Source organism: Streptomyces sp. NPDC017520 (assembly GCF_044329855.1).
Taxonomy (GTDB): domain Bacteria; phylum Actinomycetota; class Actinomycetes; order Streptomycetales; family Streptomycetaceae; genus Streptomyces.
In genome coordinates, this window is sequence record NZ_JBIRKB010000002.1 from 226,069 (window position 1) to 281,789 (window position 55,721).

The window sequence follows — 55,721 nt, forward strand, 5'->3', positions numbered from 1 at the left end:
AGCTCGCGGGTGGGGACGAGGACCATGGCGAGCGGGGCGCGCGGCTCGCTGCGGCGTCCGGCGGTGCGGGCCAGCAGCGCCAGGCCGAAGGCGAGCGTCTTGCCGGAGCCGGTGCGCCCGCGGCCGAGGATGTCACGGCCGGCCAGCGAGTTCGGCAGGGTCGCGCCCTGGATCGGGAACGGCTCGGTGACGCCCTGCGCGGCGAGGGTCTTCAGCAGCCCGGCGGGCATGTCCAGGTCGGCGAAGGCGTCGACGGCGGCCAGCGCGGGGGTCACGGTCTCCGGCAGGGCGAACTCGCCCTGCGGCGGGGTGGCGCGGCGGCGGGCCGGGGGCTTGGAGCCGCCCTGGACCTTGGAGCGGGGTGCGCCGCCCCGGCCGTTCGCGGGAGCCTGGGTGCCGTGGGTTCCGGCGCCCTGGCCGCGGCCTCGGCCACGGGCCGGTCGCGAGCGGGGGGTGCGGTCCTGGCGTTCGGAGCTGGTCATACGGAATTGCCCTCCTGGGGGATTCCTGGGCAACTGCCGAATGGGTTTACTGCGATGTGCCGGCCCGACCGTCCGGGTGCGCCCCCAGGATGTGCGCACAGAACGGGTTTGTTGCGACGGGTTGTCGCTCGGACAGCACAAACCGGGGCCCGCACCTTCACGGTGCGGGCCCCGGTCAGCGAGGTACGCGTCCGGCAATTAGGCCGGGACGATGTTCTCCGCCTGCGGGCCCTTCTGGCCCTGCGTGACGTCGAAGGAGACCTTCTGGCCCTCCTGGAGCTCACGGAAGCCCGAGGTGGCGATGTTGGAGTAGTGGGCGAAGACGTCGGCGCCGCCGCCGTCCTGCTCGATGAAGCCGAAGCCCTTTTCCGAGTTGAACCACTTCACGGTTCCAGTAGCCATGTCATTCTCCTAAAAGAGGTGCAGTGCCGAGAACCCGCACTTTACGGATTCCAAGTCGCCGCATTGAGCCCCACCCGGAGAAGCCGGAAAACAATAAAGCGCCTGAGGAAGCATTCCCGTCAGGCGCACATAAAGTTCATGGGTACCAAAACTGCAACGGGAAACACCCTAGCACGTCCTCTCCTCCGGCGGTGGATCTTGCCGCACCACCGGAGGGAACACTTGGCTGACCAGAGGGTGTACGGGCGGGGTCCGCCGGGGGCACGGGCGGGCCCGGGGCCGGGCTCTCAGAGCCGCTCGACGATGGTGACGTTGGCCTGTCCGCCGCCTTCGCACATCGTCTGGAGCCCGTAGCGGCCGCCGGTGCGTTCCAGTTCGTGCAGGAGGGTCGTCATCAGCCGGGCCCCGGTCGCGCCGAGCGGGTGGCCCAGCGCGATGGCTCCGCCGTTGACGTTGACCCGCTCGGGGTCGGCACCGGTCTCTTTCAGCCAGGCGAGGACGACCGGGGCGAAGGCTTCGTTGATCTCGACGAGGTCGATGGCGTCGAGGGTGAGGCCGGTCTTCTTCAGGGCGTGCGCGGTGGCCGGGATCGGGGCCGAGAGCATCCGGATCGGGTCCTCGCCCCGTACGGCCAGGTGGTGGACCCGGGCACGCGGGGTGAGCCCGTGTTCGGCGACGGCCCGCTCCGAGGCGATGAGCAGGGCGGCGGCCCCGTCGGAGACCTGGGAGGAGCAGGCCGCGGTGATGGTGCCGCCCTCCACGACAGGTCGCAGACCGGCCATTTTTTCCAGGGTGGTGTCGCGGCGCGGCCCCTCGTCCGTGGTGATGTCCCCGTACGCGACGGTCTCGCGGGCGAAGCGGCCCTCGTCGATGGCGCGGAGTGCCCGGTGGTGGGAGGTGAGGGCGAACTCCTCCATGTCCCGGCGGCTGATGTCCCACTTCTCGGCGATCAGCTGGGCGCCGTGGAACTGGTTGACGGGGGCGTCGCCGTAGCGGGCGCGCCAGCCCTCGCTGCCGGCGTACGGGCCCTGGGTGAGACCGAGGGGTTCGGCGGCCTGCCGGGAGGCGAAGGCGATGGGGATCTGGGTCATGTTCTGGGTGCCGCCCGCGACGACGAGGTCCTGGGTGCCGGAGAGGACGCCCTGGGCCGCGAAGTGGAGGGCCTGCTGGGAGGAGCCGCACTGCCGGTCGATGGTGACGCCGGGGACCTCCTCGGGGAGTCCGGCGGCGAGCCATGACGTACGGGCGATGTCGCCGGCCTGCGGCCCGACGGTGTCGAGGCAGCCGAAGACAACGTCCTCGACGGCCGCCGGGTCGACTCCGGAGCGGGCGATCAGCTCCTTCAGCACGTGCGCGCCGAGGTCGGCGGGGTGGACGGCCCCGAGGCCGCCCTTGCGCCGCCCGACGGGGGTGCGTACCGCTTCGACGATGTAGGCCTCGGCCATGGCTGCTGCTCCTCGGTGCGCTCGGGGTGGACCGGTACCGGCTACCGGGTGCCGGTTACGTACGCAGGGCGATTCCGTCGAGCACCATCGAGAGGTACTGACGGGCGATCTCCTCGGGGCTGTGGTGTCCGCCGGGCCGGTACCAGGAGGCCGCGACCCAGACGGTGTCGCGGACGAAGCGGTAGGTGAGGCGGATGTCGAGGTCGTCGCGGAAGGCGCCTTCGGCGACGCCGCGTTCCAGGGTGCCGAGCCAGGCCTTCTCGAACTTCGTCTGTGATTCGACGAGGTAGGCGAAGCGCGGCTGGGTGGCGAGGTGCTTGGACTCCTTCTGGTAGATCGCGACGGCGGGGCGGTGCCGGTCGATCTCCCGGAAGGACTCGGTGACCAGGGCCTCGATGGTCTCGCGGGGGCCGAGGCCGGCCTCCAGGACCGTGTCGTAGCCCCGCCAGAGCTCGTCGAGGAAGGTGGAGAGGATCTCGTCGATCATCGATTCCTTGGAATCGAAGTGGTAGTAGAGGCTGCCCGCGAGCATCCCGGCCTCGTCCGCGATCCGGCGGACGGTGGTGGCGTTGTATCCCTGGGCGGCGAAGACCTCGGCGGCGGTGGCGAGCAGTTCACGGCGTCGCTCCGGCGTGGGGGTCACCTGGGGCTTCTTCTTGGTAGGCACCCGGCCATTGTCCGCCCGGGGTCGGTGTGTTCGCGCATGTGCTCACGCATGCTGGCTGCTGACGGGGACGACCTCGCCGGTCATGTACGAGGAGTAGCCGCTGGCGAGGAAGACGATCACGTTGGCGACCTCCCAGGGTTCGGCGTACCGGCCGAAGGCCTCCTTCCCGGTGAGTTCGGCGAGGAGTTCGGCGGAGGTGACCTTGGCCAGGTGGGGGTGCATGGCGAGGCTGGGGGCGACGGCGTTGACGCGTACGCCGTAGTCGGCGGCCTCGGCGGCGGCGCAGCGGGTGAGGGCCATGACGCCGGCCTTGGCGGCGGCGTAGTGGGCCTGGCCGCGCTGGGCGCGCCAGCCGACGACGGAGGCGTTGTTGACGAGGACTCCGCCGGTTCCGGCGGCCTTGAGGGAGCGCAGGGCGGCGCGGGTGCAGCGGAAGGTGCCGTTCAGGGTGACGTCGAGGATGCGCGTCCACTGGTCGTCGGTCATCTCGGTGAGTTCGGCGGTGCCGCCGAGGCCCGCGTTGTTGACGACGATGTCGAGGCCGCCGTGGGCGCGTTCGGCGTGGGCGAAGAGGGCCCCGACCTGGTCCTCGTCGGTGACGTCGCAGGTCAGGTGGGTGACGCGGTCGGTGCCGAACTCGTCGGCGAGGGCGCGGGCGCTCTCCTTCAGCCGGCGGGCGTGGGCGTCGCCGATCACGACGCGGGCGCCCTCCTCCAGGAAGCGACGGGCGGTCGCGCCGCCGATCCCGGCTCCGGCGGCGGCGGTGACGACGGCGGTGCGGCCGGCCAGCAGTCCGTGTCCCGGCAGGTACGGCGGTGTGCCCATGGCCCGGTCCCCCGGCTTCTCGACGGTCTGTGGGCCGTACGTTAACCTACCAAACACTTGTTAGGGAACACTCTCGGCGACGGCTATGGCGACGGCTACGGTGCCGACCGGACGGAAGGTGGGTGCTTCATGGATCTGGCGCAGACGGCACGGACAGCAGCCCTGCGGGCCGAGGCCCGGGCCTGGCTCCGGGACCGCGTACCGGCCCGGCCGCTGCCCTCCCTGGAGACCGAGGAGGGGTTCGCCGCGCACCGGGAGTGGGAGGCGCTGCTGGGGACCGGCCGGTGGTCGGCGGTCTCCTGGCCGGAGGAGTACGGGGGCCGGGGCGCGGATCTCTTCGGCTGGCTGGCGTTCGAGGAGGAGTACTGGGCGGCGGGTGCACCGGGCCGGGTCTCGCAGAACGGGATCAGTCTCCTCGCCCCGACCCTCCTCGCCCACGGCACGGCCGAGCAGCGGGCCCGCGTGCTGCCCACCATGGCGAGCGGCGAGGTCATCTGGGCGCAGGCCTGGTCGGAGCCGGAGGCCGGGTCGGACCTGGCGGCGCTGCGGTCGCGGGCGGTGCGCACGGACGGCGGCTGGCTGTTGTCGGGGCAGAAGACCTGGTCCTCGCGGGCGGCGTTCGCGGACCGGGCCTTCGGTATCTTCCGCACCGACCCCGGGGCTTCGAAGCCGCATCAGGGGCTGACGTATCTGATGTTCGGGCTGTCGGAGCCGGGGGTCACCGTGCGTCCCATCGGGCGGCTGGACGGCAAGCCCGCGTTCGCCGAGATCTTCCTCGACGAGGTCTTCGTACCGGACGCGGACGTCATCGGGGAGCCGGGGCGGGGCTGGCGCATCGCCATGTCGGCCACCGGCGACGAGCGCGGCCTCACCCTCCGCTCCCCCGGCCGGTTCCTGGCCGCCGCCGACCGGCTCAAGGACCTCTGGCGGGAGGCGGGCGACCCGGCGGACACGGCGCTGCGCGACCGGGTGGCGGACGCGGTGATCGGGGCACGGGCGTATCAGCTGTTCACCGCCGCCTCCGCGGCCCGGTTCGCGGCGGGGGCCTCGCTGGGGCCCGAGTCCAGCCTGAACAAGGTGTTCTGGTCGACGTACGACATCGCGCTGCACGAGACGGCGCTCGATCTGCTGGGCCCGGACGCGGAGCTCGCGGACACGGCGTGGGCACAGGGGTACGTCTTCGCGCTCGCGGGCCCCGTCTACGCCGGGACCAACGAGATCCAGCGGGACATCATCGCCGAGCGGCTGCTCGGCCTGCCGAAGGGACGGCGCTGATGCGTTTCCTCCTCGACGACGAGCAGCGGGAGTTCGCCCGGTCGCTGGACGCGATGCTGACGGCGGCCGGCACCCCGTCGGTCCTGCGGGCGTGGGCCGCCGGGGACCACGCGCCGGGGCGGGCCCTGTGGGGGCGGCTCGCGGACGCGGGGGTGTTCGCGCTCGCGGTGCCGGAGGCGTACGGGGGTCTCGGGCCGCTCCCCGTGGAGACGGCCGTCGCCTGCGTCGAGCTGGGGCGGCACGCGGTGCCCGGACCGGTGGCGGAGACCCTGGCGGCCGGGGTGCTGCTGGGGGGAGCCGGCGGGCCGGCGGCCGAGGAGTGGCTTCCCCGGATCGCCTCCGGGGCCGTTGTCTCGCTGCGGCTGGCGGGGCACGGGCCGTACGCCCTGGACGCGGACGCGGCGGACGCGGTGTTCACGGTGGACGGCGACGAACTGCGGCTCGCGCCGGGGCCCGGGGAGCCGTCGGCGTCGGCGGATCCGGCGCGGCGGCTGTTCCGGCCGGAGGCGGGCGGCGCGGTGGCGGCGGCCGGTCCCGGGGTGCGCGAGGCGGCGCGGGCGGCGGGCGACTGGGCCTCCTTCGCTACGGCGGCCCTGGCGCTGGGCTGCGGGGAGGAGCTGCTGCGGGCGACCGTGGCGTACGTGAAGCAGCGCACCCAGTTCGGGGTGCCCGTCGGGTCGTTCCAGGCGGTCAAGCACCGCCTCGCGGACACCCTGCTCGGCCTGGAGTTCGCGCGCCCGCTGCTGTACGGGGCGGCGGTGGAGCTGGCAGGCGGATCGGCCGGGGCGGGGGCGGCGGTCGCGGCGGCGAAGGCGGCGGCGGGCGAGGCGGGGTACGCGGCGGCCCGCACCGCGCTCCAGTCGCACGGCGCGGTCGGCTACACCGAGGAGCTGGACCTCGCCTGGTGGCTGCGCCGGGCCCGGCCGCTGCGGGACGCCTGGGGGACGCCGTCCGCCTGCCGGGCCCGGGTGCTGGCGGGCTGAGGGCCGGGCGTGCGCCGCTCCCGGCCCGTACCGCCGCCCCGGTTCAGGACACGTCGGTCGGCGGGGTGTCGTCGCCGGTACGGCGCACGGTGCGCAGCGGCCGCCCGGGACGCCAGGACCGGATGACCAGCGCCTCGCCGTCGAGCCCGATGCGGACCACCTCGGTCAGCTCCGCCCGGAAGAGGTGGAAGGGCTCCGGCGGGGTCGCCTCCTCGATGAAGCGGGCGATCGTCCGCGGGTCGGTGACCTCCACGGCCCGGCCGCTGACGCGGACGTCCCCGTCGTTCAGCTCGGCGTCGGGCCCGGGGTTGGCCTGGAGCGCGAAGCGCGGATCGCGCCGCAGGTCCAGGGCCTTGCGGGAGTTCGGCATCATGCCGAGCAGCAGCTCACCGAAGCGGAAGTCGGCCTCCAGGCCGGTGACCCGGGGAGAGCCGTCCTTCCGCAGGGTGGCCAGGACGTGGTGCTTGTAGAGCCGGAAGCGGCGCCGCACGGTGTCGGCGAACTCGGGTTCGGCGGCGGCGAAGCCGTCCCAGGAGACAGGCGCGTGCGAGGGGGATGAAGAGGTGGTGGATGCCATGGGTGCCATGGAACACCGGATACCCGACATCTCCTGTCGGTGTTTGGGCGCGACAGGCGGACGAATTCCGGCGAGCCGAACGTCTGCACCGCTTCACCGCCCTCACCGCCCCGCCGCCTCACCGCCTCACCGCCTCAGGCGTGGTTCTCCGGAGCCGGCCGGGTGAGCCTCAGCATGACCTCGTCGTACTCCTCGTCGACGCGGCGGCTCTCCTCCACGAAGCCCATCCGGGCGTAGAAGCTCCGGGCCCCCGTGTTCTTCTCGTACACCTCCAGGGTCAACGCGCCGTGCAGCGCCGCCGCGTGTTCGACCAGACGTCGGCCCACCCCGGTGCCCTGTGCCTCCGGAGCCACGAAGAGGCCGCCGATCTCGGTGTCCAGGAGGCCCAGGAGAGCCACGACACGGCCGTCCGTCTCGGCGACCCAGTTCTCGGCGTGGACGAGATAGATCTCGCGCATCTTGCGGGCGCGCTCGCCCTCGCCCTCGCCGGGGATGAAGGGATGGGCCAGGACGCCGGCCCGGGACCAGACGTCCACCGCCGCGTTCTCGTCAGCGGCGGCGTAGCGACGGATCACGGTGCGTTCGGGTGCGATTTCGGGCATGCGCGCGACCGTATCGCGAGGCGAGAAGACCGGCAGCCGAGTTTCCCCGCCGCCGGGCACCGGCCACCGGGCAGTGCTCGCCGGGCACCGTTCCCCGGCCCCCTGTCGGTCAGGCGTCCGAGAAGGTGATCAGCACCGCCTGGCCCATCGTCCGCAGGACCCCGGGCGACGCCCCGGCCGCCAGCACCGCGTCATAGCGGTCCAGCCGGACGCCCCCGCCCTCCAGCTCCGCGCCGTCGTCGAGGGAGACGGCCAGCACCGCGCCGTCCTCGGGTGGCAGCAGGCGGACCGTGCCGCAGACGACGGCGGTCTCCGCCCGCGTGCGGGCCCTGCGGTACATGACGTTGAGATTGACGACGGGGCCGCCCAGCAGGAAGCCATCGGTGGGCAGGTCGCCGGGGAAGCCGTGCGGCCACAGCGGCTCGTCGACGATGTGGTGCTCGCCGCCGACGACGAGGTCCATGCCCGCGCCCTCGACCACGGTCAGCACGCGCTCCACGCCCGGGAAGGCGGAGAACGGCCCGTCGGCGGTGACGTCCGCCAGGCTCACCCGCCAGTCGAAGGCGTCCGTCCCGGCGCCCTCGGGGCCGGTGGCGATCTCGCGGACGGTCCCGCCGCCGTTCCTCCACGGGGAGGGCGTACGGTCGGCGGCGCGCAGGATCCGTACCGTCATCGGACGATCCCCCGCTCCCGGGCGGCGGCCAGCCAGAGCGGGAACTCGGCGACGATCCGGTCGTACAGCTCGGAGTCCGGGACCTTCCGGGGGTCCTCGCCGGCGTGGAAGTACCCGGCGTTGTCGACGGCCCGCTTCGCGGGGACGGCCAGCTCGTCGAGCTTGCGGAGGAAGTCGAACTGGCTGCTGCGGGTGTTGCCGAAACCGACGAACTGCCAGAACAGGGGCAGCTTCGCGGCCTTGCAGAGATAGCGCTCGGCGGCGAGCTTGTTGATCGGCCCGCCGTCCGTCTGGAAGACGACCAGGGCGGGCTCGGTGGAGCCGCTGTCGAGGTAGTGGTCGATGACCGCGTCCATCGCCAGGTGGTAGCTGGTCTTCCCCATGTGCCCGAGGCCCGACCGGATCTCGTCGATCCGGCCGCGGTGGTTGTCGAGGGCGATGTCGGTGACCGCGTCGACGTCGGTGGAGAAGAAGACGACGGGCACCGTGCCGTCGTCGTCGAGGTTGGCCGACAGGCCCAGCACCCGGTCGGCCAGCGCCTGGACGCTGCCGTCGTTGTAGTACGGCTTCATCGAGCCGGAGTGGTCCAGGACGAGGTAGACGGCCGCTCGGTGACCTTCCAGTCCGTGCTTCTCCAGTGAGATCCCGGCGCTCGTGTAGTGGCCGACCAGGGCCGGAGCCGTCTCCCGCACCTTGGTGAGGCTGATGGCCGGGCCAGCGCCCACGGCCGTGTTCGCACCCTGCATGACGGCCCCCGTTCTGTGCTCCGCGGACCTTGAGCGTAGGCCACCGCCGGGCCCCGGGCACATGGCCCACCGCACCGGTTCGCTATCTTGATCGCCGCCGCCCCCACCGGCCCCGTTGCAGACCCCCAGTGAAGGAGCCGGCCATGGAGGCCGCCGCCACCGCGTGTTACCGCCATCCGTCCTACGAGACGTATGTCCGCTGCACCCGTTGCGACCGCTACATCTGCCCGGACTGCATGCGGGAGGCCGCTGTCGGTCACCACTGCGTGGAGTGCGTGAAGGAGGGACAGCGCTCGGTGCGCCAGGCCCGTACGGTCTTCGGCGGTGCGGTGTCCCGGGCGACGGCGCCGATCGTGACGTACGTCCTGATGGCGCTCAACGTCCTGGTCTACATCGGCGAGGTGGTCAGGCCGGAGATCGTGGACCGGTTCGCGGTGCTCGGGGCGGCGCTCACGGGGCCGGACGGCGAACAGTACTACTACCGGGGTGACACGTACGCCGGGTACGAGCTGACGGGCATCGCGGACGGGGAGTGGTACCGGCTGGTGACCGGGGCCTTCCTGCACCTTCCGCCGGACGCCTCGTTCGGGGTGATGCACCTGGTGTTCAACATGTTCGCGCTGTGGAACATCGGGCGGGCGGTGGAGGGCCAGCTCGGGCGGGCCCGCTATCTGGCGCTGTATCTGCTGTCGGCGGTGGGCGGTTCGGTCCTGGTGTACCTGCTGGCCCCGGACACCTCGACGGTCGGCGCCTCCGGCGCGGTCTTCGGGCTGGCCGCCGCGTACTGGGTCATCCACCGGCGGCTCGGCCGTGACATGGCGGCCGTCAACCGTTTCATGGCCGGATTCCTGCTCTGGATGCTGATCTCGGCCGCGTTCACGTCGTGGCAGGGGCACCTGGGCGGGCTGCTGACCGGGGCGCTGGTGACGTACGGGCTCGCCTTCGCACCGGCGAAGCTCCGGGTGTGGCCGGTCCAGCTCGCGGGCGGGCTGGTGCTGGCGGGCCTGTTCGCGGTGGCGGTGGTGCTGAAGACCTCGGCTCTGACGGGCGGCTGAGGCCGGGCCCCGTAGCCGGGGCGGCCCGTAGCGGGGACCCGGCCCCGGACGCGCCACGGCGCCCGCTGGAGTCCGGTCGGGGACAGGCAGGCGCCGCGTTCAGTTCCGTACGCCGTTGTACGGGACGTCTTGTGGGGGCTCCCCCGGGCCGCGTGGCCCAGGGGGAACCCGGGTGGTGCTCAGACCAGCAGGGACCGGTCCGTCGGGCGGATCGGCGCGTGCAGGGCGCTGGTCCCGGTCAGGAAGCGGTCCACTCCGCGGGCGGCGGAGCGGCCCTCGGCGATCGCCCAGACGATCAGCGACTGGCCGCGACCCGCGTCACCGGCGACGAAGACGCCGTCGACGTTGGTCGCGTAGTGCTCGTCGCGGGCGACGTTGCCGCGCTGGTCGAGCTCCAGGCCGAACTGCTGGACCAGACCGTTGGACTGGTCGGTTCCGGTGAAGCCCATGGCGAGGGTGACGAGCTGCGCGGGGATGCGCCGCTCCGTGCCGGGCTTCTGCTCAAGCTTACCGTCCTTGAACTCGACCTCCACCAGGTGGAGGGCCGCGACGTTTCCGTCCTCGTCGCCCTCGAAGTGGGTGGTGGAGACGGAGTAGACCCGCTCGCCGCCCTCCTCGTGCGCGGAGGTGACCTTGTAGAGCATCGGGAAGGTCGGCCACGGCTGGTTGGCGTTCCGGTCCTCGCCCGGCTTCGGCATGATCTCCAGCTGGGTGACGGAGGCCGCGCCCTGGCGGTGGGCGGTGCCCACGCAGTCGGCGCCGGTGTCGCCGCCGCCGATGACGACGACGTGCTTGCCGCCGGCGTGGATCGGGGCGACCGTCAGGTCGCCCTCCTGCACCTTGTTGGCGAGCGGCAGGTACTCCATCGCGAAGTGGATGCCGCCCAGCTCACGGCCGGGGACGGGCAGGTCGCGGGAGACGGTGGCGCCGGCCGCGATGACGACCGCGTCGTAGCGGCGGCGGAGCTTCGCGGCGTCGATGTCCTTGCCGATCTCCACCTCCGTGCGGAACTTGGTGCCTTCCAGGCGCATCTGCTCGATGCGTCGGTTGATGTGCGACTTCTCCATCTTGAACTCGGGGATGCCGTAGCGCAGGAGGCCCCCGATGCGGTCCGCGCGCTCGTAGACGGCGACGGTGTGGCCGGCCCGGGTCAGCTGCTGGGCGGCGGCGAGTCCCGCCGGGCCCGAGCCGATGACGGCGACGGTCTTGCCGGAGAGCCGCTCGGGCGGCTGCGGGGTGACGTCGCCGCTGTCCCACGCCTTGTCGATGATGGAGACTTCGACGTTCTTGATGGTGACGGCGGGCTGGTTGATGCCGAGCACGCACGCCGACTCGCAGGGGGCCGGGCACAGCCGCCCGGTGAACTCCGGGAAGTTGTTCGTGGCGTGCAGCCGCTCGGAGGCGGCGGTCCAGTCCTCGCGGTAGGCGTAGTCGTTCCACTCGGGAATGAGGTTTCCGAGCGGGCAGCCGTTGTGGCAGAACGGGATGCCGCAGTCCATGCAGCGGCCGGCCTGCTTGCTGATGATCGGGAGCAGGGAGCCCGGAACGTAGACCTCGTTCCAGTCCTTGACGCGCTCGGCCACGGGGCGGGTCTGGGCGACCTCGCGTCCGGTGGTCAGGAAGCCCTTGGGGTCAGCCATGGGTCGCCGCCTCCATCATCTTCTCGGTGGTCTCCTGCTCGGAGAGACCGGCGAGCTCAGCGGCGTCCTTGGCGGCGAGCACTGCCTTGTACGTGGACGGGATGATCTTGCTGAAGCGGGTCACGGCGGTGTCCCACTCGGCGAGGAGCTTCTCGGCGACGGTGGAGCCGGTCTCCTCGTGGTGGCGGCGCACGACGTCGTGCAGCCACCGCCGGTCGGTGTCGTCGAGTTCCTCGACCGCGCCGAGGTTGCCGACGTTGACGTTGTCGCGGTTCAGGTCGATGACGTACGCGACGCCGCCCGACATGCCGGCGGCGAAGTTGCGGCCGGTCTCGCCGAGGACGACGGCCTGGCCGCCGGTCATGTACTCGCAGCCGTGGTCGCCGACGCCTTCGGAGACGACGAGCGCACCGGAGTTGCGGACGCAGAAGCGTTCGCCGGTGCGGCCGCGCAGGAAGACCTCGCCTCCGGTCGCGCCGTAGCCGATGGTGTTGCCGGCGATGGTGGAGTACTCGGCGAGGTGGTCGGCGCCCCGGTCGGGGCGGACGATCACCCGGCCGCCGGAGAGGCCCTTGCCGACGTAGTCGTTGGCGTCGCCCTCCAGGCGCAGGGTGATCCCGCGCGGCACGAAGGCACCGAAGGACTGGCCGGCCGAGCCGGTGAAGGTGAGGTCGATGGTGTTCTCGGGCAGGCCGGAACCACCGAACTTCTTGGTCACCTCGTGGCCGAGCATGGTGCCGACGGTCCGGTTGATGTTGCGGATCGCGACCTGGGCGCGGACCGGCTGGGCGGCTTCCGGGGTCTCGGCCCCGAGCGCGTCGGCGGCCAGCTTGATCAGCTGGTTGTCGAGCGCCTTCGTCAGACCGTGGTCCTGCTCGACGATGCGGTGGCGGACGGCGCCCTCGGGCAGCTCGGGGACGAAGAAGAGCGGGGCCAGGTCCAGGCCCTGTGCCTTCCAGTGGGTGATCGCCCGGTCGGTGTCGAGGAGCTCGGCGTGGCCGACGGCCTCCTCGATGGTGCGGAAGCCCAGCTCGGCGAGGATCTCGCGGACCTCTTCGGCGATGAACTCGAAGAAGTTGACGATGTACTCGGCCTTGCCGGAGAACCGGTCGCGGAGCACCGGGTTCTGGGTGGCGATGCCGACCGGGCAGGTGTCCAGGTGGCAGACGCGCATCATGACGCAGCCGGAGACGACGAGCGGCGCGGTCGCGAAACCGAACTCCTCGGCGCCGAGGAGCGCGGCGATGACGACGTCGCGGCCGGTCTTGAGCTGGCCGTCGGTCTGTACGACGATGCGGTCGCGCAGGCCGTTGAGCAGCAGGGTCTGCTGGGTCTCGGCGAGGCCGAGCTCCCAGGGGCCGCCCGCGTGCTTGAGCGAGGTGAGCGGGGAGGCGCCCGTTCCGCCGTCGTGGCCGGAGATGAGGACGACGTCCGCGTGGGCCTTGGAGACACCGGCGGCGACCGTGCCGACGCCGACCTCGGAGACCAGCTTCACGTGGATCCGCGCCTGCGGGTTCGCGTTCTTCAGGTCGTGGATCAGCTGGGCGAGGTCTTCGATGGAGTAGATGTCGTGGTGCGGCGGCGGCGAGATGAGGCCGACGCCGGGCGTCGAGTGCCGCGTCCTGGCGACCCACGGGTAGACCTTGTGGCCGGGCAGCTGGCCGCCCTCGCCGGGCTTGGCGCCCTGGGCCATCTTGATCTGGATGTCGTCGGCGTTGACCAGGTATTCGCTGGTCACACCGAAGCGGCCGGAGGCGACCTGCTTGATGGAGGAGCGGCGCGCCGGGTCGTACAGGCGGTCCGGGTCCTCGCCGCCCTCGCCGGTGTTGGACTTGCCGCCGAGCTGGTTCATCGCGATGGCGAGCGTCTCGTGCGCCTCGCGGGAGATGGAGCCGTAGGACATGGCGCCGGTGGAGAAGCGCTTGACGATCTCGGAGGCGGGCTCGACCTCGTCGAGGGAGATCGGCTCGCGGCCGGAGTCGAAGCCGAAGAGGCCGCGGAGCGTCATGAGGCGCTCGGACTGCTCGTTCACCCGCTCGGTGTACTGCTTGAAGATGTCGTAGCGCCGGTTGCGGGTGGCGTGCTGGAGGCGGAAGACCGTCTCCGGGTCGAACAGGTGCGGTTCACCCTCGCGCCGCCACTGGTACTCGCCGCCGATCTCCAGCGCGCGGTGCGAGGCCGCGATGCCGGAGGCGGGGTACGCCTTGGTGTGCCGGGCGGCGACCTCCTTGGCGACGACGTCCAGGCCGGCGCCGCCGATCTTGGTGGCGGTGCCGTTGAAGTACGTCGCGACGAAGGCCTCGTCGAGGCCGACGGCCTCGAAGACCTGGGCGCCGCGGTAGGAGGCGACGGTGGAGATGCCCATCTTGGACATGACCTTCAGGACGCCCTTGCCGAGCGCGTAGATCAGGTTCCGGATGGCCTGCTCGGCCTCGATGTTCTCGATGAAGGTGCCGGCGCGGACGAGGTCCTCGACGGACTCCATGGCGAGGTACGGGTTGACCGCGGCGGCGCCGTAGCCGATGAGCAGCGCGACGTGGTGGACCTCGCGGACGTCCCCGGCCTCGACCAGCAGGCCCACCTGGGTGCGCTGCTTGGTGCGGATGAGGTGGTGGTGGACGGCGGAGGTGAGCAGCAGCGAGGGGATCGGCGCGTGCTCGGCGTCGGAGTGCCGGTCGGAGAGGACGATCAGGCGGGCGCCGTCCTCTATGGCGGCGTCGACCTCGGTGCAGATCTGTTCGATCCGCGCGGCCAGCGCGTCGCCTCCGCCGCCGACCCGGTAGAGGCCGGAGAGGGTGGCGGCCGTCATGCCCGGCATGTCGCCGTCGGCGTTGATGTGTATCAGCTTGGCGAGCTCGTCGTTGTCGATCACCGGGAAGGGCAGCGTGACGCTGCGGCACGCGGCTGCGGTCGGTTCCAGGATGTTGCCCTGGGGGCCCAGCGAGGAGCGCAGCGAGGTGACGAGCTCCTCGCGGATGGCGTCCAGCGGCGGGTTGGTGACCTGGGCGAAGAGCTGGGTGAAGTAGTCGAAGAGCAGCCGGGGGCGTTCGGAGAGCGCGGCGATCGGCGAGTCGGTGCCCATGGAGCCGAGCGGTTCGCCGGCGGTGCGGGCCATCGGCGCGAGGATGACGCGGAGCTCTTCCTCGGTGTAGCCGAAGGTCTGCTGGCGGCGGGTGACCGAGGCGTGGGTGTGCACGATGTGCTCACGCTCGGGCAGGTCGCTCAGCTCGATCTCGCCGGTCTCCAGCCACTCCTGGTAGGGCTGCTCGGCGGCGAGGGAGGCCTTGATCTCGTCGTCCTCGATGATGCGGTGCTCGGCGGTGTCGACGAGGAACATCTTGCCGGGCTGGAGGCGGCCCTTGCGGACGACCTTCGCGGGGTCGATGTCCAGGACGCCGACCTCGGAGGAGAGCACGACGAGGCCGTCGTCGGTGACCCAGTAGCGGCCGGGGCGCAGACCGTTGCGGTCGAGGACCGCGCCGACCTGGACGCCGTCGGTGAAGGTGACGCAGGCCGGGCCGTCCCAGGGCTCCATCATCGTGGCGTGGTACTGGTAGAACGCGCGCCGGGCCGGATCCATCGAGTCGTGGTTCTCCCACGCCTCGGGGACCATCATCAGCACCGAGTGCGGCAGCGAGCGCCCGCCGAGGTGGAGCAGTTCCAGGACCTCGTCGAAGGAGGCCGAGTCGGAGGCGTCCGGGGTGCAGACGGGGAAGATCCGGTCCAGCTGCGCCTGGCCGAAGAGTTCGGAGGCGAGCTGGGACTCGCGGGCCTTCATCCAGTTGCGGTTGCCCTTGACCGTGTTGATCTCGCCGTTGTGCGCGACGAAGCGGTACGGGTGGGCCAGCGGCCAGCTGGGGAAGGTGTTGGTGGAGAAGCGGGAATGGACCAGCGCGACCGTGGAGGCGAAGCGGCGGTCGGAGAGGTCCGGGAAGAACGGCTCCAGCTGCCCGGTGGTGAGCATGCCCTTGTAGACGATGGTGCGGGCGGAGAGCGAGGGGAAGTACACCCCGGCCTCACGCTCGGCACGCTTGCGCAGGACGAAGGCCTTGCGGTCCAGGACGATGCCGGTGGACTCGCCGTCGGCGACGAAGACCTGGCGGAAGGTGGGCATGGTGGCGCGGGCGCCGTTGCCGAGAAGTGCGGGGGTGACCGGGACGTCGCGCCAGCCGAGGACCGTCAGGCCCTCCTGCTCGGCGATGTGCTCGATCGTGCGGACGGCCTCGGTGGAGTCGTCCGCGGGGAGGAAGGCGATGCCCACGGCGTACGAGCCGGCCTCGGGGAGTTCGAAGGAGGTCTCGGCGCGGAGGAAGGCGTCCGGGACCTGGCAGAGGATGCCGGCGCCGTCGCCGGAGTCGGGCTCGGAGCCGGTGGCGCCGCGGTGTTCGAGGTTGCGCAGTACGGTCAGCGCCTGCTCGACCAGCTCATGGCTGGCCACACCGGTCAGAGTGGCCACGAACCCGACACCACAGGCGTCGTGTTCGTTACGGGGGTCGTACATCCCCTGCTGGGCGGGGCGACCGTCCATGGGCGACCAGGCGTCGATACGCATCGGCTCTCCCGTCGTCGTCGTGGCATTTGCGGTGCCGAGGGACGACGTTGGCCCTCTGCGAAATTTCGTGCAGGTTACATGATGGGGCGCTTCTCAAGAAGCGGAAGGCGCGTTCCAGCATGCGGACACCGTGGTGACCGGAAGTGACTGGGTGACCAGTGGTGACCGGGTGGACCAGGGGGTGGGTCGCGGTCGGAACGATCGGCGCCCGGACCCGCAGAGAGCAGGCGTCGTTGCCTGCGGTGTCTACGGCTCTTTCCCGGCGGACACAGATCTGAAACCGCCGAGTAATGGCTACTTATGTGTAGCGCTGCATAGGACCCCATTTTACGACCGCCCCGCGTCCTCCGCCCAGAGGGGTGCGTCACGACGTACGTCACACCAAGACGTCGGCACAGACGCCGGGAGGCGGAAAAGGCGCTGGTGAGGGCCGTTCCCTCTTGCTAGGTTCAGGGCGTTTGTCAATGGACAGCAGGGGGGACCACATGCGCCGCATCAAGATCATCGGCATCGCACTCGTACCTACGCTCACCCTGACGCTCGGCGTCGTCGGCGCGGGCCTCACCACAGCCCTCGTCGTGGGAACTCCGGCCGCTTCCGCCGCCGAGCGGGCGTGGGGGACGCCAACCGCGCTGACGGACGAGCGCGGCGCCAACACCGGCACGGGTGTGAAGGTCACGTCCGACGGCACCGCCGTCACGGTGTGGATCAGCGGTACCAACGACGGCCCTCAGGAGTTGTGGGGCGCCACCCGCCCGGCCGGTGCCACCGCGTGGAGCGCTCCGGTCCGGATCGCCGCCGATCAGCAACGTGTGTCCGACGTGTACCTGGTCACGGGCCGGGACGGCTCCGCCACCGTCTCCTGGGACCGCTTCACATCGGAGCGCTTCGACTCGCACAGCACCTCGACACTGCTGCCCGGCGCCGCGTCCTGGACGGCGCCCGCGCCGATCACGTCCGCGCTCTTCGGGCACGACCTCATGCTGGTGAGCGGTCCCGGCGGCCGCCTCACCGCTGTCTGGAACGGGAACCCGACCCCGGGTGAGGACGAGAGCGACGTGGGGGTCTTCACCTCCGATCTGGTGGAGCGGGGAGCCGCCTGGTCACAGGCGGTGCAGATCGGCAGCGGGTCGGCCTACGAGCTGCGGGCGGCAGCGGCGGGCGACGGCGCGGTGACCGTCGCCTGGCAGGCCGACATCTCCGGACCGGAAGCGCTGCGGGTCTCGACCCGGGCGGCGGGGGCGGCCGACTGGAGTGCCCCCGAGGTCATCAGGAACGGCAGTTCGAACCCGGGCGAACTCGACGTGCAGGCCGCACCCGACGGCGCTGCCCTGGTCAGCTGGTCGGGGATCACTTCCGGCCGCTCCTTCGTCTACCGCCCGACCGGCAGCACGACGTGGGGCCGGACCGAATACCTTCCCGTCGACGAGGCCAGGAACTCCACGCTCGCGCCGCAGCTCGAACCGGACGGCCGGGTGACGGCTCTCTGGGAATTCGAAGGCGCCCAGCTCCGGACGGCGACCCGCGCGGCCGACGGCACGTGGTCGCCGATCCGCACCCTGGTCGAGAACAGCGAAGCGTCCAGGTTCTGGGTCCCCGACGTCGGCCGGGACGGCTCGCTCGCGGTCATGTGGACGACATACGAAGGCGACCTCTGGGCGCTGGTCCGCTCGGACGGCGCCTGGCCCAAGCCTCTGTACGTGGGTCGGGCCGACCTCCACACGGTGGGCTCCCTCGCCGCCGGCCCTGACGGCAGTGCGGTCGCCGTATGGAACAAGCGGCTCGGCACGACAAGTGACTACTACCCGATCGAACAGGTCTGGGCGACGGCCACCGGAGCGGCGAAGCCGACGCACCGGGACCACGTCGGCGACGACGGCTTCCCCGACCTCTACGCGCGGGGGACGAACGGTTCGCTGCGCGTGTACCGGGGCGACGCCGCGGGGAAGCTGCCGGGCACCGCCGACGGCGGTACCTGGCCCACGGCCTCTACGCTGATCCCCTTCGGGGATCTCGACGGTGACGGGGCGAACGACACCCTGGTGACCAACAGCGCGGGCGACCTGTACCGCCACAGCCCGCAGCGGGGCAGCGTCGTCACGCCCCAGGGGCCGGCGAAGAGGATCGGCAGCGGCTGGAAGCCCTTCGACGGCCTGACCGGCTCCGGCGACTTCACGGCGGACGGCCGGCCCGACCTGGTGGCCCGGGAGACCGCGACCGGCGACCTGTACCTGTACGCGGGCACCGCCGCGGGCGGCCTCACCCGAACCGGAAGGATCGGCAACGGCTGGAAGAACCTCACCATCGTCGGCGCGGGTGACCTCAACGGCGACGGGCACGCCGATCTCGTCGCCCGCACCGCCGCGGGCGACCTGTTGCGATACGACGGCACCGGCAGGGGCACCATCGTCAACGGCGTGAGAATCGGCACCGGCTGGGGTGGGATGGTCGACATCGTCGGCATCGGCGACCTCACCGGCGACGGCACGGACGACATCCTGGGCCGTACAACGGGCGGGGACCTCTACCGGTACGCCGGCAACGGCACGGGGGGCATCGGCGCGGGAGTCAAGATCGGGACCGGCTGGAAGAGCTTCGCCGGCATCCGGTAACGCTTGCGCGCGAGCGGCGAAGGCACGGCCCGAGGCGGGCCGTGCCTTCGTCGTGCACGGGAGAAACCGTCACCGGAGAAGCCCGGGACCGGTGAGACGCGTACGCCGGAGCGACCCGTACGCCGGAGCGACCTGTACGCCGCGGAAGCCCGATAGTCCCGATACGCGCAGGGCTCCCGCGTTCCGCACCGCCTGGCCGTACCGCCCGGCCGTACCGCCGGGGGAGGTGTTCCGTCAGCCGACGGCGACGCCGAACAGGGTGCCGAGTCCGTACGTCATCGCCGCCGCCGCACCACCCAGGGCGAGCTGGCGCAGCCCGCTGAACCACCAGCTGCGGGCGGTCACCCGGGCCACCACGGCACCGCAGGCGAACAGGCCGATCAGCGCGAGGAGCACCGCGGGCCACAGGGCGCTCGCGCCGAGGAGGTAGGGCAGGACGGGCAGCAGGGCGCCGAGTGCGAACGCGCCGAACGACGAGACGGCGGCCACGAGCGGCGAGGGCAGATCGCCGGGGTCGATGCCGAGCTCCTCGCGGGCGTGGATCTCCAGCGCCTGCTCCGGGTCGCGCGACAGCTGCCGGGCGACCTCGGCGGCCAAGGGGGCGTCCACGCCGCGCGACTCGTAGAGGGCGGCCAGCTCGGCCATCTCGTCCTTGGGGTGCTTGCGGAGCTCCCGGCGTTCGACGTCGAGCTCGGCCTCGACCAGCTCACGCTGCGAGGCGACGGAGGTGTACTCACCCGCCGCCATGGAGAAGGCCCCGGCCGCGAGCCCCGCCAGACCGGTGATCACGATGGTCTGCTGGGAGACCGCGCCGCCCGCGACCCCGGTCATCAGGGCGAGGTTGGAGACCAGACCGTCCATCGCGCCGAAGACGGCGGGGCGCAGCCAGCCGCCGTTCACATCCCGGTGGGTGTGGTTGTCCCGGTGCGCCTCGTGCAGGACGGCTTCGGTCTCGATGATGGCCACGGCGTGCTTCTCCCCTTCGCTCCGGCGGGCCGTCACCCCGCCGTTCCCCGCTGAATACAACTTTCGACAAAGTCCAAACTACGCCGTCCGGGCGACCTCCGCCAGCAAGCCAGGCCTGGCTAACCACCCCTCTGACCTGCGAAGAAAGGCCAGCCTTAGCTATCCGGCCCGTCATCCGCCTGGCCCCTTTCCTCGTGTTTCCCGCCTCTCTTCGCCCTCCGCGTGGCACAGATGCGGACAGGGCCCGGAAACGGAATCGGATCCGGACTCGGGTGCGGACTCGGGTGCGGACTCGGGTGCGGATGCGCACCGCCGGACGAGCGAAGGGCGACGCGATGAACACGGCCGTCGGCAATGACCGGGCCAGGGGTGCGCTGCTGGGACTGGCGGTCGGGGACGCGCTCGGCGCCCCGGCGGAGAACCTGCGGCCCTCCGAGATCCGCCGCCGCTGGGGGCGGATCGAGGGCTTCGTGAGCGATGACCCGGCGGGTACCGACGACACGGAGTACGCGATCTTCTCCGGGCTGCTGCTGGCCCGGCACGGTTCGGCGCTTGACGTCTCCCATGTGGAGCGGGCCTGGCACCACTGGATCGCCGATCTGGACGAGGGCCCGTTCCGTGGGGCCGGCTTCAGCGAGCGCGGCACGCTGGAGAACCTGCGCCGGGGCCTCGCCGCGCCGATCTCGGCCCAGCACCGGCACGCCTGGAGCGACGGGCTCGCGATGCGGGCGGCCCCCTTCGGGGTCTTCGCGGCGGGCCGCCCCGCCGAGGCGGCCCGGCTGGTCGCGGTGGACGGCCGGGTCAGCCACGAGGGCGAGGGGATCTACGGGGGCCAGGCGGTCGCGGCCGGGGTGGCGGCGGCCATGGTCGGCTCGGGCCTCGCCTCGGTGATCGCGGCCGCGCTCTCGGTGGTCCCGATGGATTCCTGGACGGCCCGGTCGCTGCGCCGGGCGGTGGCGGCGGCGCAGCGGCCCTACCCCGACCGGCTCACGATGGAGCGGGCGGTGCGCTCGGCGGTGGTGATCGCCGGCTACCCGTGGACGGACCTCGCGCCGGAGGCGGTGGGCCTGGCGTTCGGGGCGTTCACGGCGGCGCGCGGGGACTTCCGGACGGCGGTGCTCACGGCCGTCAACATGGGCCGCGACGCGGACACGACGGCGGCGGTGGCGGGGGCCCTGGCCGGGGCGCTGAACGGGGAGAGCGCCATCCCGCCGGACTGGGCGGGCGCGATCGGCCCGGTCCGGGGCAGCTGCCTGCCCTCGATGCGCGGCTACCACGTGCTGGACATCGCGGAACTGCTGACCCCCGAGGACCCGGACGGGACCGGCGCGGCGGGGCACCCGCAGGAACAGGGCGGCGGCGAGCCGTGGCCCGTGCCGGGCCTGGCGTCGGTGGCGGCTCCCTCCGTACCCGTACGGGACATGGCATCCACAGCGGCACCCTCCGCACCCGTACGGAACATGGCATCCACGGCGGCACCCTCCGCACCCGTACGGGAGAACCGGCGATGACGACACCGGGCGGGGCGACCGGAGGCCGACCGGCCGTGACCACACCACGCGGAGGGCCCGCGGGAGGCCCGGCGGAGCCGGCACGCGACGCGGCGGGACCGGCGGCCGCCCCCGGGGCCAACGCCCCCTCCCGCCGCGCCCGGATCGAGGGGCTGCTGCTCGGTCTCGCGGCGGGCGACGCCGCCGGGTGGCCCGCCGCCCGGCACCGGGCGGCCCGGATGCCCGAGTGGACCCGGCGGCTCACCCGGGAGCTGGACACCTTCGCCGAGCAGAACGCCACCACCACGCTCCCGGTGCCCATCGCCCTGAACCAGCCTCCCGAGCCGCTGCGGCTCGGCCCCTCCGACGACGCCGAGTGGGCCGCGTTCGCCGCCCGTACGGTGCTGGCGGCGGCCGAGGACGCGGTGGGCCTGGCCCCCGGCCGCCGGATGCGGGACGCGGTCGACCGGGCCTGGAACGCGCTGGCCGCCACCGTCGCCGCCGCCAGCGCCCGGGCCCCCGAGGTCGAGGCCGCGGTGCTCCCGCTGCGGGCCCGGATCTCGGTGCGGGCCGGGCTCGGCAACCTGGCCGCCGGGCTGCGGCCCCCCGCCACCGGGCACGACAACCCGCACTACTTCGACGACGCCGCCTGCGTACGGGCCGCCGTCCTCGCCGTGGTCCACCCGGGCGACCCGGAAGAGGCGGCGGCGCTCGCCGAGTTCGACGCCCGCTACACGCAGGACGGCGACGGGGTGCACGGGGCACGGGCCGTGGCCGCCGCGATCGCCGTGGCACTGGCCGGGGCGGACGTCGACACCGTGGTGAACGCGGCCCTCGCCCAGCTCCCCGAGGGCACCGAGATCGCCCGCAACGCCGCGCACGCCGTCCGCCTGGCCCGGGAGTTCGCGGACGAGCCCGCCGGGGCGTTCGCCCTGGTCCCGGTGGTGGAACACCAGATCGTGGACCACGTCTACAGCTACGGGATCGCGGCGGCGGAGACCGTGCCGGTCGCCCTGGCCCTCACCACGGCGGCCCGGGGCGAGATCGCCCAGGCGGTCCCGGCCGCCGCCTGCCTGTCCCGGGTCGCGGACTCCGCGCCCGCCCTGGCCGGGGCGCTGACCGGGGCGATCGGCTCGATCACCGCCGTACCGGCGGGCTGGCGCGAGGCGTGCCGGACGCTGGCGGGCTGTGCGCTGCCCCGGCTCGCGGGCACGGACCTGATCGAACTCGCCGGGTTGCTGGCAGCCACGGAACCAGCTACCTCGGGTGGACAATTCCGACATGACGACCACAACGGCCATGGAAGCCGCCCTCTCGGCCCCGCACCCCTCCCCCACCACGCCCGGACTCGATGAACGCGTCCGCCGGGCCCTCGTCGGAGCCGCCGTCGGCGACGCCCTCGGCGGCCCGGTCGAGGGCTGGACCCCCGAGCAGATCGCCGAGCGCCACGGCGGCCGGGTCACCGGGATCGTCGGCCCCTGGTACGGCGAGGACTGGCGTACCGCGCGCCCCATCGCCCCGTACCACAAGGGCGACGGACACGTCACCGACGACACCCTGATGACCCACGCCCTGGTCCGGGTCTACGGCCGGGTCCGCGACCACCTCGACGCGTACGCCGTCGCTGACCACCTCGTCCCGGACCTGCTGTCGCCCCGCTGGATCCCGGAGCTGGAGGCACAGGCCCTCCCCCTCCAGCGGATCTTCCTGGCGGAGAAGTGGATCGTGGCCCGGCTGCACTACGGGCACGTCGACCCGCGCGAGGCCGGTGCGGGCAACATCGTCAACTGCGGTGCGGCGATGTACATGGCCCCGGTCGGGCTGGTCAACGCCGGTCACCCGGAGGCCGCGTACACCGAGGCACTGGAGGTCGCGGCCCCCCACCAGTCCTCCTACGGCCGGGAGGCCGCGGGCGTCTTCGCCGCCGCCGTCGCCGCCGCCTGCCGTCCGGGCGCCACCCCCGGCACCGTGGTCGACGCGGCCCTCTCCACGGCCAGGGACGGCACCCGGTCCGCGATCGAGGCGGTCGCCGAAGTGGCCGTGCGCCACGAGGACTTCGAGTCCGCGCTCGCCCCGCTGCGGGCGGCCGTGGAGCCCTTCGACACGGTCGGCCCCGACTACCGGAACCCCTCGCTCGGCGCACGCCGTCCCTCCCGGCTGCACTCCATCGAGGAACTGCCCATCGCGCTGGGAATGTTGCTGGTCGGGTGCGGTGACTACCGGCGTACGGTGCTCGGTTCGGTGAACTACGGGCGGGACTGCGACTCCATCGCGACGATGAGCGGGGCGCTCGTGGGCGCGCTGGGCGGCGAGGTCCCCGCCGGCTGGGCCGCCACGGTCGCGGAGGCGAGCCGGCTGGACCTGGACGCCCCGGCGGGGGTGCTGGCACAGGTGGCCCGGGAGGTCTTCGCCCGGGACCTGGAGCGCCGCCGGGCCCATGAGCAGGCGTTCGGCGCGCTGGCCGGCGAGCGGTGAACGTCCGCGTCACCTGGGTGCAGCCGGAGGACCTGGTCGGTCACGAGCTGCGGCAGGCCGCGCTGGACGGCCGGGACGCCCGGGAGATCGAGGAGCGGTGGTACGCGGCCGGGGGCACCCCCGCCCCGGACCGGGCGGGCGCGTCCGAGCCGCCCGCACCGCCGCGCCTGCGCGCACTGGCCGAACGGCTTCTCGACGAACTCGCCCTGCTCGATTCGCCGTTGGCGGCCGACGAGCCGACCGGTCTGGACGAGATCGTGGCCGCCTGCGCGCACTGGCCTGGCCCGGTGGACGGCGCGCCCGTCGTCGGCCGGGACCGGCTGCACGCGGCGTGGCTCGGCCGGGCGGCGGGCTGCCTGCTCGGCAAACCGGTCGAGAAGCTGCCGCTGGACGGCATCCGCGCCCTGGCCCGCGCCACCGGAAACTGGCCCCTGACCAGCTGGTTCACCGCACACGGCGTACCCGCCGAACTGCTGGCCGCCCACCCCTGGAACCGCCGCTCGGCCCCCACGTCCCTGGCCGAGAACATCGACGGCATGCCGGAGGACGACGACCTCAACCACCCGCTTCTCACGCTGTTGTTGCTCCAGCGGCACGGCCGCTCCTTCACCACCGCCGACCTGGCACGGCTCTGGCTGGACGAACTGCCGGCCGGGCGGACCTTCACCGCCGAGCGCATCGCGTACGGCAACCTCCTCGCGGGCGTCGAGCCCCCGGGGACCGCCCGCCGCCGCAACCCGTTCCGGGAGTGGATCGGCGCGCAGATCCGGGCCGACGTGCACGGCTGGACCCACCCCGGCGACCCGGCCGGAGCCGCCGCCCAGGCCCACCGCGACGCGGTCCTCACCCACACCGGCAACGGGGTGTACGGCGCGATGTTCACAGCGGCGGCCCTCGCCGTCGCGGCCGGCGGCGAGAGCGATGTGCACGGCTGTCTGGCCGCCGGGCTGCGGGTGGTGCCACCGCACTCGCGGTACGCCCGCGCGATCCGCCTCGGCATCGAAACAGCCCGTACGGAACGGGAGTTCGACACCGTCGTGGACCGGCTGCACGCCGTCTACGCGGACACCCACCACTGGGTGCACGTACTGCCCAACGCCGCGGTGCTGGCCGCCGCCCTCACCCACGCCGACGGCGACTTCACCCGGTCGATCGGCCTCGCGGTCTCCGGCGGCTGGGACACCGACTCCAACGGGGCGACCGCCGGATCGCTGGCCGGGCTCCTGGCGGGCGGGCCGGACGCCCTGCCCGAGCGCTGGACGGCCCCGCTGAAGAACCGGCTCGCCACCTCCGTACCCGGCTTCGACCGGACCGGGTTCGACACCCTCGCCGCACTGACCCACCAGGAGGCTCTGCGCCCATGACCCGCATCGCGGTGCTCGGCAGCACCAATATGGACCTCGTCGCCTACACGGCACGCGCCCCCGGACGCGGTGAGACCGTCACCGGCCGGGAGTTCCGGACGGTCCCCGGCGGCAAGGGCGCCAACCAGGCCGTCGCCGCCGCCCGCGCGGGCGGGGAGGTGACGATGATCGGCGCGGTCGGCGACGACGCCTACGGCGCCCTGCTGCGCGACGGCCTCGAACACGCGGGGGTGGACACCGACCTCCTGCACACCGCCGAGGGCCCCAGCGGCACCGCGCACATCGTGGTGGACGACACCGGGGCCAACGCGATCGTGGTGGTCCCCGGCGCGAACGGCGTCCTCGCCGCGCTGGGGCCCGGGGAGATCGCGGCGATCGCCGCGGCCGATCTGCTGCTGATGCAGCTCGAACTCCCCCTGTCCGCCGCCGTCGAGGGAGCCCGCGCGGCCCGGGCCCAGGGCGTACGGACCATCCTCACCCCCTCCCCTGTGCAGCCCCTGCCGGATGAACTCCTCGACCACATCGACCTGTTGGTCCCCAATGAGCACGAGGCCGCCGAGCTGTCCGGGCAGGCCGAGCCGCACGCCGCGGCGCAGATCCTGCTGCGCCGGGTGCCCGAGGTGATCGTCACACTCGGCGCGAAGGGCTGCCTGTACGCGGCCCGGGGCGGCGAGCCGGTGCTCTTCGAGGCCCCTCCGGTGACCGCCGTCGACACGACCGGCGCCGGGGACACCTTCGTCGGGACGCTGGCCGTGGCGCTCGGCGAGGGGCGGCCGGTGGCCGAGGCCGTGGCGTTCGCCTCATCGGCCGCCGCGCTCTGCGTCCAGAAGCCCGGCGCGTCCACGTCCATGCCCTACCGCAGCGAGATCGAGGCCCCATGAGCTCCACCGCAGCAGGCCCCCTGACCGGGCTGAGCGTCATCGACCTGGCCACCCTCTTCGCCGGACCGCTCGCGGCCACCATGCTCGGGGACTTCGGCGCCGATGTGATCAAGGTCGAGCACCCCCGTAGACCGGACCCCTCACGCGGGCACGGGCCCGCCAAGGACGGGATCGGCCTGTGGTGGAAGCTGCTCGGCCGCAACAAGCGCACCCTGACCCTCGACCTGTCCGCGCCCGGCGGCCGTGACCTGTTGCTGGAGTTGGCCGCCGAGACGGATGTGATCATCGAGAACTTCCGGCCCGGGACCCTGGAGCGCTGGGGCCTGGGCCCCGCGGAGCTGCACGCCGTCAACCCGCGTCTGGTGCTGGCCCGGGTCACCGGCTTCGGTCAGTTCGGGCCGTACGCCCACCGCCCCGGCTTCGGCACGCTCGCCGAGGCGATGAGCGGCTTCGCGGCGATCACCGGGGAGCCGGACGGTCCGCCGACGCTGCCGCCGTTCGGCCTCGCGGACTCCATCGCCGCGCTGGCCACGGCGTACGCGGTGATGGCCGCTCTCGCGGGACGGGAGAAGACCGGCAAGGGGCAGGTGGTGGACCTGGCGATCATCGAGCCGATCCTCACCGTGCTGGGCCCGCAGCCGCTCTGGTACGACCAGCTCGGCTACGTCCAGCCGCGCACCGGCAACCGCTCCCGCAACAACGCCCCGCGCAACACCTACCGCACCGCCGACGGCCACTGGGTCGCGGTCTCCACCTCCGCCCAGTCCGTCGCCGAGCGGGTGATGCGCCTCGTCGGCCGCCCGGACCTGATCGACGAGCCGTGGTTCGGCGCGGGCACCACCCGGGCCGAGCACACCGAGGAGCTGGACGCGGCGGTCGGCCACTGGATCTCCCGGCACGGTCGCGAGGAAGTCCTCGACCGCTTCGAGAAGGCGGAGGCGGCCGTCGCGCCGATCCACGACGTGCGGGAGGTGATGGAGGACCCGCAGTACCGGGCACTGGACACCGTCACCGAGGTCGACGACCCGGAGCTGGGACCGCTGCGGATGCAGAACGTCCTCTTCCGGCTCTCGGAGACCCCCGGCGGGATCCGGTGGGCCGGCCGCCCGCACGGCGCGGACACCGAGGAGATCCTGGCCGGCCTCGGCCTCTCGGAGACCCGGATCGCGGCGCTGCGGGACCAGGGGGCGCTGTGACCGGCCGCCCGATCCCCGCCCCGCCGCTGCCCGAGGGCCCGCCGCCACCCGTCGGACGGCCGCCGCTGACCTGGCTGTACGTGCCCGGGGACCGGCCGGAGGTGGTGGCCAAGGCGCTGAGCAGCGGGGCGGACGTGGTGATCGTCGATCTGGAGGACGCCGTCGCCCCGGACCGTAAGGAGTACGCGCGCTCCGCCACCGCCGAACTCCTCGGCGACCAGGTGACGGCGGCCCCGGACGCGGTGCCGGTCCATGTCCGGGTGCACGGCGAGGACGACATCCGGGCGCTGGCGGAGCTGCCGGGCCTGGCCGCGTTCCGGCTGCCGAAGATCACCCACGCGGTCTCGGTGTCCCATGTGGCGGCCGTGGCGCCGGGCGTACCGCTGTATCCGCTGCTGGAGTCGGCGCTCGCGGTCGAGCACGCGTACTCGATCGCCTCGGCCCATCACGCCGTACACGGCATCGCCCTGGGCGAGGCGGACCTGCGGGCGGACCTGGGCGTACGGGAGGACACCGGGCTCGACTGGCCGCGCAGCCGGATCGTGGTGGCGGCCCGGGCCGCGGCTCTTCCGCCACCCGCCCAGTCGGTGTTCCCGGACGTCCGGGACCTGGACGGGCTGTGGACGTCGTGCGGGCGGGGGCGGGCGCTCGGGATGCTGGGCCGGGCGGCGATCCACCCGCGGCAGCTGCCGGTGATCGAGCGGGCGTTCCGGCCGACGGCCGAGGAGATCGAGGCGGCCGAGGAGATCGTCGCGGCCTCGGCGGTGGAGGCGGGAGCACTGGCGCTGCCGGACGGGAGGTTCGTGGACGCGGCGGTGGTGGCGTCCGCCCGCAGAACGATCGCGCTCGCCGAGCGGGCCTGAGGATGCGGGCCCGCCCGGCGAGCGGGAGGTGGTGCGGGGATGCGCCGGAGGGGGCGCGTCCGGTCAGCTCTTCTCGGCTGCCCCGGCTGCCCCGGCCGCTTCGGCGTTCTCGGCGGTGGCGTCCTTGCCGGGCGTGTCCTTGCCGGGCGTGTCCTTCTCCGCCCCGGCGTCCGGCTCGTCGGCGTCCGCCTTCGCGGGGCCGTCCTCGGCGGGGCCGTCCTGGTCGGAGTCCTTCGCGGGGGCGGCGTCCCGGTCGGGTTCGACGATCTCCTCGCGGCCCGGACGGATCTTCGCGGAGATCACGATGTAGACGACGGCGAGGACGAAGACGAGGATCGCGGTCCACACGTTCAGGCGGAGGCCGAGGATGTGGTGGGCCTCGTCGACCCGCATGTACTCGATCCAGCCGCGTCCCGCGCAGTAGGCGGCGACGTACAGCGCGAACGCCCGTCCGTGGCCGAGCCGGAAGCGGCGGTCGGCCCAGATGACCAGGAGCGCGACGCCGATGCACCACAGCGACTCGTACAGGAAGGTCGGGTGGTACGTCCCGGCGAGCCGGTTCGGGCCCTCGCTGATCTCCAGCGCCCAGGGGAGATCGGTGGGCTTGCCGTACAGCTCCTGGTTGAACCAGTTGCCCCAGCGGCCGATGGCCTGGGCGATGGCGATGCCCGGGGCCAGTGCGTCGGCCCAGGCGGGCAGGGGAATGCCCCGGCGGCGGCAGGCGATCCAGGCCCCGACCGCGCCGAAGGCGATGGCGCCCCAGATGCCGAGGCCGCCCTCCCAGATCTTGAACGCGTCGACCCAGTCCTCACCGTCGCTGAAGTACAGCTGGTAGTCGGTGATCACGTGGTAGAGCCGGCCGCCGACGAGGCCGAAGGGCACCGCCCAGACGGCGACGTCGGCCACGGTGCCGGCTTTGCCGCCCCGGGCTACCCAGCGCTTGTTGCCGAACCAGACGGCGACGAAGACGCCGATGATGATGCAGAACGCGTAGCCGCGGAGCGGGATCGGGCCGAGCTCGATCACGCCGGTCGACGGACTGGGGATGAAGGCAAGATTCATGGCGAGGTCGACGCTACCTTGCCGGGCGGTGGGTACGGCAAGCTCCCCGGCAACTTCTGGGTAACGGGGGCCGCCCTCACGGGCGGGTGCGGGGCGCGCTCAGGAAGCGGGCTCCGACGACGAGTCGGACGGGTCGGCCGGGGCGGACGGGGCGGCGGTGCCCGGCTTCTTGCCCTTGTTGGCCGCGGCGACCCACTTCTTCAGATTCTCCGGGGAGATCTGCTCCCCGCCCTTGCTCGGGAAGACGGACTCCCCGTTGAGCAGCACCGTCGGCGTGCCCTGGAAACCACCCTCGCGGAACGCCGTGTCGGACTTCTTCACCCAGCTGTCGTGCTCGCCGTCCTCCACACAGCTGCGGAAGCTTGGTGTGTCGAGCCCCTTGACCTCGCCGGCCAGCTCGATCAGCCGGCTGTTCTTGCCGAAGGCGTCGTCCGGCTCCGGAGGCTGGTTGGCGAAGAGCACGTCGTGGTACGGCGCGAACTTGCCGGCGTCCTGGGCGCACGCGGCGGCGTTGGCGGCACGCAGTGACCCGGTGCCGCCGAGATTGCCGTCGATGATCGTGGCCAGGTGGTACTCCACCTTGACCTGGCCCTCGTCCGCCAGCTCCTTGATGGTGTCCCGGAAGGCGGTCTCGAACTGGGCGCAGACGGGGCAGCGGAAGTCCTCCCAGATCGTGAGGGTGGACGGGGCGTCCGCGGCCCCGACCGGCACGGTCAGGGCGTCCTCGCCGATCGCGCCCGAAGGGGCGACCGCCGGGCCGGAGGCGGTGTCGCCGCCGTCGTCCTTGCCCGCGTTGGCCGCGATCAGGCCGACCACGGCGGCCAGGGCGAGCACCCCGACCACCGCCGAGGCGACGATCAGGGTCCGGCGGCGCTTCTCGCGCCCCTTCTCCCGCTCGCGCTGCTGGGCCAGGCGCTCACGCGCACTTCTGTTTCCCTCAGGGATCTTGTCGCTCACACCCGGGGAACGAACCGGGGAGGCACCTCCGCGCCTCCCCGGTCCACAATCCACCCATTCGGGTGATTCAAGGGCTCAGCGCTTTCGAACGCCCTCGGCCAGTTCGCCCGCCAGGGAGCGGACGGCGGCGAGACCGGCGGCCTCGTCGGGGGCGTCCAGCATGGCCTTGACGAAGGCCGAGCCGACGATCACCCCGTCCGCGAACCCGGCGACCTCGGCGGCCTGCGCCGCGTTGGAGACGCCGAGGCCGACGCAGACCGGGAGATCGGTGGTGGCGCGGGTGCGTCCCACCAGGTCCTGGGCCTGGGCGCCGACGGAGGCGCGGGTGCCGGTGACGCCCATCAGGGACGCGGCGTAGACGAAGCCGCTCCCGGCCGCCGTGATGGTGGCGAGGCGGGCGTCCTGGCTGCTGGGGGCGACGACGAACACGGTCGCGAGGCCGTGCTTGCCGGCGTGCTCGCGCCAGAGCGCGGACTCCTGGACCGGCAGGTCGGGCAGGATGCACCCGGCGCCGCCGGCCTCGGCCAGCTCGGCGGTGAAGCGCTCGACGCCGTAGCGGTCGATGGGGTTCCAGTACGTCATGACCAGGATCGGGACGCCGGTGGCCTCGTGCGCCTCGCGGACCGTACGCATCACGTCGGCGATCCGGACGCCGCCGCGCAGGGCGATGTCGTCGGCGGTCTGGATGACCGGACCGTCCAGGACCGGGTCGCTGTGCGGGAGCCCGATCTCGACGATGTCCGCGCCGCCCGCGATGACGGCCTTGACCGCCTCGATGGAGCCGTCGACGGTCGGGAAGCCCGCCGGGAGGTAGGCGATGAGCGCCGCCCGGTCCGCGGCCCTGGTGGCGGCCAGGGTGGTGTTCAACAGCTCGATGTTGCCGCTCACTTGACGTCCCCCTCGATCTCGGCGCGGTCGCTGTCGGCGTCCGCCTCGACGGCGGCGTCGGTGTCGTAGAGCCCGAAGTAGCGGGCGGCGGTGTCCATGTCCTTGTCGCCGCGGCCGGACAGGTTGATGAGGATCAGCCCGTCCTTGCCGAGCTCCTTGCCGAGGTCCAGGGCGCCGGCGAGGGCGTGGGCGCTCTCGATGGCCGGGATGATCCCCTCGGTCCGGGACAGCAGGCGCAGGGCCTGCATGGCCGCGTCGTCGGTGACGGCGCGGTACTCGCCGCGCCCGACGTCCTTGAGGTAGGCGTGCTCCGGGCCGATGCCGGGGTAGTCCAGTCCCGCCGAGATGGAGTACGGCTCGGTGATCTGGCCCTCGTCGTCCTGGAGGACGTAGGAGCGCGAACCGTGCAGGATGCCGGGCTCCCCCGCGGTGAGGGTCGCCGCGTGCTCGCCGGTCTCCACCCCGTGCCCGGCGGGCTCGCAGCCCACCAGGCGGACGTCGGCGTCGCGGAGGAAGGCGTGGAAGAGGCCGATGGCGTTGGAGCCGCCGCCGACGCAGGCGACCGCCGCGTCGGGGAGGCGGCCGGCGCGCTCCAGGATCTGGCGGCGGGCCTCGACGCCGATGACGCGGTGGAAGTCGCGGACCATCGCCGGGAAGGGGTGCGGGCCCGCGACCGTACCGAAGAGGTAGTGCGTGCGGTCCACATTGGCGACCCAGTCGCGGAACGCCTCGTTGATGGCGTCCTTCAGCGTCCGCGAGCCGGACTTCACGGCGACGACCTCGGCGCCGAGCATCCGCATCCGGGCCACGTTCAGCGCCTGGCGCTCGGTGTCGATCTCACCCATGTAGATGGTGCATTCGAGGCCGAAGAGGGCGCAGGCGGTCGCGGTGGCGACGCCGTGCTGGCCCGCTCCGGTCTCGGCGATGACACGGGTCTTGCCCATGCGCCTGGTGAGGAGGGCCTGGCCCAGCACGTTGTTGATCTTGTGCGAGCCGGTGTGGTTCAGGTCCTCGCGCTTGAGGAAGATCCGGGCGCCGCCGGCGTGCTCGGCGAAGCGCCGGACCTCGGTCAGCGCGCTGGGCCTGCCCGTGTAGTCGACCATGAGCTCGCCCAGCTCGGCGGCGAAGGCGGGGTCGGCCTTGGCCTTGTCGTACTCGACGGCGACCTCGTCCACGGCGGCGACGAGCGCCTCCGGGATGAACTTGCCGCCGTATGCGCCGAAATAGCCCTCGGCGCTGGGGATCAGACCCTCGGGGTCCGGAATGAAGAAGTCGGACGACATGCGACGTGCTCCTTGGCATGGCAACGGATGGATGCACCGTATGCGCGGAGCGGCGAGGGCCGCCGCGACCGGCATGCGGTCACGGCGGTGCGGTCCTACGTACGAGAAGAGCGGTGTGTCGTGCGGTACGTCGGCCGGGGCTCGCCTACAGCGCGGACCGCGCGCGCCATCGCATGCCGTTCACCTGGCCGGGCTCGTCGCCGATGACATACCGGACGCGCCGGCCGTGCACACGCCGGGCGGGGGCGCGGCAGCCTCGCGGCCTGCACCCGCGCGCCAGCGGGGCGTGCGGGTCCCGGGCCGAAGCCCCGGCGGGGCGGAGGCCCAGCCGGGTGCGGGGCACGGGACGGTCGGTCATGGTCGCTTCGTCCCCGGTCAGCCGCGGCCGTGGCGGAGCGCCGGGTGGGCGCCCGCGGCGACGAGGTCGGCGACGGCGGCGCGCGGGTCGCGGCCGGTGACCAGGGACTCGCCGACCAGGACGGCGTCGGCGCCCGCGTTGGCGTACGCGATCAGGTCGTGCGGGCCCCGGACGCCGGACTCGGCGACCTTGACGATGTGGTCGGGGATCTCGGGGGCGACGCGCTCGAAGGTGGAGCGGTCGACCTTGAGGTCCTTCAGGTTGCGCGCGTTGACGCCGATGATCTTGGCTCCGGCGTCCACGGCGCGTTCCGCCTCCTCCTCGTCGTGCGCCTCGACGAGCGGGGTGAGCCCGATCGACTCGGCGCGCTCGATCAGGGAGACCAGGGCCTCCTGGTCGAGGGCGGCGACGATCAGCAGGGCGAGGTCGGCGCCGTAGGCGCGGGCCTCCCAGAGCTGGTACGAGGTGACGATGAAGTCCTTGCGGAGGATCGGGGTGTCGACCTTGGCGCGGACGGCCTCCAGGTCGGCGAGCGAACCGCCGAAGCGGCGCTCCTCGGTGAGCACCGAGATGACGGACGCGCCGCCCGCCTCGTAGTCCGCGGCGAGCGCGGCCGGGTCGGCGATGGCGGCGAGGGCCCCCTTGGAGGGGGACGAGCGCTTGACCTCGCAGATGACGGTCACGCCCTCGCCGCGCAGGGCGGCGACTCCGTCCTTGGCCTGGGGAGCGCGGGCCGCGCGCTCCTTCAGCTCGTCGAGGCTGACGCGCGCCTGCCGCTCCGCGAGGTCGGCGCGAACGCCGTCGATGATCTCGTCGAGCACACTCACGCGAGCGGCCCCCTTCCGAACGGTTGACGGTGGACTGGATCAGCCCTGTCGATGGTATCCGCAGGATGCCCCGGGGCTCGCATCCGGCCACGTCGCATCCCACTTCCTGGTCACTCGGGGGGCCGGAGCCGAGCCTTTCAGGGGGCCAGGGCCGAGCCGAACGGCAGATTCCGGACCACGGTGAAGAGCAGCAGGACGGCGCCCACGCCCCACCACCAGACGGGTGCGAGACCGATGCGCAGGGGCTGTCCGCGCCAGGCCCGGAGCAGCCAGAGGGCCCAGACCGCGGCGAAGAGGAAGTAGCCGACGGTGGCGATCGCGTTGGCTTCGAGTGCCGCGCCGAGGTCTCCGTGGATGAAGGCGTGGGCGCTGCGCAGCCCGCCGCAGCCGGGGCAGAGGACGCCGGTCAGCTTGAGCAGCGGGCAGACCGGGTAGTGGCCGGACTCGTTGGGGTCGACGGCGCCGACGTAGGCGAAGGCGCCTGCGACGGCGGCGAGGATGCCGATGGGGGTGGCCAGCCGGCGTACGCGGCCCGGCGGGCCGCCTGCCCAGCTCGTCGGGCCGCCCGCCCAGCCCGGCCGGCTGCCCACCTGGTCCGTCGGGCGGCCCGCCCAGCCCGTCCGGCGTTTGAGGACGGAACCGTGGCCTTGGGGGCCGGGCACCTGCGAGGGCCCCTCGCCCTGGGGACCTGTGAGCTCCGGGCCCATCCAGGCGAGGGTTCCGTCCTCAAACGCCGGACGGGCTGAAGAGGCGAGGGTTCCGTCCTGGTCGGACGCCGGGCGGGCTGGAGCGGCGAGGGTTCCGTCCTCGTCGGACGCTGGGCGGGCTGGGACGGGACGGGCCATGTCGGGGGTCGGGCAGACCGTCAGCGGCATGGGTCCGTGACCCGGCGGGGGCCCCGTTTCCGGGTCCGGGGGCTGGGCGGCAGAGGGGGTAGGCGAGGCGTCCACCCGCTGATTGTCCCCCGCCGACGCGAAAAGGCGCAGCCCCGGGTGCGGGCTGCGCCTGTCGGCGTGTCGGTCGCCGGGACGGGCCGGCGACCGGGTCAGTGGGAGATCTGCGCCCGCCCGGCGCGCTCCCTGGCCTCGATCAGCTCGGCCGACTCCTTCGGCATACCGAGGCCGGCCACCTTCATGGCGAGGCCCACGAGACCGCCGGCGAAGATGACGGCGATACCGGCCCAGAAGCCGAGCGGGTTGGCCGCGACCATGAAGACGCCTGCGACGCAGAAGCCGATGAAGGCGATGATGACACCGGTCCAGGCGGCCGGGGTGTGTCCGTGGCTCGTGCCCGCCATGAGTTGCTCCTCGTTGGTGTTGCGCCGTGGGTGGCGCTGTACGTGTGGCCGCCGCCCGGGGACGGCTCGGGTTCATTGTCCCGTACGGGACCGTGAGAGGTGATCGTGGGGTCAGGCCTCGCGCGTCGGGTCCTCGCCGCGGTCCAGGGCCTTCCACAGGTCCTCGGGCCTGTCCGGGTCGGCGGTGGGGCGGGGCGCCTTGCCGGGGCGGGGGGTGCCGTCGCGCTCGTACTTTCCGGACATGGCGGGCCAGCGGCTGCCGTAGCGCAGGGCGAGGAGCCCGGCCAGCAGGATCAGCAGGCCGCCGGCGGCGGTGACGTAGGGCCAGGCGGTGTAACCGATGGCGTGGATGGTGGCCGCCGCGTCGCCGGTGGTCCTGGCGGCCTCCTCGTCGAGGGCCGTGCTGTCGGAGCCGCCGGCCCAGGCGCTGAGCGTCGCTCCGAGGCCGCTGAGGGCGAGGAGCGCGGCGACGATCCGGCGGCCGACGCCGCGTACGGCGAAGACGGCGACGAGAGCGGCGAGGCCGACGACGGCCAGGGCGGCCGGGACGCCGGTGACGTCCTGGCCGTCGACGGTCAGCGGGAGGGCGCCGCCGCCGGTGGCCGCGTCGCCCTCGGCCCAGGTCTGCCCGGAGGCGAGGAGGACGACGGTCGCGCCGGCCGCGCCGAGGAGCAGACCGGCCGCGAGACTGCGCCGGCTCCCTGCGGAGTCGGGCGCGGCGCCGGACGCGGAGTCGGCGGTTCGGGCACGGGGCTGGGGTACGGGGACAGCACTCACGCCCTCCACTATCCCCTACCGCCCCGACGCCCGTGGAGCCGGTCGGCCGTCAGCGGTTCAGCGGTCGTGGAGCCGGTTGGCCGTATGGACGGCGCGGAGCACGGCCGCCGCCTTGTTGCGGCACTCGGTGTCCTCGGCGACCGGGTCGGAGTCGGCGACGACCCCGGCTCCGGCCTGGACGTACGCGGTGCCGTCACGGAGGAGGGCGGTCCGGATGGCGATGGCGGTGTCGGAGTCCCCGGCGAAGTCGAGGTAGCCGACGCAGCCCCCGTACAGGCCGCGGCGGCTCGGTTCCAGTTCCTCGATGATCTGCATGGCGCGGGGCTTGGGGGCGCCGGAGAGGGTGCCCGCGGGGAAGCAGGCGGTGAGCACGTCGAAGGCGGTGCGGTCCTCGGTGACGCGGCCGGTGACGGTGGAGACGATGTGCATCACGTGGGAGTAGCGCTCGATCGACATGAAGTCGACGACCTCGACGCTGCCGGGTTCGCAGACCCGCCCCAGGTCGTTGCGGCCGAGGTCGACGAGCATCAGGTGCTCGGCGCGCTCCTTGGGGTCGGCGAGGAGTTCGTCGGCCAGCGCCTGGTCCTCCTGCGGGGTGGCGCCCCGGTGCCGGGTCCCGGCGATCGGGTGGACCATGGCCCGGCCGTCCTCGACCTTGACGAGGGCCTCGGGGCTGGAGCCGACGACGTCGAACCCGTCGAAGCGGAAGAGGTACATGTACGGGGACGGGTTGGTGGCCCGCAGCACCCGGTAGACGTCCAGGGCGCTCGCCGTGCACGGGGTCTCGAAGCGCTGGGAGGGGACGACCTGGAAGGCCTCGCCCGCCCTGATGCGCTCCTTGATGTCCACGACGGCGTCCCTGTAGGCCTCGCCGCCCCACAGTGCGGTGTACGGCGGCAGCTCGGACGGGGGCAGAACGGCGGGGGCGTTCTCGACCGGGCGGCGCAGGTCCCGCTCCATCGCGTCGAGGCGGGCGACGGCGTCCGCGTGCGCCTCGTCGACGCCGGTGTCGAGGTCGTTGTGGTTGATCGCGTTGGCGATCAGCAGGACGGTGCCGTTCTGGTGGTCGAGGACGGCGAGGTCCGAGGTGAGGAGCATGGTCAGCTCGGGCAGCTTCAGGTCGTCGCCGCCGTGCTCGCCGATCTTCTCCAGACGGCGTACGACGTCGTAGCCGAGGTAGCCGACCATGCCTCCGGTGAAGGGCGGAAGGCCCGCGTCGCTCACCAGGTCGCGGGGGGTGTGGAGGGTCTCGACGGTGGCGCGCAGGGCGTCCAGCGGGTCGCCGGCGACGGGAACGCCGACGGGCGGGGTGCCGAGCCAGTGGGCCTCGCCGTCGCGGGCGGTGAGGGTGGCGTCACTGCGGACGCCGATGAAGGAGTAGCGCGACCAGGTCCGGCCGTTCTCGGCGGACTCCAGGAGGAAGGTGCCGGTGCGTTCGGCGGCGAGCTTGCGGTACAGGCCGACGGGGGTGTCGCCGTCCGCGAGGAGGCGGCGGCTGACGGGGACGACGCGCCGGTCGACGGCCAGTTTGCGGAAGGTGTCGAGATCCATGGCCGGACCTTAGCTGTCGAGGAGGGGCAGGGCGTCGGCATCGAAACAGGTGCGGTCGCCCGTGTGACAGGCGGCGCCCGTCTGGTCGACCTTGACGAGGACGGTGTCGGCGTCGCAGTCCAGGGCGACGGACTTCACGTGCTGGACGTGACCGGAGGTGTCGCCCTTGACCCAGTACTCCTGACGGCTGCGCGACCAGTAGGTGCAGCGGCCCGTGGTGAGGGTGCGGTGCAGTGCCTCGTCGTCCATCCAGCCGAGCATCAGCACCTCGCCGGTGTCGTACTGCTGGGCGATGGCCGGGACCAGGCCGTCGGCGCCGCGCTTGAGGCGGGCGGCGATGGCCGGGTCGAGGCTGCTGGCGGGCGGCGTGGCGCCGGGCGTGCTCGTCATGGGCCCATTGTGCCGTGGCCGCGAGGGCTTCCCGGGCGGACGTCCACTGGGCGGACCAGGGGTGACGGTCGTACGCTGGCGGGCATGTCGACCCATGCGAAGCGTGAACGTCTTCTGCTCGCCGATCTGTTGGAAGCGGCCGGCCCCGAGGCCCTCACCCTGTGCGACGGCTGGAAGACCCGCGATCTGGCCGCCCATGTGGTGGTTCGCGAACGTCGCGCGGACGCGGCGGGCGGGCTGCTGGTGGGCGCGCTGAAGGCCCGGCTGGAGCGGGTGCAGGCGGAGTTCGCGGCGAAGCCGTACGAGGAACTGATCCAGCTGATCCGCACCGGCCCGCCCCGGTTCTCCCCGATGTCCCTCAAGCAGATCGACGAGGCGGCGAACACCGTCGAGTTCTTCGTCCACACGGAGGATGTGCGCCGGGCCCAGCCCGACTGGTCGCGCCGCGAGCTGGACCCCGTCTTCTCCGACGTGCTGTGGTCCCGGACCGAGAAGACGGCCCGCCTGCTGGGCCGCAGGTCACCGGTGGGGCTGGTGCTGCGCCGCCCGGACGGCCAGACGGCGGTGGCCCACAAGGGGACGCCGGTGGTGACGGTGACCGGGGAGCCCGCCGAGCTGCTGCTGTACGCGTTCGGCCGGCAGGACGCGGCGGACGTCGAGGTGGAGGGCGACCAGGCGGCGGTGGAGCGGCTGAGGGCGGCCGAGCTGGGGATGTAGGCCCCAGGTTCCGGGGGGCCGGGGGTGCCGGGGGCTCCGGGAGCGCCGGGTCAGGAGGGGCGCCGGGTCAGCGGGGGCTCCGGGTCAGGAGGGGCGCCGGGTCAGCGGGGCAGTTCGGCGCGGCGGAGTGCGGTGAAGGCGAGGCCCGCTGCGCCGCCCGCCGCGCACACCGCGGCGCTGACGGCGTAGACCGGCCCGGTGCCCCAGAGAGCGATGGCGGCCCCCGTGACGGGGTAGCTCAGCGGGATCAGCGCGTAGGTGAAGAGCGTCGACACCGAGGTGACCCGGCCCAGGTACGCCGGGTCGGCGGCGGTCTGGACGAGGGCGGCGCCCAGCGCACCGGCCAGCCCGATGGAGAGGCCGACGAACGCGGCGGTCGCGGCGGCGAGGGCCACCGAGGGGGCCTGGGCCAGGCCGGCGATGCCCGTCGCGCCGACGAGGACCGTCAGGCACATCACCCGGCCCGCGTGCGGCACCCGGCCCCGGACGGCGAGGAGGAGGGCGGACCCGGCCGCGCCGGAGGCGAATCCGGCGACGATCCAGCCCATGCCGGCCGCACCCCAGCCGCGCTGCTCGGAGAGCAGGATCAGCCCGAGGTTGAGCGGCCCGACGAAGCCGAGCTCGCTGAGGGCTATGACGATCATCAGCGGGCCGAGCACGGGGTGGCGGCGGACGTACCGGAGCCCGCTGACCAGGTCCTGCCAGGCGTTCGGTGTCCTCCCGGTGTCCGTCGACGCCTCCTGCGCCTCGGCCGTCCCGTCCACCGGCTCGGGCAGCGGGCCGACCCGCAGGCGCAGGAGCAGCGGCAGGGAGAGGGCGAAGAGAACTCCGGCGGCGGCGAAGGCGAGCGCGGGGCCGCCCGCGGCCACGGCGACCCCGCCCAGCGGCGCGCCGACGATGGAGGCGCCGCGTGCGGCGAGTCCGCGCAGGCCCTGGATCCGGGCGAGCTGGCCCGGAGGGCTGATCCGGGGCGGCAGGGCTCCGACGGCGGGCAGGAACAGGGCGTCGACCGCGCCGAAGAGCAGGGCGACGGCCACCAGGACGCCCACCGTGGGCCCGGTGAGGACCAGGGTGGCGGCGAGCCCGAGGACGAGCAGCGCACGGGCCGCGTCGCTGCCGATGACGACGCGGCGGGGCCCGAGCCGGTCGGCGAGCACTCCCCCGCCGAGCATCAGGAGGGCCCGGGGTATGGAGCCGGCGGCGAGGACCAGGCCGGTGCCGGAGGCGCTGCCGGTGCGGGCGGCGGCCCAGGCGAGGGCCATGAAGTAGATGCTGTCGCCGATCATCGACGCGCTGTACGCGCCGAGCCAGCGCAGGACGTTGGGGTCGCGGTGGGCGGGGCGTTCGGGGGCTTCCGCGGCGGTGACGGTCATGCGGTTCGTCCTCTCGGGCGGAGTGACGGGCGGAGTGACGGGCTCAGGGGCGGAAGGGGAATCCGTACGTGTGCAGGGCGACGCTCTCGCGGCCCTCCGTGTCGCCCGCTTCCTCGCGGGCGCGGCCCGCTTCCTCGTAGCGGTCGATCAGCGCGCCCATCTCCCGGCCGAGGGCGGCCAGTTCCTCCGCGGTGAGGCGCAGGAGGTTCTCCGCGCTCCAGGAGGCGCCGCGCCATTCCGCGTCCCAGGTGTGCCGTGTGTCCTGGTGGGCCCGGTAGAGCTCGACGTGCTGCTCGAAGGACATCCGGCCGGCGGCGGCATAGACGGCCGCCTTGTCCGGCGCGTCGTCGAAGTCCGTGTCGCTGAAGGTCAGCCCTCGGGAGGACGGCTGCCACCAGCGCTCCCGGCCGTCGGTGCCCTGGCCCTCGGCCGGTTCGATCAGTCCGTGGTCGGCGAGCTTGCGCAGGTGGTAGCTGACGAGGGAGACCGCCTCGTCGACCTGGTCGGCGAGCTGGGAGGCGGTGGCGGTGCGCTTGATGTGCAGGGCTCGGTAGAGCTTCAGGCGCAGGGGGTGGCCGATCGCCTTGAGGGTGTCGAGGTCGGAGACGCGGTGTCGCTCTTCGCTGGGCATGACTCGACCGTAGACGCACAGGAAAAGTTGCGCAAGAATAATTGCGCAATATTTATTGTGGAGTTCGCCAGGTGCCGGTTCTTCAGGTGCCGGCCCTTCAGGTGCCGGCCCTTCAGGTGCCGGCCCTTCAGATATCGGCCCTTCAGGTGCCGGCCCTTCAGGTGCCGAGCAGCCGCCGCGCCGCCAGGGCGAGCGAGACCTCGACCGCGTCCCGGGGGCGGGTCAGGCAGCGGCCGGTGAGCTGTTCGAAGCGGCGGAGGCGGTTGAGGACGGTGTTGCGGTGACAGTAGAGCTTGGCGCCCGCCCGCTGCGCCGAGCCGTCCGCGTCCAGCCAGGCGGTGAGGGTCTCCACGATGACGTCGCGGTCGGCGGGGTCCAGCCGGCCCAGCGCACCCAGCACCCGGTCGGCGAGCGCCCCGGCGAGCGCCGGGGACGACACGACCAGGGCGTCCGGGAGGTGCTCGTCGAGCAGGACGGTCCCCCCGGACGCGGGACAGGCGCGCAGCGCGGTCTCCGCCAGCCGCCGGGCGTCGCCGAGGGCGGCCAGGCCCTCGACCGCGGAGCCGATCCCGGCCCGGACGCCCGCCGGTACGTCCAGCGCGGCGGCCAGTGCTCTCAGCTCGCCCGACGGGCCCGCCAGCGGCAGGATCGCGAACTCGGCTTCCGGGCCCGGGTGCCAGAGCGCCGGGGCGTCCGGGCCGCCGGGCAGCGTCAGCGGCGGGCGGGCGGCGGACCCCGGACCGCGCGGGGCGGCGGCCACCGCGAGCACGGCGTACCGGCCCTGCTCCGGCAGGCCCAGCATCGCGGCCGCCTCGGCGAGGTCGGCGATCCGGGCGGTCCCGTCCAGCAGGGCCGCGACCATGAGCCGCTGCCGGTTCTCGCGCCGCCAGGACAGGCGCCGCTCGGCCTGCCGGTAGGCGTCCGCGACGATCCCGCAGTGCTCGTCGACGAAGTTCCACACGTCGGCGGCGACATGGACGAGCAGCCGTACGTCGTCGGGGTCGCGCCTGGCGGTCTCGTCCACGAGGTCCTGCCAGACCATCGCGCCGCCCATCCGGAAGGCGTGCAGGACGGCGTCGAGCGGCACTCCCTGCTCGGCGCGGGTCTCACCGATCCAGCGGGAGGTGCGGTGGGCGGACTCCCGGAACTCCCGGGGCTGGATCAGGGAACCGACGTTGTGCCGCAGCGAGTGGTGGACCTCCTGCCAGACCTCGGCCCGGCCGGATTCGATGGCCGCCCGGTAGCCCGGCTCCTGGACGTACAGGGCCTCGACGAGCCGGTCGGTGAGGGCCGGCAGTGAGGCGACGAGGACCCGGGCGGCCCGGTGCAGCACCTCGACGGCCTCGCGGTCGGCCAGGGACCGGAAGCGGTGCGGCAACGGCGTTACCGGGGACGGGCGGTGCGGCGCCCCGATCCGCGAACGTACGACCTGTGGCATGGCGGCCTCCACCGGGAATCGACCGGCCGCGCGAGCGGCGGGCCCGGCACTCGCGGCCCGGGCGGGGCGCGAGCGCGGCGACACGATCCTGACGCCCGCAGAATGACATACCGCCCAGTCGGTACCTAGGGGTCTGCGCGGAACTCGTCATCACGGTCTCGCAACCGACCACGTCCAGGTCCGCGTCGCACTCGGCGAACAGGTCCGATTCCTCCCGACCGCTCCCAGCCCTTCCGAGGGCTCCGGGTCCTCCCCGGCGGGTATGCCCCTCACCCGCGGTGCGGAGACGGTCCGCCGCAGCGGACGAAGCGCGGCTGCCGTGCTCGGGACCAGCATGGACGTCATGACGCCAACGCCCCCGCCCCTCCCCGCCTCCGCGCCCGTCTGGGCTCGCCGCGCCGCCCACGCGATCGCTCTGTGCGCCGTCCCGTCCGGCCTGTGGCGCATCGCCATGGCTACCGGTGTCCCTGTGGGCTACAGCGACCAGGTGCTGCGGGACGTCTTCGACATCCCGGGCTGGGGCATCGCGTACGTCGTCGGCCTCTCCGTCCTCGCCGAGCTGGCCGCGCTTTTTCCGCTGCTGCTCGTCAGCGACCGGTGGCGACCGCTCCACCCGAGGGTCCTCGCCCCGCTGGCCTGGGCCGCCTCGGGCGCCCTGGTCCTGGTGGCGTTGTGGCAGCTCGTGGTCGCCGTGACCGTCGAGAGCCAGACGTACCTGTCGAGCGGTACGGCACAGACGGTCTGGGGCCTCGCCTTCGCTCCGCTGTTCGCCATCCCGGCCCTGATGACCGCGGTGACCTGGTCGTACGCCAAGCGGCACCGGGCACGGGGACAGGCGCGGCCGCTGTCTCGCCGTTGACGTCGACCACACCCCTGCCGGCCGCGTGAACGGTCCTGCGGGTCAGTACACCGGCCCCAGCAGCCGGGCCAGTTCGGTGCGGGAGCGGATGCCGAGGGCGGCGAAGACGTTGCGGAGGTGGTGGTCGACCGTGCGGGGGCTGAGCGACAGCCGCAGCGCCACTTCCCTGTTGGTGGCCCCCTCGGCGACGCAGCGGGCGATGCGCAACTGCTGGGGGGTGAGCGCCGCCAGCGGTCCGTCCGCCGTGTTCCGCGGGGTTCCGACCGGCTCCCCCGCCGCCCGCAGCTCCCCGGCCGCCCGGTCGGCCCAGGCACGGGCCGAGCAGCGCTGGAAGGCGACCAGGGCGTCCCGCAGCGGGCCGCGGGCCTCGCGGGTGCGCCGACGGCGGCGCAGCCACTGCCCGTACAGCAGGTGGGTGCGGGCCCGTTCGAAGTCGCCGCCCGCCCGGCCGTGGTGGGCCAGGGCCTCGGCGTAGCGGGCGTCGGCCTCGTCGGCAGGGGCCAGGAGGGCCCGGCAGCGCGCCAGTTGGGCGGGCGCCCCCGGGTCGGCGGTCCGGGCGGTCCAGGACGCGAACGCGTCGACGGCGGCGTGGAGTTCACGGGACTCCTCGGGCTGTCGGCCGCCCAGCACGGCGGCCTCGACCCAGCAGGGCACGGCGAGCATCCGGGCGGCGAAGTGGCCTCGGCCGGGGCCGGTCCCGACGAGGGGGGCCAGCCGGGCGGCCGCCTCGCCGGGCCGTCCGGAGGCCAGGTCCGCGCGGGCCCGTGCCCAGGTGGCGAGGGTGACGGCCTGGGCCAGCCCGTGCGGCCCCGCCCCGGTCAGCGCGGCGTCGGCGTGCGCGGCGCACGCCTCGGCGGGCCCCGCCACGGAGGCGGCGAGGGCGAGGACGGCGTGCAGATGGGCGGAGCTGTTGGGCTGCCCCGTACGGCGGGCGGCGTGCAGCCCCTCCAGGGCGTGGGCCCGCGCACCGGCGTGGCGCCCGGCCCGCAGTTCCGCGTAGGCGAGGTGTTCGAGCGCCTGGGGCAGCAGCGCGTCGGGGCCCCTGGTCCGTACGGCGGCGAGCGCGCGGGCGCCCGCGCGGCAGGCGGCGGCGACGTCCCCGAGAACCAGTGCCGCGACCCCGGCCCGGAGCAGCGCGGCCGGGGCGCCGGGGTCCCCGGCGGGGTCGAGGCAGTGGCGGAGCAGGGTGTGACCCTCGGCGGTGCGGCCCGCGAGCACGGCGCACATGCCGGCCCGGTAGTGCTCCAGGCCCGCTTCCAGCGGGGTGCGGGCGAGACGGTTCATGGCGTCGAGACAGCCGAGCGCGTCGCCCGCCGCCCAGGCGGCCTCGGCCGCGCCGAGGAGGGCGTCGAGGGTCCGGCGGGGATCGTGCGGGCCGAGCAGCGCGGCGGCGGCGAGCAGCGCTTCGTGGGCGTCCGCCGCCGGCCCCGAGCGCAGGGCCAGCATGCCGTGGACGTAGGGGGCGAGGCCCCGCGCGGGCTCGGGGGCCGGTCCGGCCGCGCCGGGCGCCCGGGGTCCGGTCCTGGCCAGCAGCGCCCGGGCCAGGGCCGGGTCGCCCGCGAGCCCCGCCTGCTCGGCCGCCGCGGCGAGGCGGGCCGCCCGCTGCGCCGGTTCGGTGGAGAGGAGAGCGGCGCGGGCCAGGGCGGCGGAACGTTCGGCGTGCGGGAAGGGGGCTCCGGCGGCCGCTTCGAGCCGGGCGGCCAGCGCGGCGTCCGGCCCGGGCGCGGCACAGGCCCGCTGGACGAGGGCGGCCAGCGGGGCGGGTGGGGGTGCGGTGGCCGGGGCGTCCGGAGGGGGCGCGGAGGAGGCTCCCGGGAAGACCCGGTCTCCGGCCTCCGTCAGCAGGGTGGCGAGCAGTTCGTGGGCGGCGCGGCGGTGGGGCCAAGGGGCGTGGTGGAGTACGGCGCGGGCGACGAGGCGGTGGGCGAAGTGAACGCGGCTGCCCGCCCGTTGGAGGAGGCCGTCGGTGACCGTGGTGCCGAACAGGGCACGGTCCAGGAAGTCCCGGGGCAGTCCGCGGCGGGTGCCCGCGCGCAGCAGGAGCAGGGCATCCGCCCCGGCGCCCTCCGGCTCGTGCTCCTGGGCCGCGGCGGCGAGCAGGAGCAGGGTGCGAGTCCGGTCCGGGAGGCCGTCGAGCCGTTCGGCGTGGGCGGCGAGCACCGCTTCGCCGCCGGGCAGGGGGTAGGGCAGCGGGGTGCGGCCGGCGAGCTGGTCCGGGGTGAGGCGTCCGGTGAGCCCGGCGAGCAGGCGTGGGTTTCCGGCCGCCTCACGGAGCAGCTCGGCCCGCACGACCGGGTCGACCCCCTCCGTACCGGGGACCGCACCGGGGACCGCGCCGATTCCGAAGGCCGCACCGGGGGCCGCGCCGAAGGCCGTACCGGAGGCCGTCCCGAGGCTCGTGCCAGGAGCCGCCCCGAGGGCCGTCCCGCCGGTCAGCCGGTCCAGGAGCGCCGAGGCCGCGCCCTCGTCCAGGGGTGCGAGGTGGAGCGTGGGCAGTCCGGCGAAGGCGGTGCCGTCGGCGGCCGAGAGCAGGACGGCGGTCCGGCTGCCCGGGCCCAGCCCGCGGGCCGCGAGGGCGAGTGCGGACCTGGACGCCGGGTCCCAGGCGTGCGCGTCGTCGGCGCAGACCAACAGGGGGTGCCCGGCGCCCGGTTCCCGCAGTCGGCGGGCGAGCGCCTCGGGGGCGATGACCGGGTACGGGGCGGCGGGCGGCAGGCCGGTGGTGAGGGGCGGGCCGAGCGGGGCGACCGGCCCGCCACCCGGCACGGACCGTCCGGTGGAGGCGGCCGTGGCGTACAGCACGGGGCCCCGGCCCCGGTGTGCGTCGGCGGCGGCGCGCAGCAGCGCCGTACGGCCGAGACCGGGCGGCGCGGCCAGCACGAGCGCACCTCCGTCACCCCGCCACAACAGCTCCAACAGGCTTTCCAGAGCGGCGAGTTCATCGTCCCGGCCGTACAGCCGGAGCGGACTGGGCACGGTCGTCGATGGGGTCACACCGGCACCGTACGGTCGCGTCGGCGAGGGTGGAAGCGCCGCGTCCAGGTACCCGGCGGCGACGGCCAGGTGCGGTGCGCGGTCCCAGCCGGAGCCCTGCCGCGCTGTGCCGGAGCACAGCGCGGCAGGGCCGGCGGACGCCGGGATTACGCGGTGTGCGGGCAGTTGCCCCGGTACTCCGCGATGGTCAGGCTCGGCCGCGGGAGCGGGCAGAGGAACTGCTCGTAGCGGGTGTCGTTGTCGATGAATCGCTTCAGCCAGGAAATGCTGTACTTCGCGATCGTCGTGTTGGAGCTGTTCGGCGTGAAGTGCGAGGCGCCGCGCAGTTCCAGGTACGCCTTGTCCAGGGAGCCGGGCAGCGACTCGTAGAACGGCTCGGAGTGCGTGGCGACAGAGGCGACCGTGTCACCGTCCGCACCCACCACGAGGGTGGGCGTGCGCAGTTCGGGCCAGGTCTTGTCGGTGTTCCAGCCGGTCAGCGGGATCGCCGCCTTCAGCGAGGTGCGGCTCTTGGCCGCCTCCAGGCTGCCGCCGCCCCCCATCGAGTGGCCCATCACCCCGAGCCGGGAGGCGTCGACCCGGGTCCGCACCGAGCTGCGCTGGGTCAGGTAGTCCAGAGCGGCGAGGAGTTGGCGGCCCCGGCTGTCGGGCTGGTCGAGCGTGGTGTTGGTGTCGATGGTGAAGACCACGAAGCCCTGGGACGCCAGGCGCGGGCCGAGCCAGGCGATGGAGGACTCGTAGGCGGTGAAGCCGGGCGAGATGACGACCGCACCGAAGGTGCCGTCGGCGGTGGACCTGGGGTAGTAGATGGTGCCGCCGCCGAACCCGCTCACGGCGAGCGAGGAGACGGAGGTCTGCGAGGTGGCGTAGGAGCCGCGGCTCGCCTCGATGGAGGCGTTGGTGGGGGCGGGGCCGCGCTCGTAGGGGTTGTCGGCGGCCTGGGCGCCCGGGACCAGGGCGGTCATCAGGAGACCTGCGGTGGCCGCGGCGGCGGTCAGCAGACCGGCGAGCGCCCGGGGGCGGCTCGGGCGCGGGGGGACGGTGCCGGAGGGGAGGCGCTGTTGCACGGGGGGATCCTCTCGGTGGTGGCGGAACCGCACCACGCGAGGCCCACGAAGCCCGTCGTCCGGGGGCTCGGGGTGCGCCGCGTGGCCGCCGACGTCGTCCGTCGGTGGTCGCCACTCTCGGGCCGCGTCCCGTGAACACGCATCGGCGGTATCACCGGCCTCGGGCGGGCCGGTGATACCGCCGGTTCTCCTCCGTGCTCAGCGGACCGGGTGACCCGCTTCCCGCAGGGCGCCCTTGACCTCGGCGATCCGCAGGTCACCGAAGTGGAAGACGGACGCGGCGAGCACCGCGTCCGCCCCGGCCTCGATCGCCGGGGCGAAGTCGGCGAGCCGGCCCGCGCCGCCGGAGGCGATGACGGGGACGGTGACGTGCTTGCGCACCGCCTCGATCATCTCGGTGTCGTAGCCGTCCTTCGTGCCGTCGGCGTCCATCGAGTTGAGCAGGATCTCGCCCGCGCCCAGCTCGGCGGCCCGGTGGGCCCACTCGACGGCGTCGATGCCGGTGCCCTTGCGGCCGCCGTGCGTGGTGACCTCGAACGTGCCGTCCGGGGTGCGGCGGGCGTCGACCGAGAGCACCAGGACCTGGCGTCCGAACCGTTCGGCGATCTCACGGATGAGGTCGGGGCGGGCGATGGCGGCGGTGTTGACGCCGACCTTGTCGGCCCCGGCGCGCAGCAGCTTGTCGACGTCGTCGGGGGTGCGGACGCCGCCGCCGACGGTGAGCGGGATGAAGACCTGCTCGGCGGTGCGGCGGACCACGTCGTACGTCGTCTCGCGGTCGCCGCTGGAGGCGGTGATGTCGAGGAAGGTCAGCTCGTCGGCGCCCTCGGCGTCGTACAGCTTGGCCATCTCGACGGGGTCGCCCGCGTCGCGCAGGTTCTGGAAGTTGACGCCCTTGACGACCCGGCCGTTGTCGACGTCCAGGCAGGGGATGACCCGTACGGCGAGGCTCACTTCGCGCCTCCCCGGTAGGCCTCGACCTCGACCTCGACGACCAGGCTCGGGTCCACGAAACCGGACACGATGATCATGGAGGCGGCGGGGCGCACGGCGTCGAACAGCTCCTTGTGGGCGCGGCCGATGTCCTCCACGTCCCGGGCGTGCGTGAGGTACATGCGGGTGCGGACGACGTCCTCGCGACCGAGGCCCGCCTGCTCCAGCGCGGCGAACGCGACGTCGAAGGAGGTGATCGCCTGCTCGTACGGGGAGCCCGCGGAGATCTGGCCGTTGACCACGGAGGTGCAGCCGGCGACCAGGACGAGCCCGTTGGGGAGTTCGACGGCGCGCGAGTAGCCGAACTTCTCCTCCCAGGGCGCGCCGGTGGAGATCCGGCGTACGGCGGAAGCGGAATCGGTCATGCGGCGACCGCCTTGAGGGCCTCTTCCAGCGTGAACGCCTTCGCGTACAGCGCCTTGCCGACGATCGCGCCCTCGACGCCTTCGGGGACGAGGAGGGAGATGGCGCGGAGGTCGTCGAGGGAGGAGACGCCGCCGGAGGCGACGACCGGGCGGTCGGTGGCGGCGCAGACGTCCCGCAGCAGCCCCAGGTTGGGGCCTTCCAGGGTGCCGTCCTTGGCGATGTCGGTGACGACGTAGCGGGCGCAGCCCTCGGCGTCGAGGCGGGCGAGGGTCTCGTAGAGGTCGCCGCCGTCGCGGGTCCAGCCCCGGCCGCGCAGGGTGGTGCCGCGGACGTCGAGGCCGACGGCGATCTGGTCGCCGTGCTCGGCGATGACCTTGGCGACCCACTCCGGGGTCTCCAGGGCGGCGGTGCCGAGGTTGACGCGGCGGCAGCCGGTGGCGAGGGCGGCGGCGAGCGAGGCGTCGTCGCGGATGCCGCCGGACAGCTCGACCTTGATGTCCATGGCCCCGGCGACCTCGGCGATCAGGGCGCGGTTGTCGCCGGTGCCGAAGGCGGCGTCCAGGTCGACGAGGTGCAGCCACTCGGCGCCGGCGCGCTGCCAGGCGAGGGCGGCCTCCAGCGGGGAGCCGTAGGAGGTCTCGGAGCCGGACTCGCCGTGGACGAGGCGCACGGCCTGGCCGTCGCGGACGTCGACGGCGGGGAGCAGTTCAAGCTTCGGCATTACAGCGTCTCGATCCAGTTGGTCAGCAGCTGGGCGCCGGCGTCGCCGGACTTCTCGGGGTGGAACTGGGTGGCCCACAGCGCGCCGTTCTCCACGGCGGCCACGAATCGTTCGCCGTGCGTGGCCCAGGTGACCTTGGGGGCACGGATCTTGGCGTTGGTCACTTCGAGGGACCAGTCGTGCGCCGCGTAGGAGTGCACGAAGTAGTACCGCGCTTCGGCGTCCAGGCCCGCGAAGAGCCGGGAGTCCTCGGGGGCCTCGACGGTGTTCCACCCCATGTGCGGGACGACGTCGGCCTTGAGCGGGCCGACCGTGCCGGGCCATTCGTCCAGGCCCTCGGTCTCCACGCCGTGCTCGATGCCGCGCTCGAAGAGGATCTGCATCCCGACGCAGATGCCCATGACGGGACGGCCGCCGGAGAGCCGACGGCCGACGATCCAGTCGCCGCGGGCCCGCTTGAGCCCGTCCATGCAGGCGGAGAACGCGCCGACGCCGGGGACGAGGAGCCCGTCGGCGTTCATCGCGCGGTCGTAGTCGCGGGTGATCTCGACGTCCGCGCCGACATGGGCGAGGGCCCGCTCGGCGGAGCGGACGTTGCCGAAGCCGTAGTCGAAGACGACGACCTTCTTCTTGGCAGCCGATGTGCCAGCCGATGTTTCAGGCGATGTGCCAGTCGATGTGTCAGTCACAGCGTGCCTCTCAATCCCACAGTCCCTGGATCCGCAGGATGCCCGCCACCAGGCACATCACGGAGCCGATCGACAGCAGCGCGATGACGCCCTTGGGCATCCCCTGCTTGGCGAAGGAGTAGACGCCGCCGGCCAGGAAGAGGCCGACGACGATCAGGATGGTGTTGAGGCCGGTCACAGGGCGCCCTTCGTGGAAGGCAGGATGCCGGCGGCGCGCGGGTCGTGCTCGCTGGCGTACCGCAGGGCGCGGGCGAGCGCCTTGAACTGGCACTCGACGATGTGGTGGGCGTTGCGCCCGTACGGCACGTGGACGTGCAGGGCGATCTGCGCCTGGGCGACGAAGGACTCCAGGATGTGCCGGGTCATCGTCGTGTCGTACTCGCCGATCATCGGCGCCATCTTCTCGGGCTCGGTGTGCACGAGGTAGGGGCGGCCGGAGAGGTCGACGGTGACCTGGGCGAGCGATTCGTCCAGCGGGACGGTGCAGTTGCCGAAGCGGTAGATGCCGACCTTGTCGCCGAGGGCCTGCTTGAAGGCGGCGCCGAGCGCGAGGGCGGTGTCCTCGATGGTGTGGTGGCTGTCGATGTGCAGGTCGCCCTCGGTCTTGACCGTGAGGTCGAAGAGGCCGTGGCGGCCGAGCTGGTCGAGCATGTGGTCGTAGAAGCCGACCCCGGTGGCGACATCGACCTTGCCGGTGCCGTCGAGGTTGATCTCGACGAGCACGGACGTTTCCTTCGTGGTGCGTTCCACGCGGCCTACGCGGGGGCTCATGCGTCGTGCTCCTTCTTCAGTTCGCGTACCGCATCGAGGAACGCGTCGTTCTCTGCCGGGGTTCCCGCGGAGACCCGCAGCCATCCCGGTACGCCGTTGTCCCGGACCAGGACTCCCCGGTCGAGGATCTGCTGCCAGACGGCGTGGCTGTCGTCGAAGCGGCCGAACTGGACGAAGTTGGCGTCCGAGTCGGTGACCTCGTAGCCGGTGGCGCGCAGCTCGGCCACCAGCCGGTCGCGCTCGCTCTTGAGCTGCGCGACGTACCCCAGCAGCGTATCGGTGTGCTCCAGGGCGGCGAGGGCGGTGGCCTGGGTGACGGAGGAGAGGTGGTACGGCAGCCGTACCAGCTGGACCGCGTCGACCACGGCCGGGTCGGCGGCCAGGTAGCCCAGGCGGAGCCCGGCCGCGCCGAACGCCTTGGACATGGTCCGGGAGAGGACCAGGTTGCGGCGGCCCTCGATCAGCGGGAGCAGCGAGGCGTGGTGGCTGAACTCTCCGTAGGCCTCGTCGACGACGACCATCGAGGGGCCGGCGGCCTGGGCGGCGTCGTACAGGGCGAGGACGGTCTCCGCGTCGACGGCGGTGCCGGTGGGGTTGTTGGGCGAGGTGATGAAGACGACCTCGGGCCGGTGCTCGGCGATGGCGGCGCGGGCGGCGTCCACGTCGATGGTGAAGTCCTCGCCGCGCGGCCCGGAGATCCAGCCGGTGCCCGTGCCCCGGGAGATCAGGGCGTGCATGGAGTACGAGGGTTCGAAGCCGATCGCGGTGCGACCGGGCCCGCCGAAGGTCTGGAGCAGCTGCTGGAGGACCTCGTTGGAGCCGTTGGCGGCCCACACGTTGGCCGTGCCGACCTCGTACCCCGCCGTGCGGGACAGGTAGCGGGCCAGCTCGGTGCGGAGCTCGACGGCGTCCCGGTCGGGGTAGCGGTTGAGGCCGCGGGCGGCCTCGCGGACCCGCTCGGCGATCCGGTCGACCAGCGCCTCGGGGAGCGGGTAGGGATTCTCGTTGGTGTTGAGGCGTACGGGGACGTCGAGCTGGGGTGCTCCGTACGGGGACTGGCCGCGCAGTTCGTCGCGGATGGGGAGCTCGTCCCAGGGGTTGCGCGGGGTGGTGCTGCCGTTCGTCACTGCTGCGGAACCTTCCAGCCGAACCTTGCCTTGAGCGCGGCGCCGTGGGCGGGGAGGTCCTCCGCCTCGGCGAGGGCCACGACGTGGTGGGTGACCTCGGCGAGCGCGTCGCGGCTGTAGTCGACGATGTGGATGCCGCGCAGGAAGGACTGCACGGACAGACCCGAGGAGTGGCAGGCGCAGCCGCCGGTGGGCAGGACGTGGTTGGAGCCGGCGCAGTAGTCGCCGAGCGAGACCGGCGACCAGGGGCCGACGAAGATCGCTCCGGCGTTGCGGACCCGGTCGGCGACGGCGGCCGCGTCGGCGGTCTGGATCTCCAGGTGCTCGGCGCCGTACGCGTCGACGACCTTGAGGCCGTCCTCGATGGAGGAGACCAGGACGATGGCGGACTGGCGGCCGGCGAGGGCGGGCTCGACACGGTCGGTGATGTGCTTGGTGGCGGCGACCTGGGGGACCAGCTCGGCCTCGGTGGCGGCGGCCAGCTCCTCGGAGTCGGTGACCAGGACGGCGGCGGCCATCGGGTCGTGCTCGGCCTGGCTGATCAGGTCGGCGGCCACGTGCGCCGGGTCGGCGGTGGCGTCGGCGAGAATCGCGATCTCGGTGGGCCCGGCCTCGGCGTCGATGCCGATGCGGCCCTTGAGGAGGCGCTTGGCGGCGGCGACGTAGATGTTGCCGGGGCCGGTGACCAGGTTGACCGGGAGGCAGTCCTCGGTGCCGTACGCGAACATCGCGACGGCCTGGGAGCCGCCGGCGGCGTACACCTCGTCGACGCCGAGCAGGGCGCAGGCGGCGAGGATCGTGGGGTGCGGCAGTCCGCCGAAGTCCTTCTGCGGCGGGGAGGCGACGGCGACGCCCTCGACGCCCGCCTCCTGGGCCGGGACGACGTTCATCACGACGGAGGAGGGGTAGACCGAGCGCCCGCCGGGGACGTAGAGCCCGACGCGCTCGACGGGCACCCACTTCTCGGTGACGGTGCCGCCGGGGACGACCTGGGTGGTGTGCGTGGTGCGGCGCTGCTCGCGGTGGACGAGGCGGGCGCGGCGGATCGACTCCTCAAGTGCTGCCCGGACGGCCGGATCCAGCTCCTGGAGAGCGCGGGAGAGGGCGTCGGCGGGCACCCGGACCGACTCGATCCGGACACCGTCCAGCTTCTCCCCCCAGTCGATCACTGCCGCGGAGCCACGATGGCGCACGTCCTCGCAGATGGGCCGCACCGTCTCCAGGGCGGCTTCCACGTCGAACTCGGCACGGGGCAGCAGGTCGCGCAGGGCGGCGCCCTCGGGGAGGACGTCACCGCGCAGATCGATTCGAGAGATCACACGGCAATTCTCTCAGACCGCTCGGAGCGGCCGGTCGCCCGTATCACTGGCTGATACCGGACGTCCGTACCAGTGGCCGATACGTGTCTCGGCCATGTCCGGCTGTCACTGCTGACCGCTAGCTTTCACAGCGTCACACGGAGGGAAGAACAGCACTACAGCATGTGTGCACGGAGGGAGCGGCCGTGACCGAGCCGCACGAAGGCGATATCCCGGACGGCCTCAGCGCAGCGGAGCTGGGCATGTGGCAGTCCTTCCGCAACGGGACCACCTACGACTTACGCAGCTACGACCCGTCCCACAACGACCCGTTCGCCCCGCAGCTGTGGGGGCCCGAGCGGAGCGTCGGCGCGCGCACGGTGGCGCGGCTGCTGCTGAGCGGCCCGCCGGCCCGGCCCGGCCGGGTGGCGGCGCTGAAGCTCCGGGGGGTGCGGATCACCGGAAAGCTGGACCTGGCGGGCGGCCGGGTGGCTCCGTACGTGGAGCTGACCGGCTGCCGCTTCGAGCAGGAGGTGGTGCTCCCCGAGTGCCACTTCACGACCTTGCGGCTGGTGGGGTGCGCGCTGCCCCGGCTGGAGGCCGCGCGGCTGCACACGGAGGGCGATCTGCATCTGCCGCGCTGCCGGGTCGACCGGGGCATCCGGCTGACCGACGCCCAGATCGGCACGGACCTGCTGATCAACCAGCTCAGCGTCGGCCCGGACCGACACGGTCGGGCCGTCGTCGGGGACGGCATGGCGGTCGCCCAGGACCTCCAGGCCGAGATGATCGAGACGCTCGGCGAGCTGAGCCTGCGCGGGGCGAAGATCGGCGGTTCGCTGAGCCTGCGCGGCAGCCGGCTGCGCGCCGCGGAGGACCGTCGCGCGCTGAACGCCCCGCAGCTGACGGTGGAGCGCACGCTCTACATGACCGAGGCGTGGGTGAGCGTCGACACGGGGAACCAGGGCACCACTCCCCCGTACGGCGTGGTCTACGCCCCGACGCCGGCGCGCGGCACCCGCTCGCAGATCTTCGAGTGCCGGGGCGGGGTGCGGCTGGACGACGGGCGGTTCGGGGACGCGGTGGACCTGCACAAGGCCCGGTTCACCATGACCCGGCAGGAGGAGCTGTCGCTGCGCCGGATCGTGACGCCGGAGCTCCGGTTCAACGCGGAGCGCCCGGAGGAGGGCCGGGTCGTGCTGAACGGCGCGAAGGTGGTGACCCTGATCGACCTGTCGACGAGCTGGCCGGGCCCGGGCGGTCTGGCGATGGGCGGTTTCGTCTACGAGAACCTCGTCCCCTACGGCCACTTCCCGCTCTCCCGCAGGCTGGAGTGGGTGCAGGCCGCGACCCCGGAGTACGTCCCCGAGCCGTACGAGCGGCTGGCCACGGTGATGCGCAGTTGCGGCGAGGACGCGGACGCGCGCGAGGTGCTGCTGGCCAAGCAGCGCCGCCGCCGCGAGACGCTGCCGCCCGCCGCGAAGGCGTGGGGCTACCTCCAGGACTGGACGGTGGCGTACGGCTACCGGCCGGGGCGGGCCGCGGTGTGGATGGCGGTGCTGTGGGCGGCGGGCACGGCGGCGTTCGCGCAGCACGTTCCGGCCTCCATCAAGGGCGAGGAGCACCCGCAGTGGAACCCCGCCCTGTACGCGCTGGATCTGCTGATCCCGGTGATCAACCTCGGGCAGGACGGCTACTGGCGGATGGAGGACGCCTGGCAGTGGGCCGCGGCCGGCCTGGTGCTGGTGGGGTGGATTCTGGCCACCACTGTGGCGGCGGGGGCGTCCCGGATGCTGCGCAGGGGCTGACCCCGGGAGCTCTTCACGGGGTCGTGGGCGGTCGGGGCCAGGGCCCCGGCCGCCCGCACCCCGCGACCGGAGGGACGGGCGAGCGTCACGGGAGGGTGCGATCCAGCCAGCGAAGGGCATTTCCTTTGCCCTTTCTTGACCCGGTCCGATACAACCCATTCACTCGGCACAGAAGCTTCACAGCACACCTCTGGCGCGGCCCTCACCAGCGCTTTTCAATGGTCTGCACCATGGCATTCCTTCGCGCTCTGCTCAGTACCGCGCGCATGATCCGGCACAGCCCTCCGCTGTCCGCCGGACTGTCCGCGGATGACGCGGTGCTGCTCGACGCCCCGGACGAGCGGCTCTCTCCCGCGCTGGTCGCCGCTGCCCTGGGCGACTACGAACCGGCCGCCGAGCTGCTCGCCACCACCCGGTCCGCCGCCGACTGGGAGAACCGGGACCGCTACCTCGGCCGGCTCGTCGCCTTCGCCCGCGGCCGGGACGGCTGGCTCGTCGACTGGCTGGCCGCCGCCCCGCGCGACCCGGACGCGCTGCTGGTCAAGGCGGAGCTGTCGGTCCGCCGGGCCTGGGAGTCGCCCGCCCGCGCGGAACGGCTCCGCGAGGTCGGCCCGCTGATCACCGCCGCCGCCGACGCGGACCCGCGCGACCCCGTGCCGTGGCGGCTCGCCCTGGACCACGCGCGCGGCACCCACGCCACGCACACCGCCTTCGAGGCGCTGTGGGAGCAGGCCGTACGGCGCTCCGCGCACCACTACGGCTGCCATGTGGCGGCCCTGCGCTACCTCTCCGCCGCCTGGTACGGCTCGCACCGCGAATGCTTCGACTTCGCCGAGCAGGCCGCCGAGGACGCGCTGCCCGACTCCCTGGTGCAGGCCCTCCCCGCCCGGGCGGCCTTCGCCCTGCTCCTGGACGCCCAGGCGGCGGGCCGCACCACCTCCGTACTGGAGGAGCGGATCGACGCGGCGGCCGACCTGGCGATCAGGCTCTCCGCCGCCTACCGGCCCGGCGATCCGTGGCCGGCCGAGGTCCGCAACCTCCTCGCGTACGTCCTGCTCGCCCGGGGGCGCTGGACGGAGGCGCTGCACCAGTTCAACCTGATCGGCCTGCACGCGACGTCGTTCCCGTGGTCGTCGGTGTCCGAGGACGCGCTCGGCCGGTTCCTGGACGCGCGGGACGGCGCACGGCTCCAGGCGGCCTCCCTGACCCCGTTGCGCAACCGGGCCGACCACGGCCGCCCCCAGGGCCATTACGCTTGAGCGTTGTGACCACCGCCCGCCTTCCCCTTTTCCCGCTCAACGCGGTGCTGTTCCCCGGCCTGGTGCTGCCGCTCAACGTCTTCGAAGAGCGATATCGCGCCATGATGCGGGAACTGCTGAAGAGCGACGAGGACGAACCTCGCCGCTTCGTCGTGGTCGCGATCCGCGACGGCCGCGAGACCGCCCCTACGGCCACCGGCATGCCGGACACCGTCGCGGCCGCCCCTCCTCCCGAGCGCGCCCCGGCGGAGGGCTTCGGCCCCGACCCGATCCAGACCTTCCACCGGGTGGGCTGCGTCGCCGACGCGGCGACGATCCGCGAGCGCGCGGACGGCAGTTTCGAGGTCCTGGCCACCGGCACCACCCGGGTCAGGCTGCTGTCCGTCGAGGCGAGCGGCCCGTATCTGACCGCCGAGGTCGAGGAGCTGTCCGAGGAACCGCCGGGCGAG

Annotated in this window: 52 protein-coding genes (2 of these 52 only partly in view); 16 read left to right on the forward strand and 36 right to left on the reverse strand. The window is 73.4% G+C overall.

Annotated features, from left to right (window positions below):
- From ACH4KB_RS05090 to ACH4KB_RS05110, 5 genes are all read right to left on the reverse strand, one after another.
- Positions 1–482: the 5' end (the start) of a DEAD/DEAH box helicase gene (locus tag ACH4KB_RS05090; protein ID WP_398063693.1), read on the reverse strand. Its footprint begins 1,186 nt before the window's first position; the window shows 482 of its 1,668 coding nt (coding positions 1–482); it begins with the start codon at positions 480–482; its stop codon lies beyond the left edge, outside the window.
- Positions 483–680: 198 nt separating this feature from the next.
- Entirely contained in the window at positions 681–884 is a 204-nt protein-coding gene (locus ACH4KB_RS05095) for a cold-shock protein (RefSeq protein ID WP_003969786.1), read from the reverse strand.
- 287 nt (positions 885–1,171) lie between these two features.
- Positions 1,172–2,329: an acetyl-CoA C-acetyltransferase gene (locus ACH4KB_RS05100; protein WP_398063695.1), complete on the reverse strand. Its 1,158-nt coding sequence runs from the start codon at positions 2,327–2,329 to the stop codon at positions 1,172–1,174.
- A 55-nt stretch (positions 2,330–2,384) separates the two neighbouring features.
- A complete protein-coding gene (locus tag ACH4KB_RS05105) occupies positions 2,385–2,996 on the reverse strand; it encodes a TetR/AcrR family transcriptional regulator (protein WP_398063697.1) in 612 nt (203 codons plus the stop codon).
- Positions 2,997–3,038: 42 nt separating this feature from the next.
- Positions 3,039–3,821: an SDR family oxidoreductase gene (locus tag ACH4KB_RS05110; RefSeq protein WP_398063699.1), complete on the reverse strand. Its 783-nt coding sequence runs from the start codon at positions 3,819–3,821 to the stop codon at positions 3,039–3,041.
- Between the two features lie 129 nt (positions 3,822–3,950).
- Here ACH4KB_RS05110 and ACH4KB_RS05115 point away from each other — a divergent pair, with 129 nt between their 5' ends.
- Both ACH4KB_RS05115 and ACH4KB_RS05120 read left to right on the forward strand, forming a co-directional pair.
- A complete protein-coding gene (locus ACH4KB_RS05115) occupies positions 3,951–5,096 on the forward strand; it encodes an acyl-CoA dehydrogenase family protein (protein WP_398063701.1) in 1,146 nt (381 codons plus the stop codon).
- Positions 5,096–6,079, forward strand: a complete 984-nt coding sequence (locus ACH4KB_RS05120; RefSeq protein WP_398063703.1) for an acyl-CoA dehydrogenase family protein — start codon at positions 5,096–5,098, stop codon at positions 6,077–6,079. Before ACH4KB_RS05115 ends, ACH4KB_RS05120 begins: the two co-directional genes overlap by 1 nt.
- Positions 6,080–6,122: 43 nt before the next feature.
- On the opposite strand, the gene ACH4KB_RS05125 is transcribed toward ACH4KB_RS05120, so the two are convergent.
- From ACH4KB_RS05125 to ACH4KB_RS05140, 4 genes are all read right to left on the reverse strand, one after another.
- On the reverse strand, positions 6,123–6,656 hold the full coding sequence (locus tag ACH4KB_RS05125) for a pyridoxamine 5'-phosphate oxidase family protein (RefSeq protein ID WP_398063705.1): 534 nt from the start codon (positions 6,654–6,656) through the stop codon (positions 6,123–6,125).
- A 134-nt stretch (positions 6,657–6,790) separates the two neighbouring features.
- Positions 6,791–7,258, reverse strand: coding sequence for a GNAT family N-acetyltransferase (locus ACH4KB_RS05130; RefSeq protein WP_398063707.1), 468 nt, complete (start codon positions 7,256–7,258; stop codon positions 6,791–6,793).
- Positions 7,259–7,367: 109 nt separating this feature from the next.
- The gene (locus ACH4KB_RS05135; RefSeq protein ID WP_398063708.1) at positions 7,368–7,931 is read right to left on the reverse strand and encodes a HutD family protein; all 564 of its coding nucleotides are present in this window, start codon (positions 7,929–7,931) and stop codon (positions 7,368–7,370) included.
- The gene (locus ACH4KB_RS05140; RefSeq protein ID WP_398063709.1) at positions 7,928–8,677 is read right to left on the reverse strand and encodes a vWA domain-containing protein; all 750 of its coding nucleotides are present in this window, start codon (positions 8,675–8,677) and stop codon (positions 7,928–7,930) included. The genes ACH4KB_RS05135 and ACH4KB_RS05140 overlap by 4 nt, the downstream gene beginning before the upstream one ends.
- Positions 8,678–8,820: 143 nt before the next feature.
- On the opposite strand from ACH4KB_RS05140, the gene ACH4KB_RS05145 reads away from it, so the two are divergent.
- Positions 8,821–9,732, forward strand: a complete 912-nt coding sequence (locus tag ACH4KB_RS05145) for a rhomboid family intramembrane serine protease (RefSeq protein WP_219609527.1) — start codon at positions 8,821–8,823, stop codon at positions 9,730–9,732.
- 179 nt (positions 9,733–9,911) lie between these two features.
- Here ACH4KB_RS05145 and ACH4KB_RS05150 read toward each other — a convergent pair whose 3' ends face one another.
- Together ACH4KB_RS05150 and gltB are read right to left on the reverse strand one after the other, a co-directional pair.
- Entirely contained in the window at positions 9,912–11,372 is a 1,461-nt protein-coding gene (locus ACH4KB_RS05150) for a glutamate synthase subunit beta (protein WP_329154237.1), read from the reverse strand.
- Positions 11,365–15,924: a glutamate synthase large subunit gene (gene gltB / locus ACH4KB_RS05155; RefSeq protein ID WP_398063712.1), complete on the reverse strand. Its 4,560-nt coding sequence runs from the start codon at positions 15,922–15,924 to the stop codon at positions 11,365–11,367. The genes ACH4KB_RS05150 and gltB overlap by 8 nt, the downstream gene beginning before the upstream one ends.
- A 485-nt stretch (positions 15,925–16,409) precedes the next feature.
- Between gltB and ACH4KB_RS05160 the strand changes: the two genes are divergently transcribed.
- Complete coding sequence (locus tag ACH4KB_RS05160; protein WP_398063714.1) at positions 16,410–18,536, forward strand: FG-GAP repeat domain-containing protein; 2,127 nt, start codon at positions 16,410–16,412, stop codon at positions 18,534–18,536.
- A gap of 234 nt (positions 18,537–18,770) precedes the next feature.
- On the opposite strand, the gene ACH4KB_RS05165 is transcribed toward ACH4KB_RS05160, so the two are convergent.
- Entirely contained in the window at positions 18,771–19,502 is a 732-nt protein-coding gene (locus ACH4KB_RS05165; RefSeq protein WP_361867429.1) for a VIT1/CCC1 transporter family protein, read from the reverse strand.
- Positions 19,503–19,837: 335 nt separating this feature from the next.
- On the opposite strand from ACH4KB_RS05165, the gene ACH4KB_RS05170 reads away from it, so the two are divergent.
- From ACH4KB_RS05170 to ACH4KB_RS05200, 7 genes are read left to right on the forward strand one after another with little or no spacing between them, the layout of a single operon-like run.
- The gene (locus ACH4KB_RS05170; RefSeq protein WP_398063716.1) at positions 19,838–21,013 is read left to right on the forward strand and encodes an ADP-ribosylglycohydrolase family protein; all 1,176 of its coding nucleotides are present in this window, start codon (positions 19,838–19,840) and stop codon (positions 21,011–21,013) included.
- Positions 21,010–22,347, forward strand: coding sequence for an ADP-ribosylglycohydrolase family protein (locus ACH4KB_RS05175; RefSeq protein ID WP_398063718.1), 1,338 nt, complete (start codon positions 21,010–21,012; stop codon positions 22,345–22,347). The genes ACH4KB_RS05170 and ACH4KB_RS05175 overlap by 4 nt, the downstream gene beginning before the upstream one ends.
- Positions 22,274–23,467: an ADP-ribosylglycohydrolase family protein gene (locus tag ACH4KB_RS05180; RefSeq protein WP_398063720.1), complete on the forward strand. Its 1,194-nt coding sequence runs from the start codon at positions 22,274–22,276 to the stop codon at positions 23,465–23,467. Before ACH4KB_RS05175 ends, ACH4KB_RS05180 begins: the two co-directional genes overlap by 74 nt.
- The gene (locus ACH4KB_RS05185; protein ID WP_398063722.1) at positions 23,464–24,831 is read left to right on the forward strand and encodes an ADP-ribosylglycohydrolase family protein; all 1,368 of its coding nucleotides are present in this window, start codon (positions 23,464–23,466) and stop codon (positions 24,829–24,831) included. Before ACH4KB_RS05180 ends, ACH4KB_RS05185 begins: the two co-directional genes overlap by 4 nt.
- Positions 24,828–25,712 (forward strand): ribokinase, encoded by an 885-nt coding sequence (gene rbsK, locus ACH4KB_RS05190; RefSeq protein ID WP_398063724.1) that lies wholly within the window; start codon positions 24,828–24,830, stop codon positions 25,710–25,712. Before ACH4KB_RS05185 ends, rbsK begins: the two co-directional genes overlap by 4 nt.
- Entirely contained in the window at positions 25,709–26,908 is a 1,200-nt protein-coding gene (locus tag ACH4KB_RS05195; RefSeq protein ID WP_398063726.1) for a CaiB/BaiF CoA transferase family protein, read from the forward strand. The genes rbsK and ACH4KB_RS05195 overlap by 4 nt, the downstream gene beginning before the upstream one ends.
- Complete coding sequence (locus ACH4KB_RS05200; RefSeq protein ID WP_398063728.1) at positions 26,905–27,771, forward strand: HpcH/HpaI aldolase/citrate lyase family protein; 867 nt, start codon at positions 26,905–26,907, stop codon at positions 27,769–27,771. The genes ACH4KB_RS05195 and ACH4KB_RS05200 overlap by 4 nt, the downstream gene beginning before the upstream one ends.
- A 63-nt stretch (positions 27,772–27,834) precedes the next feature.
- Here ACH4KB_RS05200 and lgt read toward each other — a convergent pair whose 3' ends face one another.
- From lgt to hisI, 11 genes are all read right to left on the reverse strand, one after another.
- The gene (gene lgt, locus ACH4KB_RS05205; protein WP_398063730.1) at positions 27,835–28,833 is read right to left on the reverse strand and encodes a prolipoprotein diacylglyceryl transferase; all 999 of its coding nucleotides are present in this window, start codon (positions 28,831–28,833) and stop codon (positions 27,835–27,837) included.
- A 99-nt stretch (positions 28,834–28,932) separates the two neighbouring features.
- A complete protein-coding gene (locus ACH4KB_RS05210; RefSeq protein ID WP_398063732.1) occupies positions 28,933–29,790 on the reverse strand; it encodes a DsbA family protein in 858 nt (285 codons plus the stop codon).
- Positions 29,791–29,865: 75 nt separating this feature from the next.
- Positions 29,866–30,678, reverse strand: a complete 813-nt coding sequence (gene trpA / locus ACH4KB_RS05215; RefSeq protein ID WP_398063734.1) for a tryptophan synthase subunit alpha — start codon at positions 30,676–30,678, stop codon at positions 29,866–29,868.
- Positions 30,675–31,961, reverse strand: coding sequence for a tryptophan synthase subunit beta (gene trpB / locus ACH4KB_RS05220; RefSeq protein ID WP_398063736.1), 1,287 nt, complete (start codon positions 31,959–31,961; stop codon positions 30,675–30,677). Before trpB ends, trpA begins: the two co-directional genes overlap by 4 nt.
- 145 nt (positions 31,962–32,106) lie before the next feature.
- Entirely contained in the window at positions 32,107–32,319 is a 213-nt protein-coding gene (gene trpM / locus ACH4KB_RS05225) for a tryptophan biosynthesis modulator TrpM (RefSeq protein WP_398063738.1), read from the reverse strand.
- Positions 32,320–32,336: 17 nt separating this feature from the next.
- Positions 32,337–33,146: an indole-3-glycerol phosphate synthase TrpC gene (trpC, locus tag ACH4KB_RS05230; protein ID WP_010064524.1), complete on the reverse strand. Its 810-nt coding sequence runs from the start codon at positions 33,144–33,146 to the stop codon at positions 32,337–32,339.
- 137 nt (positions 33,147–33,283) lie between these two features.
- The gene (locus tag ACH4KB_RS05235; protein ID WP_398063740.1) at positions 33,284–33,853 is read right to left on the reverse strand and encodes a DUF2752 domain-containing protein; all 570 of its coding nucleotides are present in this window, start codon (positions 33,851–33,853) and stop codon (positions 33,284–33,286) included.
- Positions 33,854–34,191: 338 nt separating this feature from the next.
- The gene (locus ACH4KB_RS05240; protein WP_018957525.1) at positions 34,192–34,443 is read right to left on the reverse strand and encodes an HGxxPAAW family protein; all 252 of its coding nucleotides are present in this window, start codon (positions 34,441–34,443) and stop codon (positions 34,192–34,194) included.
- A gap of 111 nt (positions 34,444–34,554) precedes the next feature.
- Positions 34,555–35,229 carry a TIGR02234 family membrane protein gene (locus ACH4KB_RS05245; RefSeq protein ID WP_398063742.1) on the reverse strand — a complete coding sequence of 225 codons (675 nt, stop codon included), beginning with the start codon at positions 35,227–35,229 and terminating at the stop codon, positions 34,555–34,557.
- Positions 35,230–35,277: 48 nt separating this feature from the next.
- On the reverse strand, positions 35,278–36,771 hold the full coding sequence (locus ACH4KB_RS05250) for an anthranilate synthase component I (protein WP_398063744.1): 1,494 nt from the start codon (positions 36,769–36,771) through the stop codon (positions 35,278–35,280).
- Positions 36,772–36,780: 9 nt separating this feature from the next.
- Positions 36,781–37,161: a phosphoribosyl-AMP cyclohydrolase gene (gene hisI, locus ACH4KB_RS05255; RefSeq protein ID WP_361867406.1), complete on the reverse strand. Its 381-nt coding sequence runs from the start codon at positions 37,159–37,161 to the stop codon at positions 36,781–36,783.
- An 84-nt stretch (positions 37,162–37,245) separates the two neighbouring features.
- Here hisI and ACH4KB_RS05260 point away from each other — a divergent pair, with 84 nt between their 5' ends.
- Positions 37,246–37,878, forward strand: coding sequence for a TIGR03085 family metal-binding protein (locus tag ACH4KB_RS05260; RefSeq protein ID WP_398063746.1), 633 nt, complete (start codon positions 37,246–37,248; stop codon positions 37,876–37,878).
- Between the two features lie 101 nt (positions 37,879–37,979).
- Here the strand turns inward: ACH4KB_RS05260 and ACH4KB_RS05265 are convergent, their stop codons facing one another.
- The 3 genes from ACH4KB_RS05265 to ACH4KB_RS05275 form a co-directional block, all read right to left on the reverse strand.
- On the reverse strand, positions 37,980–39,251 hold the full coding sequence (locus ACH4KB_RS05265) for an MFS transporter (RefSeq protein ID WP_398063748.1): 1,272 nt from the start codon (positions 39,249–39,251) through the stop codon (positions 37,980–37,982).
- Between the two features lie 43 nt (positions 39,252–39,294).
- Positions 39,295–39,882 carry an ArsR/SmtB family transcription factor gene (locus ACH4KB_RS05270; RefSeq protein ID WP_398063750.1) on the reverse strand — a complete coding sequence of 196 codons (588 nt, stop codon included), beginning with the start codon at positions 39,880–39,882 and terminating at the stop codon, positions 39,295–39,297.
- Between the two features lie 157 nt (positions 39,883–40,039).
- Positions 40,040–41,320: a PucR family transcriptional regulator gene (locus tag ACH4KB_RS05275; RefSeq protein ID WP_398063752.1), complete on the reverse strand. Its 1,281-nt coding sequence runs from the start codon at positions 41,318–41,320 to the stop codon at positions 40,040–40,042.
- Between the two features lie 334 nt (positions 41,321–41,654).
- On the opposite strand from ACH4KB_RS05275, the gene ACH4KB_RS05280 reads away from it, so the two are divergent.
- Positions 41,655–42,179, forward strand: a complete 525-nt coding sequence (locus ACH4KB_RS05280) for a hypothetical protein (RefSeq protein ID WP_398064640.1) — start codon at positions 41,655–41,657, stop codon at positions 42,177–42,179.
- Positions 42,180–42,221: 42 nt separating this feature from the next.
- Here the strand turns inward: ACH4KB_RS05280 and ACH4KB_RS05285 are convergent, their stop codons facing one another.
- From ACH4KB_RS05285 to hisD, 10 genes are all read right to left on the reverse strand, one after another.
- Positions 42,222–45,173, reverse strand: coding sequence for a LuxR C-terminal-related transcriptional regulator (locus ACH4KB_RS05285; protein ID WP_398063754.1), 2,952 nt, complete (start codon positions 45,171–45,173; stop codon positions 42,222–42,224).
- A 146-nt stretch (positions 45,174–45,319) separates the two neighbouring features.
- A complete protein-coding gene (locus ACH4KB_RS05290; RefSeq protein ID WP_398063756.1) occupies positions 45,320–46,240 on the reverse strand; it encodes an alpha/beta hydrolase in 921 nt (306 codons plus the stop codon).
- A 198-nt stretch (positions 46,241–46,438) separates the two neighbouring features.
- A complete protein-coding gene (gene hisF, locus ACH4KB_RS05295) occupies positions 46,439–47,194 on the reverse strand; it encodes an imidazole glycerol phosphate synthase subunit HisF (protein WP_398063758.1) in 756 nt (251 codons plus the stop codon).
- Complete coding sequence (locus ACH4KB_RS05300; protein WP_398063760.1) at positions 47,191–47,598, reverse strand: RidA family protein; 408 nt, start codon at positions 47,596–47,598, stop codon at positions 47,191–47,193. The genes hisF and ACH4KB_RS05300 overlap by 4 nt, the downstream gene beginning before the upstream one ends.
- The gene (gene priA, locus ACH4KB_RS05305; protein ID WP_265602183.1) at positions 47,595–48,320 is read right to left on the reverse strand and encodes a bifunctional 1-(5-phosphoribosyl)-5-((5-phosphoribosylamino)methylideneamino)imidazole-4-carboxamide isomerase/phosphoribosylanthranilate isomerase PriA; all 726 of its coding nucleotides are present in this window, start codon (positions 48,318–48,320) and stop codon (positions 47,595–47,597) included. Before priA ends, ACH4KB_RS05300 begins: the two co-directional genes overlap by 4 nt.
- Positions 48,320–49,009, reverse strand: a complete 690-nt coding sequence (gene hisH, locus ACH4KB_RS05310; RefSeq protein WP_398063762.1) for an imidazole glycerol phosphate synthase subunit HisH — start codon at positions 49,007–49,009, stop codon at positions 48,320–48,322. The genes priA and hisH overlap by 1 nt, the downstream gene beginning before the upstream one ends.
- A 10-nt stretch (positions 49,010–49,019) precedes the next feature.
- Positions 49,020–49,187, reverse strand: coding sequence for a hypothetical protein (locus ACH4KB_RS05315; RefSeq protein ID WP_398063764.1), 168 nt, complete (start codon positions 49,185–49,187; stop codon positions 49,020–49,022).
- Positions 49,184–49,780, reverse strand: coding sequence for an imidazoleglycerol-phosphate dehydratase HisB (gene hisB, locus ACH4KB_RS05320; protein ID WP_015607963.1), 597 nt, complete (start codon positions 49,778–49,780; stop codon positions 49,184–49,186). Before hisB ends, ACH4KB_RS05315 begins: the two co-directional genes overlap by 4 nt.
- Positions 49,777–50,907, reverse strand: coding sequence for a histidinol-phosphate transaminase (locus ACH4KB_RS05325; RefSeq protein WP_398063766.1), 1,131 nt, complete (start codon positions 50,905–50,907; stop codon positions 49,777–49,779). The genes hisB and ACH4KB_RS05325 overlap by 4 nt, the downstream gene beginning before the upstream one ends.
- On the reverse strand, positions 50,904–52,226 hold the full coding sequence (hisD, locus tag ACH4KB_RS05330; protein WP_398063768.1) for a histidinol dehydrogenase: 1,323 nt from the start codon (positions 52,224–52,226) through the stop codon (positions 50,904–50,906). The genes ACH4KB_RS05325 and hisD overlap by 4 nt, the downstream gene beginning before the upstream one ends.
- A 185-nt stretch (positions 52,227–52,411) precedes the next feature.
- Between hisD and ACH4KB_RS05335 the strand changes: the two genes are divergently transcribed.
- The 3 genes from ACH4KB_RS05335 to ACH4KB_RS05345 all read left to right on the forward strand — a co-directional run.
- Positions 52,412–54,013 carry an oxidoreductase gene (locus ACH4KB_RS05335; RefSeq protein WP_398063770.1) on the forward strand — a complete coding sequence of 534 codons (1,602 nt, stop codon included), beginning with the start codon at positions 52,412–52,414 and terminating at the stop codon, positions 54,011–54,013.
- Positions 54,014–54,231: 218 nt separating this feature from the next.
- Complete coding sequence (locus tag ACH4KB_RS05340) at positions 54,232–55,272, forward strand: hypothetical protein (protein WP_398063772.1); 1,041 nt, start codon at positions 54,232–54,234, stop codon at positions 55,270–55,272.
- A 5-nt stretch (positions 55,273–55,277) separates the two neighbouring features.
- A protein-coding gene (locus ACH4KB_RS05345) for an LON peptidase substrate-binding domain-containing protein (RefSeq protein ID WP_398063774.1) crosses the window boundary here: on the forward strand, positions 55,278–55,721 show its 5' portion. The gene runs 315 nt beyond the window's last position; 444 of the gene's 759 nt are visible here — the first part of the coding sequence; its start codon is at positions 55,278–55,280; its stop codon lies beyond the right edge, outside the window.

Coding starts and splice junctions, on each gene's coding strand:
- ACH4KB_RS05160 (WP_398063714.1), top strand. CDS start 16,410: ATGCGCCGCATCAAGATCATCGGCATCGCACTCGTACCTACGCTCACC.
- ACH4KB_RS05240 (WP_018957525.1), bottom strand. CDS start 34,443: ATGGCGGGCACGAGCCACGGACACACCCCGGCCGCCTGGACCGGTGTC.
- ACH4KB_RS05280 (WP_398064640.1), top strand. CDS start 41,655: ATGGACGTCATGACGCCAACGCCCCCGCCCCTCCCCGCCTCCGCGCCC.
- rbsK (WP_398063724.1), top strand. CDS start 24,828: ATGACCCGCATCGCGGTGCTCGGCAGCACCAATATGGACCTCGTCGCC.
- ACH4KB_RS05130 (WP_398063707.1), bottom strand. CDS start 7,258: ATGCCCGAAATCGCACCCGAACGCACCGTGATCCGTCGCTACGCCGCC.
- ACH4KB_RS05195 (WP_398063726.1), top strand. CDS start 25,709: ATGAGCTCCACCGCAGCAGGCCCCCTGACCGGGCTGAGCGTCATCGAC.
- hisB (WP_015607963.1), bottom strand. CDS start 49,780: ATGAGCCCCCGCGTAGGCCGCGTGGAACGCACCACGAAGGAAACGTCC.
- ACH4KB_RS05170 (WP_398063716.1), top strand. CDS start 19,838: ATGAACACGGCCGTCGGCAATGACCGGGCCAGGGGTGCGCTGCTGGGA.
- ACH4KB_RS05175 (WP_398063718.1), top strand. CDS start 21,010: ATGACGACACCGGGCGGGGCGACCGGAGGCCGACCGGCCGTGACCACA.
- ACH4KB_RS05180 (WP_398063720.1), top strand. CDS start 22,274: ATGACGACCACAACGGCCATGGAAGCCGCCCTCTCGGCCCCGCACCCC.
- ACH4KB_RS05145 (WP_219609527.1), top strand. CDS start 8,821: ATGGAGGCCGCCGCCACCGCGTGTTACCGCCATCCGTCCTACGAGACG.
- lgt (WP_398063730.1), bottom strand. CDS start 28,833: ATGAATCTTGCCTTCATCCCCAGTCCGTCGACCGGCGTGATCGAGCTC.
- ACH4KB_RS05270 (WP_398063750.1), bottom strand. CDS start 39,882: ATGCCCAGCGAAGAGCGACACCGCGTCTCCGACCTCGACACCCTCAAG.
- ACH4KB_RS05340 (WP_398063772.1), top strand. CDS start 54,232: ATGGTCTGCACCATGGCATTCCTTCGCGCTCTGCTCAGTACCGCGCGC.
- ACH4KB_RS05140 (WP_398063709.1), bottom strand. CDS start 8,677: ATGCAGGGTGCGAACACGGCCGTGGGCGCTGGCCCGGCCATCAGCCTC.
- hisI (WP_361867406.1), bottom strand. CDS start 37,161: ATGACGAGCACGCCCGGCGCCACGCCGCCCGCCAGCAGCCTCGACCCG.
- ACH4KB_RS05120 (WP_398063703.1), top strand. CDS start 5,096: ATGCGTTTCCTCCTCGACGACGAGCAGCGGGAGTTCGCCCGGTCGCTG.
- ACH4KB_RS05115 (WP_398063701.1), top strand. CDS start 3,951: ATGGATCTGGCGCAGACGGCACGGACAGCAGCCCTGCGGGCCGAGGCC.
- gltB (WP_398063712.1), bottom strand. CDS start 15,924: ATGCGTATCGACGCCTGGTCGCCCATGGACGGTCGCCCCGCCCAGCAG.
- ACH4KB_RS05300 (WP_398063760.1), bottom strand. CDS start 47,598: ATGACCGATTCCGCTTCCGCCGTACGCCGGATCTCCACCGGCGCGCCC.
- ACH4KB_RS05260 (WP_398063746.1), top strand. CDS start 37,246: ATGTCGACCCATGCGAAGCGTGAACGTCTTCTGCTCGCCGATCTGTTG.
- priA (WP_265602183.1), bottom strand. CDS start 48,320: ATGCCGAAGCTTGAACTGCTCCCCGCCGTCGACGTCCGCGACGGCCAG.
- ACH4KB_RS05135 (WP_398063708.1), bottom strand. CDS start 7,931: ATGACGGTACGGATCCTGCGCGCCGCCGACCGTACGCCCTCCCCGTGG.
- ACH4KB_RS05125 (WP_398063705.1), bottom strand. CDS start 6,656: ATGGCATCCACCACCTCTTCATCCCCCTCGCACGCGCCTGTCTCCTGG.
- trpM (WP_398063738.1), bottom strand. CDS start 32,319: ATGACCGACCGTCCCGTGCCCCGCACCCGGCTGGGCCTCCGCCCCGCC.
- ACH4KB_RS05150 (WP_329154237.1), bottom strand. CDS start 11,372: ATGGCTGACCCCAAGGGCTTCCTGACCACCGGACGCGAGGTCGCCCAG.
- ACH4KB_RS05100 (WP_398063695.1), bottom strand. CDS start 2,329: ATGGCCGAGGCCTACATCGTCGAAGCGGTACGCACCCCCGTCGGGCGG.
- ACH4KB_RS05250 (WP_398063744.1), bottom strand. CDS start 36,771: ATGGATCTCGACACCTTCCGCAAACTGGCCGTCGACCGGCGCGTCGTC.
- ACH4KB_RS05265 (WP_398063748.1), bottom strand. CDS start 39,251: ATGACCGTCACCGCCGCGGAAGCCCCCGAACGCCCCGCCCACCGCGAC.
- ACH4KB_RS05095 (WP_003969786.1), bottom strand. CDS start 884: ATGGCTACTGGAACCGTGAAGTGGTTCAACTCGGAAAAGGGCTTCGGC.
- trpB (WP_398063736.1), bottom strand. CDS start 31,961: ATGTCGTCCGACTTCTTCATTCCGGACCCCGAGGGTCTGATCCCCAGC.
- ACH4KB_RS05275 (WP_398063752.1), bottom strand. CDS start 41,320: ATGCCACAGGTCGTACGTTCGCGGATCGGGGCGCCGCACCGCCCGTCC.
- ACH4KB_RS05235 (WP_398063740.1), bottom strand. CDS start 33,853: ATGGGCCCGGAGCTCACAGGTCCCCAGGGCGAGGGGCCCTCGCAGGTG.
- ACH4KB_RS05110 (WP_398063699.1), bottom strand. CDS start 3,821: ATGGGCACACCGCCGTACCTGCCGGGACACGGACTGCTGGCCGGCCGC.